At 61.3% G+C, this 55644-nt stretch carries 57 protein-coding genes and 1 tRNA gene (1 of these 58 only partly in view); 21 read left to right on the plus strand and 37 right to left on the minus strand.

Features of this window, described 5'->3' with window-relative positions; genetic code table 11:
- Positions 1-16 precede the first annotated feature (16 nt).
- Together TR61_RS08750 and TR61_RS08755 are read right to left on the minus strand one after the other, a co-directional pair.
- On the minus strand, positions 17-700 hold the full coding sequence (locus TR61_RS08750) for a DUF6538 domain-containing protein (protein WP_050929602.1): 684 nt from the start codon (positions 698-700) through the stop codon (positions 17-19).
- 81 nt (positions 701-781) lie between these two features.
- A tRNA-Leu gene (locus TR61_RS08755) sits at positions 782-868 on the minus strand.
- 181 nt (positions 869-1049) lie between these two features.
- Between TR61_RS08755 and TR61_RS08760 the strand changes: the two genes are divergently transcribed.
- Positions 1050-2030: a complex I NDUFA9 subunit family protein gene (locus TR61_RS08760; protein ID WP_050929603.1), complete on the plus strand. Its 981-nt coding sequence runs from the start codon at positions 1050-1052 to the stop codon at positions 2028-2030.
- Here the strand turns inward: TR61_RS08760 and TR61_RS08765 are convergent, their stop codons facing one another.
- Positions 2031-2834: an undecaprenyl-diphosphate phosphatase gene (locus tag TR61_RS08765; protein WP_050929604.1), complete on the minus strand. Its 804-nt coding sequence runs from the start codon at positions 2832-2834 to the stop codon at positions 2031-2033.
- Between the two features lie 246 nt (positions 2835-3080).
- Here TR61_RS08765 and TR61_RS08770 point away from each other — a divergent pair, with 246 nt between their 5' ends.
- The 3 genes from TR61_RS08770 to gltB all read left to right on the plus strand — a co-directional run bounded on the left by TR61_RS08770 (position 3081) and on the right by gltB (position 9645).
- The gene (locus TR61_RS08770) at positions 3081-4538 is read left to right on the plus strand and encodes an NAD(P)-dependent oxidoreductase (RefSeq protein ID WP_172676955.1); all 1458 of its coding nucleotides are present in this window, start codon (positions 3081-3083) and stop codon (positions 4536-4538) included.
- Between the two features lie 134 nt (positions 4539-4672).
- A complete protein-coding gene (locus TR61_RS08775; protein ID WP_050929606.1) occupies positions 4673-5116 on the plus strand; it encodes a GFA family protein in 444 nt (147 codons plus the stop codon).
- Positions 5113-9645, plus strand: a complete 4533-nt coding sequence (gene gltB / locus TR61_RS08780) for a glutamate synthase large subunit (RefSeq protein ID WP_050929607.1) — start codon at positions 5113-5115, stop codon at positions 9643-9645. Before TR61_RS08775 ends, gltB begins: the two co-directional genes overlap by 4 nt.
- A 63-nt stretch (positions 9646-9708) precedes the next feature.
- Here the strand turns inward: gltB and TR61_RS08785 are convergent, their stop codons facing one another.
- Both TR61_RS08785 and TR61_RS08790 read right to left on the minus strand, forming a co-directional pair.
- The gene (locus tag TR61_RS08785; RefSeq protein ID WP_050929608.1) at positions 9709-10155 is read right to left on the minus strand and encodes a pyridoxamine 5'-phosphate oxidase family protein; all 447 of its coding nucleotides are present in this window, start codon (positions 10153-10155) and stop codon (positions 9709-9711) included.
- Positions 10156-10671 (minus strand): hydrolase, encoded by a 516-nt coding sequence (locus TR61_RS08790; RefSeq protein WP_050929609.1) that lies wholly within the window; start codon positions 10669-10671, stop codon positions 10156-10158.
- Between the two features lie 115 nt (positions 10672-10786).
- Here TR61_RS08790 and mtgA point away from each other — a divergent pair, with 115 nt between their 5' ends.
- From mtgA to TR61_RS19640, 5 genes are all read left to right on the plus strand, one after another.
- A complete protein-coding gene (gene mtgA / locus TR61_RS08795) occupies positions 10787-11554 on the plus strand; it encodes a monofunctional biosynthetic peptidoglycan transglycosylase (RefSeq protein WP_050929610.1) in 768 nt (255 codons plus the stop codon).
- A 56-nt stretch (positions 11555-11610) separates the two neighbouring features.
- Positions 11611-12276 carry an FtsZ-binding protein FzlA gene (fzlA, locus tag TR61_RS08800; RefSeq protein ID WP_050929611.1) on the plus strand — a complete coding sequence of 222 codons (666 nt, stop codon included), beginning with the start codon at positions 11611-11613 and terminating at the stop codon, positions 12274-12276.
- Positions 12277-12330: 54 nt separating this feature from the next.
- Positions 12331-13374, plus strand: a complete 1044-nt coding sequence (queG, locus tag TR61_RS08805) for a tRNA epoxyqueuosine(34) reductase QueG (RefSeq protein WP_050929612.1) — start codon at positions 12331-12333, stop codon at positions 13372-13374.
- Positions 13375-13422: 48 nt separating this feature from the next.
- Positions 13423-15426, plus strand: coding sequence for a hydantoinase/oxoprolinase N-terminal domain-containing protein (locus TR61_RS08810; RefSeq protein WP_050929613.1), 2004 nt, complete (start codon positions 13423-13425; stop codon positions 15424-15426).
- 249 nt (positions 15427-15675) lie between these two features.
- Positions 15676-15879: a YegP family protein gene (locus TR61_RS19640; RefSeq protein WP_245626854.1), complete on the plus strand. Its 204-nt coding sequence runs from the start codon at positions 15676-15678 to the stop codon at positions 15877-15879.
- A gap of 40 nt (positions 15880-15919) precedes the next feature.
- Here TR61_RS19640 and msrA read toward each other — a convergent pair whose 3' ends face one another.
- A complete protein-coding gene (msrA, locus tag TR61_RS08815; RefSeq protein WP_050929614.1) occupies positions 15920-16429 on the minus strand; it encodes a peptide-methionine (S)-S-oxide reductase MsrA in 510 nt (169 codons plus the stop codon).
- Positions 16426-16875, minus strand: coding sequence for a peptide-methionine (R)-S-oxide reductase MsrB (gene msrB / locus TR61_RS08820; RefSeq protein ID WP_050929615.1), 450 nt, complete (start codon positions 16873-16875; stop codon positions 16426-16428). Before msrB ends, msrA begins: the two co-directional genes overlap by 4 nt.
- Positions 16876-17009: 134 nt before the next feature.
- Here msrB and TR61_RS08825 point away from each other — a divergent pair, with 134 nt between their 5' ends.
- Positions 17010-17531, plus strand: a complete 522-nt coding sequence (locus tag TR61_RS08825) for a glutathione peroxidase (RefSeq protein ID WP_050929616.1) — start codon at positions 17010-17012, stop codon at positions 17529-17531.
- 6 nt (positions 17532-17537) lie between these two features.
- On the opposite strand, the gene TR61_RS08830 is transcribed toward TR61_RS08825, so the two are convergent.
- The 6 genes from TR61_RS08830 to TR61_RS08855 all read right to left on the minus strand — a co-directional run bounded on the left by TR61_RS08830 (position 17538) and on the right by TR61_RS08855 (position 22473).
- Complete coding sequence (locus TR61_RS08830; protein WP_050929617.1) at positions 17538-17861, minus strand: hypothetical protein; 324 nt, start codon at positions 17859-17861, stop codon at positions 17538-17540.
- A gap of 132 nt (positions 17862-17993) precedes the next feature.
- Complete coding sequence (locus TR61_RS08835; protein ID WP_050929618.1) at positions 17994-18992, minus strand: GlxA family transcriptional regulator; 999 nt, start codon at positions 18990-18992, stop codon at positions 17994-17996.
- A gap of 6 nt (positions 18993-18998) precedes the next feature.
- On the minus strand, positions 18999-19403 hold the full coding sequence (locus tag TR61_RS08840) for a thioredoxin family protein (RefSeq protein ID WP_157440868.1): 405 nt from the start codon (positions 19401-19403) through the stop codon (positions 18999-19001).
- Positions 19404-19469: 66 nt separating this feature from the next.
- A complete protein-coding gene (locus TR61_RS08845) occupies positions 19470-20345 on the minus strand; it encodes a DMT family transporter (protein WP_050929620.1) in 876 nt (291 codons plus the stop codon).
- 133 nt (positions 20346-20478) lie between these two features.
- On the minus strand, positions 20479-21366 hold the full coding sequence (locus tag TR61_RS08850) for a hypothetical protein (protein WP_050929621.1): 888 nt from the start codon (positions 21364-21366) through the stop codon (positions 20479-20481).
- A gap of 144 nt (positions 21367-21510) precedes the next feature.
- A complete protein-coding gene (locus TR61_RS08855; protein ID WP_050929622.1) occupies positions 21511-22473 on the minus strand; it encodes an alpha/beta fold hydrolase in 963 nt (320 codons plus the stop codon).
- A gap of 131 nt (positions 22474-22604) precedes the next feature.
- Here TR61_RS08855 and TR61_RS08860 point away from each other — a divergent pair, with 131 nt between their 5' ends.
- Entirely contained in the window at positions 22605-24053 is a 1449-nt protein-coding gene (locus tag TR61_RS08860; RefSeq protein WP_050929659.1) for a flavin-containing monooxygenase, read from the plus strand.
- A 60-nt stretch (positions 24054-24113) separates the two neighbouring features.
- On the opposite strand, the gene TR61_RS08865 is transcribed toward TR61_RS08860, so the two are convergent.
- The 3 genes from TR61_RS08865 to ade form a co-directional block, all read right to left on the minus strand.
- On the minus strand, positions 24114-24401 hold the full coding sequence (locus TR61_RS08865) for an HU family DNA-binding protein (protein WP_050929623.1): 288 nt from the start codon (positions 24399-24401) through the stop codon (positions 24114-24116).
- A gap of 129 nt (positions 24402-24530) precedes the next feature.
- Complete coding sequence (locus TR61_RS08870) at positions 24531-25994, minus strand: AMP nucleosidase (protein ID WP_050929624.1); 1464 nt, start codon at positions 25992-25994, stop codon at positions 24531-24533.
- The gene (gene ade / locus TR61_RS08875) at positions 25991-27793 is read right to left on the minus strand and encodes an adenine deaminase (protein ID WP_050929625.1); all 1803 of its coding nucleotides are present in this window, start codon (positions 27791-27793) and stop codon (positions 25991-25993) included. Before ade ends, TR61_RS08870 begins: the two co-directional genes overlap by 4 nt.
- A gap of 81 nt (positions 27794-27874) precedes the next feature.
- Here ade and TR61_RS08880 point away from each other — a divergent pair, with 81 nt between their 5' ends.
- From TR61_RS08880 to TR61_RS08905, 6 genes are all read left to right on the plus strand, one after another.
- Positions 27875-28303 carry a VOC family protein gene (locus TR61_RS08880; RefSeq protein WP_050929626.1) on the plus strand — a complete coding sequence of 143 codons (429 nt, stop codon included), beginning with the start codon at positions 27875-27877 and terminating at the stop codon, positions 28301-28303.
- 79 nt (positions 28304-28382) lie between these two features.
- Entirely contained in the window at positions 28383-29138 is a 756-nt protein-coding gene (locus TR61_RS08885) for a class II aldolase and adducin N-terminal domain-containing protein (RefSeq protein WP_050929660.1), read from the plus strand.
- Positions 29139-29225: 87 nt separating this feature from the next.
- Positions 29226-30386 (plus strand): acyl-CoA dehydrogenase family protein, encoded by a 1161-nt coding sequence (locus TR61_RS08890; RefSeq protein ID WP_050929627.1) that lies wholly within the window; start codon positions 29226-29228, stop codon positions 30384-30386.
- A gap of 118 nt (positions 30387-30504) precedes the next feature.
- A complete protein-coding gene (locus TR61_RS08895) occupies positions 30505-32529 on the plus strand; it encodes an acetate--CoA ligase family protein (RefSeq protein WP_050929628.1) in 2025 nt (674 codons plus the stop codon).
- A 27-nt stretch (positions 32530-32556) separates the two neighbouring features.
- Positions 32557-33339: a carnitinyl-CoA dehydratase gene (locus TR61_RS08900; protein ID WP_050929629.1), complete on the plus strand. Its 783-nt coding sequence runs from the start codon at positions 32557-32559 to the stop codon at positions 33337-33339.
- 158 nt (positions 33340-33497) lie between these two features.
- Complete coding sequence (locus TR61_RS08905) at positions 33498-34736, plus strand: flavin monoamine oxidase family protein (protein ID WP_050929630.1); 1239 nt, start codon at positions 33498-33500, stop codon at positions 34734-34736.
- On the opposite strand, the gene TR61_RS08910 is transcribed toward TR61_RS08905, so the two are convergent.
- The 6 genes from TR61_RS08910 to paaA form a co-directional block, all read right to left on the minus strand.
- Positions 34733-35362 carry a class I SAM-dependent DNA methyltransferase gene (locus TR61_RS08910; protein ID WP_050929631.1) on the minus strand — a complete coding sequence of 210 codons (630 nt, stop codon included), beginning with the start codon at positions 35360-35362 and terminating at the stop codon, positions 34733-34735. The two genes, TR61_RS08905 and TR61_RS08910, sit on opposite strands and share 4 nt — an antisense overlap.
- Positions 35363-35394: 32 nt before the next feature.
- Positions 35395-36444, minus strand: coding sequence for a 2Fe-2S iron-sulfur cluster-binding protein (locus TR61_RS08915; protein ID WP_050929632.1), 1050 nt, complete (start codon positions 36442-36444; stop codon positions 35395-35397).
- 10 nt (positions 36445-36454) lie between these two features.
- On the minus strand, positions 36455-36952 hold the full coding sequence (paaD, locus tag TR61_RS08920) for a 1,2-phenylacetyl-CoA epoxidase subunit PaaD (RefSeq protein ID WP_050929633.1): 498 nt from the start codon (positions 36950-36952) through the stop codon (positions 36455-36457).
- Positions 36946-37680 (minus strand): 1,2-phenylacetyl-CoA epoxidase subunit PaaC, encoded by a 735-nt coding sequence (gene paaC / locus TR61_RS08925; protein WP_050929634.1) that lies wholly within the window; start codon positions 37678-37680, stop codon positions 36946-36948. Before paaC ends, paaD begins: the two co-directional genes overlap by 7 nt.
- Complete coding sequence (paaB, locus tag TR61_RS08930) at positions 37680-37964, minus strand: 1,2-phenylacetyl-CoA epoxidase subunit PaaB (protein WP_050929635.1); 285 nt, start codon at positions 37962-37964, stop codon at positions 37680-37682. The genes paaC and paaB overlap by 1 nt, the downstream gene beginning before the upstream one ends.
- Before the next feature lie 96 nt (positions 37965-38060).
- The gene (gene paaA / locus TR61_RS08935) at positions 38061-39044 is read right to left on the minus strand and encodes a 1,2-phenylacetyl-CoA epoxidase subunit PaaA (protein WP_050929636.1); all 984 of its coding nucleotides are present in this window, start codon (positions 39042-39044) and stop codon (positions 38061-38063) included.
- Between the two features lie 108 nt (positions 39045-39152).
- On the opposite strand from paaA, the gene TR61_RS08940 reads away from it, so the two are divergent.
- Both TR61_RS08940 and TR61_RS08945 read left to right on the plus strand, forming a co-directional pair.
- Positions 39153-40025 (plus strand): SDR family oxidoreductase, encoded by an 873-nt coding sequence (locus tag TR61_RS08940; protein ID WP_050929637.1) that lies wholly within the window; start codon positions 39153-39155, stop codon positions 40023-40025.
- Between the two features lie 61 nt (positions 40026-40086).
- Positions 40087-40890, plus strand: coding sequence for a lytic murein transglycosylase (locus TR61_RS08945; protein WP_050929638.1), 804 nt, complete (start codon positions 40087-40089; stop codon positions 40888-40890).
- Here TR61_RS08945 and TR61_RS08950 read toward each other — a convergent pair.
- Positions 40887-41678 carry a heme-dependent oxidative N-demethylase family protein gene (locus TR61_RS08950; protein WP_050929661.1) on the minus strand — a complete coding sequence of 264 codons (792 nt, stop codon included), beginning with the start codon at positions 41676-41678 and terminating at the stop codon, positions 40887-40889. The genes TR61_RS08945 and TR61_RS08950 overlap by 4 nt on opposite strands.
- Before the next feature lie 109 nt (positions 41679-41787).
- The gene (locus tag TR61_RS08955; RefSeq protein ID WP_172676956.1) at positions 41788-42732 is read right to left on the minus strand and encodes a hypothetical protein; all 945 of its coding nucleotides are present in this window, start codon (positions 42730-42732) and stop codon (positions 41788-41790) included.
- A 219-nt stretch (positions 42733-42951) separates the two neighbouring features.
- Between TR61_RS08955 and dddP the strand changes: the two genes are divergently transcribed.
- Entirely contained in the window at positions 42952-44295 is a 1344-nt protein-coding gene (gene dddP, locus TR61_RS08960) for a dimethylsulfonioproprionate lyase DddP (protein WP_050929640.1), read from the plus strand.
- A 105-nt stretch (positions 44296-44400) separates the two neighbouring features.
- On the opposite strand, the gene dxs is transcribed toward dddP, so the two are convergent.
- The 6 genes from dxs to TR61_RS08990 all read right to left on the minus strand — a co-directional run bounded on the left by dxs (position 44401) and on the right by TR61_RS08990 (position 49669).
- Positions 44401-46329: a 1-deoxy-D-xylulose-5-phosphate synthase gene (gene dxs / locus TR61_RS08965; protein WP_050929641.1), complete on the minus strand. Its 1929-nt coding sequence runs from the start codon at positions 46327-46329 to the stop codon at positions 44401-44403.
- A 24-nt stretch (positions 46330-46353) separates the two neighbouring features.
- The gene (locus tag TR61_RS08970) at positions 46354-47220 is read right to left on the minus strand and encodes a polyprenyl synthetase family protein (protein WP_050929642.1); all 867 of its coding nucleotides are present in this window, start codon (positions 47218-47220) and stop codon (positions 46354-46356) included.
- 6 nt (positions 47221-47226) lie between these two features.
- Positions 47227-47469, minus strand: a complete 243-nt coding sequence (locus TR61_RS08975) for an exodeoxyribonuclease VII small subunit (RefSeq protein ID WP_050929643.1) — start codon at positions 47467-47469, stop codon at positions 47227-47229.
- Entirely contained in the window at positions 47466-48392 is a 927-nt protein-coding gene (locus TR61_RS08980) for a histone deacetylase family protein (RefSeq protein WP_050929644.1), read from the minus strand. Before TR61_RS08980 ends, TR61_RS08975 begins: the two co-directional genes overlap by 4 nt.
- Before the next feature lie 66 nt (positions 48393-48458).
- On the minus strand, positions 48459-49160 hold the full coding sequence (locus TR61_RS08985; protein ID WP_050929645.1) for a response regulator: 702 nt from the start codon (positions 49158-49160) through the stop codon (positions 48459-48461).
- Positions 49157-49669 (minus strand): MarR family winged helix-turn-helix transcriptional regulator, encoded by a 513-nt coding sequence (locus TR61_RS08990; RefSeq protein ID WP_050929646.1) that lies wholly within the window; start codon positions 49667-49669, stop codon positions 49157-49159. The genes TR61_RS08985 and TR61_RS08990 overlap by 4 nt, the downstream gene beginning before the upstream one ends.
- A 173-nt stretch (positions 49670-49842) precedes the next feature.
- On the opposite strand from TR61_RS08990, the gene TR61_RS08995 reads away from it, so the two are divergent.
- Positions 49843-50709, plus strand: a complete 867-nt coding sequence (locus TR61_RS08995) for a branched-chain amino acid aminotransferase (protein WP_050929647.1) — start codon at positions 49843-49845, stop codon at positions 50707-50709.
- A 165-nt stretch (positions 50710-50874) separates the two neighbouring features.
- Here the strand turns inward: TR61_RS08995 and TR61_RS20505 are convergent, their stop codons facing one another.
- From TR61_RS20505 to TR61_RS09025, 7 genes are all read right to left on the minus strand, one after another.
- On the minus strand, positions 50875-51006 hold the full coding sequence (locus TR61_RS20505) for a hypothetical protein (RefSeq protein ID WP_281178065.1): 132 nt from the start codon (positions 51004-51006) through the stop codon (positions 50875-50877).
- Entirely contained in the window at positions 51003-52229 is a 1227-nt protein-coding gene (locus tag TR61_RS09000; protein WP_050929648.1) for an MFS transporter, read from the minus strand. The genes TR61_RS20505 and TR61_RS09000 overlap by 4 nt, the downstream gene beginning before the upstream one ends.
- Positions 52226-52663, minus strand: a complete 438-nt coding sequence (locus tag TR61_RS09005) for a MarR family winged helix-turn-helix transcriptional regulator (protein WP_050929662.1) — start codon at positions 52661-52663, stop codon at positions 52226-52228. Before TR61_RS09005 ends, TR61_RS09000 begins: the two co-directional genes overlap by 4 nt.
- A gap of 72 nt (positions 52664-52735) precedes the next feature.
- Positions 52736-53335 carry a cob(I)yrinic acid a,c-diamide adenosyltransferase gene (cobO, locus tag TR61_RS09010; protein ID WP_050929649.1) on the minus strand — a complete coding sequence of 200 codons (600 nt, stop codon included), beginning with the start codon at positions 53333-53335 and terminating at the stop codon, positions 52736-52738.
- Between the two features lie 59 nt (positions 53336-53394).
- Positions 53395-54336, minus strand: coding sequence for a DMT family transporter (locus TR61_RS09015; RefSeq protein WP_050929650.1), 942 nt, complete (start codon positions 54334-54336; stop codon positions 53395-53397).
- A gap of 39 nt (positions 54337-54375) precedes the next feature.
- On the minus strand, positions 54376-55245 hold the full coding sequence (gene bchO / locus TR61_RS09020) for an alpha/beta fold hydrolase BchO (RefSeq protein WP_050929651.1): 870 nt from the start codon (positions 55243-55245) through the stop codon (positions 54376-54378).
- Between the two features lie 3 nt (positions 55246-55248).
- Positions 55249-55644: the end of a magnesium chelatase subunit D gene (locus TR61_RS09025; protein ID WP_082181899.1), read on the minus strand. Its footprint extends 1266 nt past the window's final position; 396 of the gene's 1662 nt are visible here — the last part of the coding sequence; the start codon falls outside the window, past its right edge; its stop codon occupies positions 55249-55251.

Genomic DNA, 55644 nt, shown 5'->3' on the forward strand with positions numbered 1-55644 from the left:
GTTCAGTTGGGGAGGCTCAGCCATGCAATCGATTGATGAACTCATTCGCATCCTGGCGGCTGTACTGATCTATTGGCCGGTCTCCAAACCACTCAATGAACTGGTTCACGACTCGAATGCGATATTTACCAGCTGTTGTCGCCGGGTCCTCCTGACGTCGGCTTTGAAAATCTGAAAGGGCCTCCGACAGAAACACAGGCCGTTTGGTGCCGTACAGCAAGTCTCCAGCGGCACGATGAACAGGTGGTAGGTAGTCTTCCCAAGGTGTCCGGTCTTGTCGCGCCTCGAATTCATCAGAAGGCGCACCATACATCACCGCTGTTTCATGCAGGTGATCTGCGAAGAATTCCAAAGCGATTTCCAAGCCTTTGCGATTGCCGTCACCCGGTTTCAGATGGTTAGCGCGGAGCAATTCCTCTGCAGCCTTGAGTTGCTCAGGACTGTACTCAAGACTTCCTGCTCGGCTCGCCTTCCACAGCGCGTCCTGTTGGATGGCATGGCGATTGGCTTGGCGTACGGCTTCGTTCTTGTCCTTCGTCTTCAGCGAGAACATCAGCATCCCGGTCTTCTTGTCAGGATACAACCTGCGCACATCGTCAGGGATACGACGGCGGAAGTAATACACACCGCCAGGTTTTTTCTGGTGGAGGTACTTAGCCAAGAGCGTGAAGGCTCCAAGTTCGAGGACCACAATGGACATGTGTGCTACCCTTTGTGTCACCTCTACAGCAACAGGACAGCGTGTAAGTCATTGATCTTGTTCGAAAACTTGATTGAGACTTGGTGCCCAGGAGAGGACTCGAACCTCCACGTCCATACGGACACTAGCACCTGAAGCTAGCGCGTCTACCAATTCCGCCACCTGGGCAGGTGTCGTGAGCCGTGCGTTTAAGCCCAGCGGCGGGGGGTGTCAAATGGATTCTTGGCCGTTTTTTCACATGGCTTGAAAAGGCACGCACAGAACACGGCGCGCGGCGTTTTTGCGCCTTGTTCCATGGGCGCTGCATCGCTAGACCTGACAGGAACTGAACGGCGACGAGGGTCTGGTCATGTCTAAACTGGTCACGATTTACGGCGGGTCCGGATTTGTCGGACGTTACATTGCGCGGCGGATGGCCAAGGAAGGCTGGCGCGTGCGTGTTGCCGTTCGCAACCCGAACGAGGCGATTTTCGTCAAACCCTATGGCGTCGTTGGTCAGGTTGAGCCTGTTTTCTGCAATATCCGGGATGATGCATCGGTCGCTGCCGTCATGCAGGGCGCGGATGCGGTTGTGAATTGCGTGGGCATTCTGGCGCCGCAGGGCAAAAACACCTTTGACGCGGTTCAGGCCGAAGCGCCGGGCCGGATTGCCCGCATCGCCGCGCAGCACGGAATCACCCGGATGGTTCATGTTTCGGCCATCGGGGCGGACAAGGGATCGCAAAGCGCCTACTCGCGTACCAAGGCTGAAGGCGAAGAGGCGGTTCTGGAGCATATGCCCGGTGCCGTGATCCTGCGCCCGTCGATCGTGTTCGGGCCCGAGGACCAGTTCTTCAACCGTTTTGCTTCGATGTCGCGGCTGGGTCCGATCCTGCCGGTTGTCGGGGCAGAGACGAAGTTTCAGCCGGTCTATGTGGATGACGTGGCTCAGGCCGCCGTCATGGGCGTTCTGGGCCAGGCCGAGGCCGGGATTTACGAACTGGGTGGGCCTGATGTGAACACCTTCCGCGAATTGATGAAAGAGATGCTGCAGGTTATTCGCCGCCGCCGGATGGTGGTGAACATCCCCTTCTGGATCGCGCGCATCATGGGCGGTGTATTTGACGTGGTGAACAAGATCTCTCTGGGTCTGATCCCTGCGCAGATCACTCTGGATCAGGTGCGTAACCTGGCCAAGGACAACGTGGTGTCGCCGGGCGCCAGAGGCTTTGCCGACCTGGGTATTCATCCCACGGCGCTGGAAGCGGTTCTGCCGGAATATCTGTGGCGGTTCCGTCCTTCGGGGCAGTATGACGCGATCAAGGAAAGCGCCAAGAACCTGCGGGCCTGATCAGCTGTAGGCGACGACCAGCAGGATCAGCCCCAGCACCACGCGGTAGATCACGTAAGGCGTGAAGCTGACCGTGCGCAGCAGGCGCATCATGATCCCCAAGGCAAGCAGGGCCGCGACAAAGGCGAACGCGGCGGCGATAGCCCCGTCGCGCGCGGCGGCCATATCGGCATGGATCGCGACATCCGCCCCCAGCACTACGCCCGATGCCAGGATTGTCGGGATCGACATCAGCATTGCCAGTTTTGCCGAGTCATGGCGGGCATAGCCCAGCTGCCGCGCCGCGCTGATCGTAATGCCTGACCGCGATGTGCCGGGGATCAGCGCCACGGCCTGCCAGAGGCCCATGATGGCGGCGTGCTTGATGCTCCAGCGGTTGGCGGTGCGCTCCTGTTTGCCGGTCTGGTCGGCCCAGTAGAGGTAGATGCCGAAAATCAGCATCGTCCACCCGATGACGGCAGTGGATCGCAGCGCATCGTTCAGCCCGGTCAGGTGAAGCAAGAGGCCCAGAAGAACCACTGGCACGGTCGCAATCGCAAGGCACAGGGCCAGGAACGCGCCGGGGGTGTCGACCTTGCCACGCAGCAGGCGGGCGGTGCCGGCAAGGGCCACTTTGACATCTGCCCAGAAGAACAGGATCACCGCCAAAAGCGTGCCCACATGCACTGCGACGTCGATCACGACGCCCTGATCTTCAAGCCCGGTAAGGTTGGGTAAAAGAATCAGGTGACCCGAGGAAGAGACCGGCAGAAATTCGGTCACGCCCTGTATGACGGCGATAAGGATCAACTGAAACAGGGGCATGAACGTGTCGAATCGCCGGAACAGTGAGAGGGTGCTCCCGGTATAAGTGCCCGGTTTCGAAAGGAAAGACAGTATTTAGGTCCGGAGTGATACCTAAATTTACTGCATTGCAGCATAAGCAGTAGCTGGATTTGGCCGAAAATCGTAATTTAGGTCAGTACAATTGACTTTTATATTGCGCAGACTTCCTCTAAACAGCGGCGACGCGCGTTGGGCGTGGATTTTCTTTGGATTGGGAGTGGGCTCGTGGCCAAGCAACCTATGCTGAAATTCGTGACGGTTGAGCGGGATATGCCTGAGAAGCGGGACGCGTCTTCGCGCAAAGAGGATTTCCACGAGATTTATGCAGAGTACGCAGACGCCAAGGCCAAGGAACAGGCCGCGCGCTGCAGCCAATGCGGCGTGCCCTATTGCCAGTCGCATTGCCCGCTGCATAACAACATTCCCGACTGGCTGCGCCTGACCGCCGAAGGCCGTCTGAAGGAGGCCTATGAAATCAGCCAGGCCACCAACACCTTCCCCGAGATCTGTGGCCGCATCTGCCCGCAGGATCGTCTGTGCGAAGGCAATTGCGTGATCGAACAATCCGGCCACGGCACCGTCACCATCGGGTCGGTGGAAAAATACATCACCGACACCGCCTGGGAAGAAGGCTGGGTGCTGCCTGCGGCACCCGCCCGGGAACGGACCGAAAGCGTCGGCATTATTGGTGCGGGCCCTGGCGGTCTCGCGGCCGCCGATGTGCTGCGCCGGGCCGGCGTGCAGGTCACCGTCTATGACCGCTATGACCGGGGCGGCGGGTTGATGACCTATGGCATTCCCGGTTTCAAACTGGAAAAAGACGTTGTCATGCGCCGGATGGAGCAGTTGGAGCAGGGCGGCGTCGTGTTTGAGTTGAACTGCGACGTGGACGCCGACGTGTTCGCCACGATCCGGGCCGAGCATGATGCGGTGATCATCGCCACCGGGGTCTATAAATCACGGGATCTGGACCTGCATGGCGCAGATGCCGATGGCGTGGAAAAGGCGATCGAATACCTGACCGCCAGCAACCGCAAAAGCTTTGGCGACGCGGTGCCGGAATTCGACGGCGGCCGCCTGAACGCTGAAGGTAAGCGCGTGGTTGTCATCGGTGGTGGGGATACCGCGATGGACTGTGTGCGCACGGCGATCCGTCAGGGCGCGGAAAGCGTGAAGTGCCTCTATCGTCGCGACCGGGCGAATATGCCGGGGTCGCAGCGCGAGGTCGCCAATGCCGAGGAAGAGGGCGTGATCTTTGAATGGCTGAGCGCGCCGAGTGGCTTTGTGACCGAGCTGAGCGATGCTGCCGAGGGTGCTGCCAAAGTGACCGGTGTGAAGGTACAGAAAATGCGCCTGGGCGCGCCGGATGCCACGGGCCGTCAGGCGCCTGAGCTGATCGAAGGATCGGAATACGTGGAAGAAGCCGATCTGGTGATCAAGGCGCTGGGCTTCGAACCCGAAGACCTGCCGCAGATGTTTGGCGAGCCTGAGCTGACCGTGACCCGCTGGGGCACCATCAAGGCCGAATTCACCACCGGCAAGACCGCGCTGCCCGGCGTGTATGCCGTGGGTGATATCGTGCGCGGTGCGTCGCTGGTTGTGTGGGCCATTCGCGACGGGCGTGACTGTGCCGACGCGATCCTGACGGACCTGGGTGTGACCACAGCCATCGCGGCGGAGTGAGCGAAAAACAGGTGTACGACATATGTGCACAACCTGTGCACAGCGCGCGCACCTAGAACACATACGGACCGGGTGACCCGGCAGACGCATAAGTCAGCCAGGCTGCCCTAAACGAACAACGGACGATTAACGAAGTGACCCAAGCGGACGGCAATCAGATCACTGGCCAGTGCCTGTGCGGCGCGGTTCAGGTTTCGGCCCGGCTGGGCCTGCCCCATCTGCGGGCCTGTCATTGCGACATGTGTCGCCGGCATACAGGGTCAATGTTTATGTCCATTCAGGCTGAACAGGGATCGGTTCAGGCGACCGGCCCGGTAAAGAGATTCGTATCCTCGGAATGGGCGGCGCGGTGCTTCTGCGAAACATGTGGCAGCACCCTTTGGTACGAGATTCCCGAAGCCAACGAGATCAATCTGGCGGCTGGCCTTTTTCCCGATGCAGCAGGTCAGACACTGAGTATGGAATTTTTCATCGACCGGAAACCGCAGGGCTATGCCCTGACCGGCGATCACACACGCCTGACAGCGGACGAGACAATCGCGCTGTTTGCCCCCTCGGATGAAGGAGAAAGCCAATGACGAAGTTTGACGCAAGCTGGGCCGCTGCCGAGGAAGCCAAGCGCAAATGGATGGCTGAAAACGGGATGTATTCCGAGGCGGAAGAGCATTCTTCCTGCGGTGTGGGCCTTGTTGTGTCCATCGACGGAAAGAAAAGCCGCAAGGTGGTAGAAAACGGCATTCAGGCGCTGAAGGCGGTCTGGCACCGGGGTGCGGTGGATGCCGACGGCAAGACCGGTGACGGCGCGGGCATTCACGTGCAGATCCCGGTCAATTTCTTCTATGACCAGATCGAACGCACGGGCCACAAGCCCAAGAAGGATCGTCTGATCGCCGTGGGTCAGGTGTTTCTGCCGCGCACGAATTTCGGGGCGCAGGAAACCTGCCGGACCATCGTGGAAACCGAAGTGCTGCGCATGGGTCATTACATCTATGGCTGGCGGCATGTGCCGGTGAATGTCGACGTGCTGGGCGACAAGGCCAACGCGACCCGTCCCGAGATCGAACAGATCCTGATTTCAAACTCGAAAGACATCGGCGAGGAGGAGTTCGAGCGCGAGCTTTACGTGATCCGTCGCCGCATCGAAAAGGCTGCGGCTGCAGCGGGTGTTGCGGGCCTTTACATCGCGTCGCTGTCGTGCCGGTCGATCATCTATAAAGGCATGATGCTGGCCGAACAGGTGGGCGAATTTTACCCCGACCTGATGGACGAGCGGTTCGAGAGCGCCTTTGCGATCTATCACCAGCGCTATTCGACCAACACCTTCCCGCAATGGTGGCTGGCGCAGCCCTTCCGGATGCTTGCGCATAACGGTGAGATCAACACGCTGAAGGGCAACGTCAACTGGATGAAAAGCCATGAGATCCGCATGGCATCGGGCACCTTTGGCGACATGGCGGACGACATCAAGCCGATCATCCCCGGCGGTGCGTCGGATTCGGCGGCTCTGGATGCGGTGTTCGAGGTGCTGGTGCGCGCGGGCCGGAATGCGCCCATGGCCAAGACGATGCTGGTGCCGGAATCGTGGTCGAAACAGGCGGTGGAACTGCCGCAGGCCTGGCGGGACATGTATTCCTATTGCAACTCGGTGATGGAGCCGTGGGACGGCCCCGCCGCATTGGCGATGACCGATGGGCGGTGGGTCTGTGCTGGTCTGGACCGGAACGGGTTGCGGCCCATGCGCTATGTCGTGACCGGTGACGGGCTGCTGATCGCCGGGTCCGAGGCCGGGATGGTGCCCGTGAACGAGGCCGTGGTGCGGGAAAAAGGCGCGCTGGGTCCGGGGCAGATGATTGCCGTGGACATGGAGCAAGGGAACCTGTTCCACGATGTGGAGATCAAGGACAAGCTGGCCGCCGCGCAGCCCTTTGGCGAGTGGGTCGAGAAGATCAACGAGATGGACGAAGAACTGTCCAGCGTCGATGAAAAGCCGATCTTCTCGGGCGCGGAACTGCGCAAGCGGCAGATCGCAGCCGGATACACCATCGAAGAGCTTGAGCAGATCCTGGCGCCGATGGCAGAGGATGCGAAGGAAACGTTGGCCTCGATGGGCGATGACACGCCGTCGGCGGTGCTGTCGAAGATGTATCGCCCGCTGAGCCATTTCTTCCGGCAGAACTTCAGCCAGGTGACGAACCCGCCGATCGACAGTTTGCGCGAATACCGCGTGATGAGTCTGAAAACACGGTTCGGCAACCTGAAGAACGTGCTGGACGAGGACAGCTCGCAGACCGAGATCATCGTGGTTGACAGCCCCTTTGTGGGCAACGCGCAGTGGGACAAGCTGGTCGAGGCGTTCAACGCACCGCTGGTGGAAATCGACTGTACCTTCAAGCCGGGCGAAGGCGCGCTGCGTGATGAGCTGCAGCGCATCCGGTCGGAAGCTGAAGACGCAGTGCGGTCGGGTGCCGGGCATATCCTGCTGACCGATCAGCATTCGGGGCCCGACAAGGTGGCGATGCCGATGATCCTGGCGACATCGGCGGTGCACAGCCATCTGACGCGCAAGGGTCTGCGGACCTTCTGTTCGCTGAACGTGCGGTCGGCGGAATGTATCGATCCGCATTACTTTGCCGTTCTGATCGGCTGTGGTGCGACCGTGGTGAACGCTTATCTGGCCGAGGATTCGCTGGCGGATCGGATCGAACGGGGCCTGCTAGACATGTCCCTGACCGAGGCGGTCGCGCGCTATCGCGAGGCGATTGACCAGGGTCTTTTGAAGATCATGGCGAAGATGGGGATTTCGGTTGTCTCGTCCTATCGCGGAGGCCTGAATTTCGAGGCCGTGGGTCTGAGCCGCGCGATGGTGGCAGAGTATTTCCCCGGCATGACCAGCCGGATTTCCGGCATCGGGATCATGGGCATCCAGCGCAAGGCCGAGGAAATCCACGCCAAGGGCTGGACCAGCGGACTGGACGTGCTGCCCATCGGCGGTTTCTACAAAGCGCGGAAATCGGGTGAAACGCATGCCTGGGAAGCCACGTCGATGCATATGATGCAGATGGCGTGCAACAAGGCCTCGTACGAGCTGTGGAAGCAGTATTCGGCCAAGATGCGATCGAACCCGCCGATCCATCTGCGTGACCTTTTGGATATCAAGCCGCTGGGCAAGCCCGTGCCTTTGGAAGAGGTGGAAAGCATCACCGCAATCCGCAAACGGTTTGTCACGCCGGGCATGTCGCTGGGCGCGCTGAGCCCCGAGGCGCACAAGACGCTCAACGTGGCGATGAACCGGATTGGCGCGAAATCGGATTCCGGCGAAGGCGGGGAAGATCCGGCGCATTTCGTGCCCGAGCCCAATGGCGACAACCCGTCGGCGAAGATCAAGCAGGTGGCGTCGGGCCGGTTCGGTGTGACCGCCGAATACCTGAACCATTGTGAAGAGCTTGAGATCAAGGTCGCCCAGGGCGCCAAGCCCGGTGAGGGCGGTCAGTTGCCCGGCATGAAGGTCACCGACCTGATCGCGCGGCTGCGTCACTCGACCAAGGGGGTGACGCTGATCAGCCCGCCGCCGCACCACGATATCTATTCGATCGAGGATCTGGCACAGCTGATCTATGACCTGAAACAGATCAACCCGCGCTGTAAGGTGACGGTGAAGCTGGTGGCCTCAAGCGGTGTTGGCACGATTGCGGCCGGCGTGGCCAAGGCCAAGGCGGATATTATCCTGATTTCCGGCCATAACGGGGGCACGGGTGCCTCGCCTGCGACGTCGATCAAATATGCGGGCCTCCCATGGGAGATGGGCCTGACCGAGGCGCATCAGGTTCTGGCGATGAACAACCTGCGTGACCGCGTGACCCTGCGGACCGATGGCGGCCTGCGCACCGGCCGCGACATCGTCATGGCCGCAATGATGGGGGCCGAGGAATATGGCATCGGAACCGCCGCGCTGATCGCAATGGGTTGCATCATGGTGCGTCAGTGCCAGTCGAACACCTGCCCTGTGGGCGTGTGTACCCAGGACGAAAGCCTGCGCGCCAAGTTCACCGGTACGGCAGACAAGGTGGTAAACCTGATCACCTTCTATGCGCAGGAAGTGCGGGAAATCCTCGCCTCCATCGGGGCGCGGTCGCTGGATGACGTGATCGGACGGGCGGATCTGTTGGCGCAGGTGTCGCGCGGGTCCGCGCATCTGGACGATCTGGACCTGAACCCGATGCTGATCACGGTCGATGGGGCCAAAGACATCGTCTATGACCGTGGCAAGAAGCGCAACAAGGTGCCCCACACTCTGGACGCCGAGATCGTGCGCGACGCGCATCGCTTCCTTGAGGATGGTGAGAAGATGCAGCTGTCTTATGCGGTGCAGAATACGCACCGGACTGTGGGCACGCGCACATCCAGCCACATCGTGCAGAATTTCGGGATGCGCAACGCGCTGCAGCCCGATCACCTGACGGTGAAGCTGCAGGGATCGGCCGGCCAGTCTTTGGGTGCTTTCGCGGCGCCGGGTCTGAAGCTGGAAGTTTCCGGCGATGCCAACGACTATGTCGGCAAGGGCCTGTCGGGGGGCATCATCACGGTGCGTCCGCCGATGGCATCCCCGCTGAAGGCAGATGACAACACGATCATCGGCAACACCGTGCTTTATGGCGCGACGGACGGCTATCTGTTTGCGGCAGGCCGGGCCGGCGAACGGTTTGCCGTGCGGAATTCAGGCGCGAAGGTGGTGGTCGAAGGCTGCGGATCGAACGGCTGTGAATACATGACTGGCGGCGTTGCCGTGATCCTTGGCGATATCGGGGCCAACTTTGGTGCCGGGATGACAGGGGGGATGGCGTATCTATACGATCCGGACGGCAAGGCCGAGATGCTGATGAACATGGAAACGCTGGTGACCTGCCCGGTCACGGTGGATCACTGGGAAAACCAGCTGAAAGGCCTGATCGAACGCCATGCGCAAGAGACGCTAAGCCGGAAGGCCGCCGATATCTTGCAGCATTGGGATATCGAGAAAGCAAACTTCCTGCAGGTCTGCCCGAAAGAGATGCTGGTGCACCTGCCTGCGCCCCTTGGCATCGAAGAAAAGGCCGTGCCAGCAGAATGATGCATAGCTAACGCAAAAAAATCCGGCCTTGGTGAGACCCCAGGGCCGGATTTTTATTTTTCGTCAGGGCGTTACGTTTTCGGTATGACCAAAGCCCTTGGTATAGTCGAGCAGCGATATCGCCACCGGTTCGATACGAAAAAGAGCCGCTTCGCCCGGCATCAATCCTTCCAGCTCGGCGATCTGGGGAAACTTTTCGAGCATCAGCTGACCGACACGTGTTAATTCGTCGGGATCGCTCACACGATGTGCAAACCCGCCCATCGAAATGCCACAAATCGAATCCCAGCTGTCATAGGGGCGATTGATCGTTAGTGAAATCTTGTTGTTGGCGGCGATATTTTTGGCCTTCTGCGAGTCGTCGGACGTGCCGAAATAAATGGTCATTCCGTCACTGACATAGCTGACCGTCGTCGCTTGCGGGAAACCATCGGGCCGGACGGTCGCGATGGTCATATCATCGGTTTCGGTTATGATTTGGGTGATCTGTTTCTTCTGATTGGCGTTCATTTATGCCTCCACGATTCTGGCAAAACCGACGACATAGTTCTTGCCATAGGTTTTCGCGCATTTCGGACAGGTTGTGTAAAAGAAGTAGATGTCTGTTGGTTCCTGTCCCCGGGCGCGAACAAGCTCTTTCATCTTTTCCTCCCAGGCTGGCGCTTCCTTATAGGGGCCCTCGAACACCTTGGTTATGAAATCGCCCGATATCGTCGTCATCTCTTCATCGGGAATGTCGCGCGGGACGGCAAAGAGGTGTTCGGCCTTCCATGCGCTTAGATCGCGGCTCAGAACAAGAATGTCGTCCATGTCATATCCGCCGGAACCTTCGATATGTTGGTGCACCCGGTTAAAGACCTTACCCATATTCAGAGGGACATGCATGGCGCTGCGGGTGGTCGCACGCAGGACGCGCTTGTCCTGAAAATGCAACTCGGCCCCGTCCCAACCTTCGGGGTTAAAACGGGCACAGCATCCTGTGGGATTGTCGCTGTTGTCATAATGCGGAACTTCGTTCGTTTGCATTCCGGCCTCCTTTTGTGGATGGACGCATTTTACCATCGGTGACTTGCCGCGAATTGTGTGATGTCAATCCATGCTGCGGGTTTTCAGAGGTGTCCGGGGAACCTATAGCTGGTGCATGGCAAAACCTGCGGGCAAGAAAAAACCTTCGAAAACCGCGACAAAGCGGAAACCGGCGCGAAAAAAACCCGCGCGGCCCGAGCGTGGCAGGCGCGGGCTTTGGCGCTGGGCGGGGTTTATCCTGCTGCGCGCGACCACTGTGTTTATCCTGCTGGTTTTGGCTTTGGTCCTGCTGTTTTCTGTGATCAACCCGCCCACAACGCACACGATCTGGTCTGAAGGGCGCCGCCTGGGGCAGGTGGATCACGAATGGGTGCCGTTAGACGCGATTGCACCGGTGATGGCGCAATCCGTCGTCGCGGCCGAAGATGCGAATTTCTGCCTGCATTGGGGGTTTGATGTGGCCGCCATTCGCGCCGCGCTGGAGGATGGATCGGGCCGGGGCGGATCGACGATCAGCCAGCAGGTGGTCAAGAATGTCTATCTTTGGCAGGGGCGGTCGTGGATCCGCAAGGCGTTGGAAGCGGCCATCACACCTGCGGTCGAGGCGATTTGGTCCAAGCGGCGGATCATCGAGGTGTATCTGAACGTGGCGGAGTTCGACGAGGGTGTTTTCGGTGTGGAGGCGGCGGCGCGCCATTACTTTGGCGTCGGGCCGGAGGCGTTGAGCGATGTGCAGGCGGCGCGGCTGGCAGCGGTACTGCCCGCGCCCAAGTCGCGGTCGGCTTCGAACCCGTCGCCTTTTGTGCGGCAAAGGGCTGCCGCGATCCGTGACGGTGTGGCCACCATTCGCGCAGATGGACGCGCCGCGTGTTTCGAGGATTGAACATTGCCGCGCGGCGGGGCAATTAGGAGGGGTCCCTTTCGCAGATGATATTGCCCATGGCCCGGTTGTTTCACGTTCCCCTGTCTCCGTTCTGCCGCAAGGTGCGGCTGAGCCTTGCGGAAAAGAAGATCGAGGTGGAACTGGTCGAGGAGCGGTATTGGGAAAAAGACCCCGATTTCCTGCGCCGCAACCCTGCGGGCAAGGTTCCGGTGCTGAAACTGGACGGCAAGATGATGTCGGAAAGCACCCCGATCTGCGAATACATCGAAGAGACGCGGCCCGAGCCTGCCTTGATGCCGAAAGACCCAGACGGACGGCTTGAGGTGCGGCGGCTGGTGACCTGGTTTGACGACAAGTTCCATGCCGAGGTGACGTCGAAGCTGCTTTATGAACGGGTGAACAAGAAGGTCACCAAGCAAGGCTATCCCGACAGCACCAATGTGAAAGCGGGCGCGAAGGCGATCAAGTTTCACCTGGATTACATGGCCTGGCTTCTGGATCACCGCCGGTGGCTGGCGGGCGATGTGATGACCCTGGCCGATTTCGCGGCTGCGGCGCATTTGTCGTCGTTGGATTATATCTCGGACGTGGATTGGAACCGGGCGCCCGTGGTCAAGGACTGGTACGCCAAGATCAAGTCGCGGCCTGCGTTCCGGTCAATTTTGGCTGATCAGGTCTCGGGCTTTCCGCCGCCTGCGCATTATGCCGATTTGGATTTCTGATATTGGGGGGCCAACCCCCCAAACCCCCCGGGGTATTTTCCGCCAGAAAGAAGCATGGACGGGTTGAAAGAGGCTCTGATCGGGCGCGCCCTTGAGGAGGGGTTCGTGATGGCGCGCATCTGCAGGCCCGATGCGGTGCCGGAGGTGCCGGGGCGGCTGCGCGCCTTTCTGGAAGCCGGGTATCACGGGCAGATGGGCTGGATGGAGCGCCGCGTGGAGTGGCGTGGCGATCCGTCAGCGCTGTGGCCCGAGGCACGGTCTGTGCTGATGCTGGCGGAAAGCTATACGCCTGATTGCGACCCGATGGCGCGGCTGGCCTGGCGCGACCGGGGGGTGATTTCGGTCTATGCGCAGAACCGGGATTACCATGATCTGGTGAAAAAGCGGCTCAAGCGTTTGGGGCGCTGGCTGATCGATCAGGCGGGGGGCGAGATCAAGGTCTTTGTCGACACTGCACCCGTACCGGAGAAAGCTTTGGGGCAGGCCGCGGGGCTGGGGTGGCAGGGCAAGCATACCAATCTGGTCAGCCGGGATTGGGGCAATTGGGCCTTTTTAGGGTCTGTTTTTACGACATTGGAGCTGGAGCCGGATGCGGCGGAGGTGGATCATTGCGGATCCTGCCGGGCTTGTCTGGATGTGTGCCCCACCGATGCTTTCCCTGCGCCTTACCGATTGGACGCGCGGCGGTGCATTTCCTATCTGACGATCGAACATCACGGGCCAGTGGAGGAGGAGCTGCGCGCGCTGATGGGCAATCGGATCTATGGCTGTGACGATTGCCTGGCCGTCTGCCCCTGGAATAAGTTCGCTGTTGAGGCAAGCGATATGCGCTATGCCGCGCGACAGGAGCTGGAGGCGCCCCGATTGGCGGACCTAGCGCAATTGGATGACGCTGGATTTCGCGCGATGTTTTCCGGATCGCCCATCAAGCGGATCGGGCGGGACCGGTTTGTGCGCAATGTGCTTTACGCTATCGGAAACTCCGGGGATCCGGCTTTGGTTGGTGCGGCACAGGGGCTTTGCAACGATCCGGATGCCACTGTGGCGGATGCCGCGCGCTGGGCGGTGCGCCGTTTGACGCAAACAGGCGCGACGTGACGCGTCTTTGCCTTACATCACGACAGGCAAGTTAAGGGGAGGCCGCCGATGGCCGTGCTTTTGGGTGTCGATACGGGCGGCACATATACTGATGCGGTTCTGATCCGGGATGAAACGCAGGTTCTGGCCAGCGCCAAGGCGCTGACGACGCGGCATGACCTGGCCGAAGGGATCGGTGCGGCTGTGCGGGCGGTACTTGAGACATCGGGCGTTGCGGGTACGGATATCGGGATGGCGGCGCTGTCGACCACTTTGGCCACCAATGCGCTGGTCGAAGGCCAGGGGGAGCGCGTCGGCCTGATCTTCATTGGTTTCCGGGAGGCGGATCTTGAAAAACACGGGGTGGCCGAGGCGCTGAAAGGCGATCCGGTTTGCGTGTTGTCAGGTGGCCATGATCACAGCGGCGCGCAGGCGCGGGCCTTGGATGAAACAGCGCTTCTGGCCTTTTTAGAGACATATAAGGGCGCGGTTTCGGGGTGGGCCGTGGCTGCACAGTTCGCCACGCGCAACCCGGCGCATGAGCTGCGGGCGGCAGAGCTTATTCATCAGGTCACGGGGGCTCCGGTGACCTGCTCGCACCAGCTCTCGGCGCGGTTGAACGGGCCGAAACGGGCAGTGACGGCGGTGCTGAACGCGCGGCTGATCGGCATGATCGACCGGCTGATCGCGCGGGCGGGGGACAGCCTCCACGCGCAGGGGATCGGCGCGCGGCTGATGGTGGTGCGCGGAGATGGCGCACTCATGTCGGCGGAACAGGCGCGGCAACGGCCGATCGAAACGATCCTGTCTGGGCCTGCCGCATCGATTGTCGGGGCGCGCTGGTTGACCGGAGTGCAGGACGGGCTGGTGTCGGACATAGGCGGGACGACCACCGATGTGGCGGTTTTGCGCAATGGCCGGCCTGCGATTGATCCCGATGGCGCGCGGGTGGGCGGATTTCGCACCATGGTGGAGGCTGTTGCCATGCGCACCACGGGCCTGGGTGGGGACAGTCAGGTGCATGTGGAAACCGAAGGGCTGGCAGGCGGTGTGCGGTTGGGCCCGCGCCGGGTGGTGCCGGTGTGTCTGATCGCGATGGATGCGCCGGATCTGGTGCGCGGCGTGATGGAGCGGCAATTGCGCAGCACCACACCCGGTGAACTGGACGCGCGGTTTGTGCGGCTGGTGCGCGGTGTGTCTCAGGCCGGGCTGGGGGAGCGGGATGCCGCCCTGGTCGCGCGGATCGGTGACGGGGTGTCGGCACTGCAGGATGTATTGCGCACACGGATGGATCATGGCGCGCTGACCCGGCTGGTGGGGCGGGGCGTGGTGCAGGTTGCAGGCGTGACGCCGTCCGATGCGAGCCATGTGCTGGGTCTGGTCGATGCCTGGGATACCGAGGCCGCGCGCATGGCGCTGGATCTGATGGCGCGCAAGCGTGTGGGTACCGGGGAGCGGTTGGCCGATGGCGCGGAACCGCTGGCCCGGATGATCGTGGCGCAGTTGCAGGAACAGACCGCTTTGGCCTTGTTAGAGACTGCTTTTTCCGAAGAATCGGATACGTTTGGCCCGGCTCCGGAGGCCTTGGCGCAGCATGTTCTGATGCAACGTGGATTGGCCCATCACCGGGGCCTTCTGGCGCTGGATGCGGCGCTGAATGTACCGGTTGTGGGATTGGGCGCGTCGGCCCCCACCTATTACCCCGCCGTGGGAGAAAGGCTGGGATCCGAGATGATCCTGCCCGAGCACGCCGGCGTAGCGAATGCCGTAGGTGCCGTTGTGGGCCGTGTGACGGTGCGCAGGGCGGGTACGGTGACCTCACCATCCGAGGGACGGTACCGGGTGCATCTGGACGTACCGGAAGACTTCGGGGACGCGGACGCGGCGCTGACCCGGCTTGAGACGCATTTGCGCGATATCGCGGAAGGTGAGGCGCGTGCCGCAGGAGCTGAGGATATCGAGATCCGTCTGACCCGCGACATCAGGACCGCGCAGGCAGAGGCGCGGGAGGTGTTTGTGCAGGCCGAACTGACGGTCGAAGCCACGGGGCGGCCGAGGGTTGCGGTCGGCTAGGAACGTTGGTCTTACTCTGATATTTCCGGTACCACATTTCGTCTACATGAGGGGACGTTCCACAGCCTATTGTGCAATCCCATACAAAGGATTCGACTCATCGATGCCCTGTGGATAAAATGACAGCACCCAGGGAATCCCCTGGGTGCCCAACCGTAGCTAGAGAGCACGGCCGTGTTGCTAAACACATCTAAGAATCGCATGCGATTGGTGTGATGGTCAAGCTCTCTGCTGCAAAATCTAGAGCACGTGGAAGCTTTCCGCGCAGCAGGAGATATTGATATGTATTTCAAGCTCTACAAAGATGCAGCTTTGATGTGGCGTTGGTCACTGAAAGCCGCAAATCACCAAATCGTTGCAGATTCGGCGGAAGGATATGTCAACAAGGTCGATGCCATTCATGGTATTAATCTTGTCAAAGGCTCATCCAACGCGCCTGTATACGACGGTTAAAAAAAAGGTCATCGGCAGGTGAAACTGCCGATGATTTACCTTATTCAGCCGCGTCGCGTTTGGGCAAAACCCAATCGGGGCGGATGAAGTGGCAGGTATAGCCGTGCGGGATACGCTGCAGATAATCCTGATGCTCGGGCTCGGCTTCCCAGAAATCGCCGACGGGTTCCAGTTCGGTCACCACCTTGCCGGGCCAGAGACCCGATGCGTTCACGTCTGCAATCGTGTCTAATGCGGTCTCTTTCTGCGCCTCGTCCACGTAATAGATCGCCGACCGATAGCTGAGGCCGATGTCATTGCCCTGCCGGTTCACGGTGGTCGGGTCGTGGATCTGGAAGAAAAACTCCAGCAACCGGCGATAGCTCATCACTTCAGGGTCGAAGATGATCTCGATCCCTTCGGCATGGGTGCCGTGGTTGCGATAGGTGGCGTTGGGTACATCGCCGCCGGTATATCCCACGCGGGTGGATGTGACGCCGGGAAGCTTGCGGATCAGTTCCTGCATTCCCCAGAAACATCCCCCTGCCAAGACTGCGCGTTCGGTGGTCATGCGATATCCTCCACTTGATCCAGGTAGTCTCCGTATCCTTCGGCTTCCATGTCGTCGCGATGGACAAAGCGAAGCGAGGCGGAGTTGATGCAATAGCGAAGCCCGCCGCGGTCGCGGGGGCCGTCGGGAAAGACATGGCCCAGATGGCTGTCGCCATGGGTGGACCGCACCTCGGTGCGGATCATGCCGAAGGTGCGGTCTTCCAGTTCGGTGATATGAGCCGGTTCGATCGGCTTGGTAAAGCTGGGCCAGCCGCAACCGGATTCATACTTGTCGGCCGAGGCGAACAGCGGTTCACCCGACACGATGTCGACATAGATCCCCGGTTCTTTGTTGTGCAAAAGCTCGCCAGTGCCGGCGCGTTCCGTGCCGCTTTCTTGCGTGACGTAATATTCCTCGGGCGAGAGGGTCGCGATCACGTCGGGGTTCTTGGTGTATTTAGTCATGGGCCACCTCTCTTTGGGCTCTTGCCGCATAAGATGGCGTATTCCGCGCGAAAGGGAAGGCCCCCTGACGCAGAGGTGAGGTGATCTGGTCAGGGTCTTATTGCGTATATATCTGTAAGAGAGGGAGACGCAGAATGTTACGTATTTTCGCGGCAATCGTATTGGCGCTGGTGGCGCAGGCAGGTCTGGCCAAGGGGCTGACCGGGACGTTTCCGTCGATTGATGGCGGGACACTCAGCGTGGAGGAGTGGCGCGGGCAACCGGTGCTGGTGGTTAACACCGCGTCGCAATGCGGGTTCACCTATCAATATGACGGGCTGCAGGCGCTTTATGACCGGTACCGCGATCAGGGGCTGGTTGTGCTGGCGGTGCCGTCGGACGATTTCAATCAGGAACTGTCGAGCGCGGAAGAGGTGAAGGAGTTCTGCGAGATCAACTTCAACCTTGATCTGCCGATGACCGATATCACCCATGTGCGTGGCGCAAAGGCCCATCCGTTTTACAAGGCGGTGCGCGAAACGACCGGGTTTGAGCCCAAGTGGAACTTCAACAAGGTTTTGCTGAACCCCGATGGCGAAGTCGTCAGCGCCTGGGGGTCAGCGGTGAAGCCCCAGGCGCCTGCGATCACGCGAGAGATCGAGAAACTGCTTAATTAGAGCCTGTTACAGCATCGCTGCGCATCCCGCATGCGCAGGTTTTCCGCCGATGTGATGGGGGTTCAGGATCAGGTGCCACGTGGGCGGGTACCCCGGTGCCTGCGCGCGCGAATAGGAACAGCCGTTGGGCGCGGTGTACCACTGGCCCTGAAAGGTCTCGGGCGGGCGGTACGATCCTTTGGGGTTTTTCATGGCAGAGGCCGGTCCGAAGGTGGACGAGATATCGTTGCCCCGGTCGAACAGGTTGATGATCGCCTCGCCCATGCTGGCCTGGGCCGTGCTGGCGGATGCAGCGATAAGGATCGACAGGGCGGCTGCTTTCAGATGCATCTTTGACAACTCCTTTGAAGGTGACAGATGCCTTTGAAATCGCCTGCCAAGCGCGCCGAAAACGGGTGGGGAATGTGGCGAAACCAAGCGTTTTGCCAAGCAATCGTTTCGAATTTTCCGTGACTTCTGGGGTTATTGCACCCGGCCCGGCGCCTGGGTGGGGGGCCAGGCCAGGCGGTTTTGCGCGCCTTCCTGGCTGGGTGAAACGCCAAAGCTGCTGCGATAGCATTTCGAAAAATGCGAACTGCTGCGAAATCCGCAGGCCACGCTGATTTCGGTGATGGGCAGGCTGGTCTGGCGCAAAAGGTCGCGCGCCTTGTCCAGCCGCATCTGCAGATAATACCGCTTGGGCGAGGTATTGAGGTATTTGTTGAACAGCCGTTCGATCTGGCGGCTGGAGAGGCCGACGACCTCGGCGATTTCGTCGGGAGTCAGGGGGTCTTCGATGTTGTTTTCCATGATCTGCAGGATCAGCGCCAGTTTGCTGTTGCGCACCCCGCTGCCGGTAAGAGACCGGCGCTGGGCGTGGCTTTCCTCGCGCGGGTCGGTATAGACCATCTGATCGGCCACCCAATTGGCCACGTCGGGCCCGTAATCGGCATGCACACGGTACAGCATCAGGTCCATCGACGCGGCCCCGCCTGCCGTGGTGAAAACACGGCCATCCACGGCATAGATACTGTCCTGAACGATCACATCGGGAAGCAGTTCGGACAGCGCGTTGCGGTATTCCCAATGGGTGGTCACGCGTTTGCCCCGGATCAGCCCCGCCAACGCCAGCGTATAGGCCCCGCTGGACAGCGCGCCGTAATCCCCGCCGCGCTTGGTCTCGCGCCTGAGCCAACTCAGCACGCGCGGCGTGCTGACGGCGCCGACATTCTCGCCCGCGCAGACGATCAGGGTTTCATCGCGGGCCAGATCGGTCAGGCCACTGTCAGCGGTGACGGTGATGCCGTTATAGGCCGGCACCGGCTGACCGTCTTCCGACAGGATACGCCAGCTGTAATGGGTGCGGCCCGACGGGTGGCGATTGGCCAGTGACAGGGCCTCGAGCGCGGCGGAAAAACCGATCAGAGAATATCCCGGCAGCAAAAGAAACACATAGCGTTTCGGATCCTGCCCCCCGGCCATCGGCGCTTAGGCGGCCAGAGCTGCGTCAAGCAGTCGTTTCAGCCGCACCTTGTCGGGTTCATTTTCGACGCGGGCGATTTCATCCCCCGCTTTCATCGCGACCAGGGTCGAGCGGCGTCGGACGTTCATCCGTTCGACCCATTGCGACGGGCCGTAAGTGTCGTAATCGACGTCGATGAAGACCAGCGACCGATAGGCAGGGTTTTCCGATTTCAGTTCGGCCAGAAGGTCTTCCTTGATCTGGCAAGTCAGCGACCAACTGGTGCGGAAGTTATAGATAATCGTCTTGCCGCTGTCGCGCAGGTCGGCGCGCATGCCCCATTCGTATTCTGTTGCCTGATAGGCCGCCCTTGCACCTGTGGGCAGCAGACAGGCCGCCGTTCCAAGTGACAGGAAGTGTCGCCGTTGCATGTGATGCCTCCGTTCGCTGGCAAATATAATGGCCGCGTTTTTCGGAGCGTCCAGCCTTTTTGGCGGTCAGGAGGCCTTTGGCGTTTGCCGTGCCAGTTGCACGGCCAGAATGCCTGCGGTGATGATGGCAACACCGATGATATCGCGCGGGCCCAGCGCCTCGCCCAGCAGCAGGGCGGCTATGGCCACACCGAAGAAGGGGTTGAGGAAGTGGAAGGTTGCCGCGCGGATGGCACCGATACGGTTGACCAGCAGGAACCAAACCAGCGTTGCGGCCAGACCGGGAACAAGAGTGGTATAGGCAAACGCCCAGAAAAGCGGCCATGACGGGTTGAAACGCGGTGTTTCAAACAGAAGGGCCACAACGGCCAGCGCGGCCGCGCCAACCAGCATTTGCAGGCCCACCACCATCAGGAAATTGCCGCCCGACATGGCCCCACGCAGGGCAAGCGTGGCGAAGGCAAGCGCCAGAACGCCGATCCCACACAGCATGACGCCGAACAGATCCACCCCGGTGGTGATGCGCGCGCCCATGATCAGCGCGACGCCAGCAAAGCCCGCGAACAGGCCCGCGATGCCCAGCGCGCCCAGTTTTTCCTTGAAGATCAGCCATGTGGCCAGCGCCACGATCAGCGGCATGGTGGAGGCGATGATGGCCGCCAACCCGGCTTCGACCGTCTGCATCGCGACGAAGTTCAGGCCCAGGTAAAGCGCGTTCTGGCAAATGCCGAACAGGATCGTCGCGTACCATTGCTGCCGGGTCAGCTTCCAGCTTTGGCCCATCCATGCGGCAATCGCGACGCCCAGCAATCCGGAAATGAGGAAGCGCAGTGCCAGTGCATAAAGCGGCGAGGCATCGGCGACGATGATGCGCGCCGACGTGAAGGCCGAGGACCACATCAGGGCAAAAGCCAATCCCATCGCGATGGCGCGCAGGTCCATGATCCGCTCCGTTCCAGTTGCGGTGACCCTTGAGGATTTCGTGAACAAGTTCAAGACCCGGAAGGGGGCGTGACGAAAACAAAAGGCCCCGGCGGTTATCCGGGGCCTTTGTGAATGGTCTGGTGCGATGGGGTCAGATTAGTTCGACCTCGTCATCCATCTCGTCATCCAGCTGCATGTCGAGCGCCGGATCATCCTCGATCGGGCCGAGGCTGAGCGCGGCCATCAGATCCGCGCCGGACAGGGCATCGCCCTGCGCGTCAAGGTAATCGTCATAGGTCATCAAAAGCGCGTCCGCATCGGCAAAGCCGCCTTCCGGCGCGTCGAGGCGGAACAGCTCTTCTGGGTTTCCATCCGCGTTGGTTTCATAGAAGATCACGGACTGGACATTGGTGATATCCCCGCCGATTTCCTGATAATAGGCGACATAATTGTCGAAGGTCGGTTCAAGCTCTTCCGGCAGAACAGGAACGTTAAAGGGGTTTTCGGCAGGTACTTCGCCCAGGATGAACGCACCGCTCAGGGGCTCGCCATTCTCGCCCAGCTCTTCCCCGAAGAAGACTTTTTCATAAAGCGGATCTTCGGGGTCTTCCGGGTCTTCGGGATCGTCGCTGACGCCCTTGATCGATCCGTCTTCGGTTGAGGTTGATGTGGCGCGCACACCGACCACGTCGATGTCGTCCAGGCTGTCGGCGTCCAGGGTCACGGTGAATGTTTCACCTTCGGTCAGGAAGCTGTCCTTGTCTTCCCCGTCAGGGCCAAGGCCCGGATCACTGACTTCGGTTGCGCCGTCCCACTGGACCTTTTCGCCATCAAGGCTTGAGCCGTTCATGTTCAGCGGCCCGCCCAGATTTTCGCTGCGCCCCGAGAAATCGTCATCGCCCCAATAGACGGCATTGAGGTCCATCGAGCCTTCCAGAACGGTCACATCGGCTTTGATCTCACCGCCCTCTTCGTAAAGGGATACGGTATAGGTCAGCCCATCAACTTCATATGTGAAGACTTTTGCATAATCAGGCATGGCGTGCTCACTATTCAAACAATATGCCGACCCTCCCGTTGGAGAGTCGTAGAATGACAGGAAGCAGTCATAGCCGGATTTCGCCAATCAAGGCGAAAAAATGTCCAAGTCAGGGCGAAACACAGTGTTTCCCTATCGGGTCCTTTAGCCTTTTTTCGATCGGGGCTTTTTCATTTTCTTGGCCACGTCCCGAATGAAATCCGCGCATTCCTTCGGGGCTGTCAGCGGGATCATGTGGCCGCGGCCGTCCAATTCGGCAAAGGTGCCGCCGGTTTTTTCGGCAAAGGCCTTGCCATGTGTGACCGGGTCAAGGATGTTGTCTGCCCCGCCAAAAAGCACGCCGATGGGCAGCTTCAACTCGCCCTCGCGGCCCAGAACCTGCTGAACGCTGTTGCGGCTTTGGGTCAGATCCTGCGCGTTGGCGATGAAATTGCCGGGGCGCCGGGCAAGGATACCGCCGCCGCGTTCGACGAAATCTGGGAGCATCGGTTCGGGGGCGAACACCTGCGTCAGGACTTTCTTTTCCATCAGAATGCCCAACGCGCCAGACAGCGTGTGGCCGATAACAGGGATCAGCCAGGGTTTGGGGATGTCGATGCCCTTGAACGCATCGGGCACCTGTTTGACATCATCGGTGGCCGGGCAGATCAGCGCCAGCGCGCCCACCTGATCGGGATGGTTCAGCGCCAGCGTTTCGGCAATGGCGCCGCCCAGCGAATGGCCCATGACAAGGGGTTTTCCCAGATCTTCGGCCTGGATGAATTCTGCGATCATGCGCGCCTGTTCGGGAAGCGTGGCCTGCTCGATCCCGTCGCGTTCCGACCAGCCGCAACCGGGGCGATCAATGGTGATCACGCGGAAATCGTCGGTCAGTTCACTGTTCAGGGCATAGGTGAAGTTGTGCATATTGCCGCCCAGCCCGTGGATCATCACCACTGGCGGTCCGCTGCCTTCGTCCAGCCAATGGATCTTCCCGCCTGTCACCTTTGTCATCTTGCCCCGCCTTGGGCTTTGCGCGGCGGCTGATGCGCCAATAAACTGCGTTATGATGGTCACCAGCAGGATCAGAAGAACGATAACCAGCAGGATGATCGTGACAGTGGACATGGGCTCCTCCCGTTAAGTTGGGGAACTGTCCCGGTTTTGGGACTTGGTTTCAAGCGCTCCGTTGACAGGGCGGTCTGAGTGGCGAGTATCGACCCTGTGTCTGGTCAAGGATGCGGCAGCAGGGGGCGGATATGGCGCAGGATAAGGTCGATCTTCTGATCATCGGCGCAGGTCTAAGCGGGATCGGACAGGCCTGCCATATGCTGCGGACCTGCAAGGACAAAAGCTTTGCCGTGATCGAGGCGCGCGGCAGTATCGGCGGGACGTGGGATTTGTTCCGCTATCCCGGCATCCGGTCTGACAGTGACATGTTCACCTTCGGCTATCGGTTCCGGCCCTGGAAATCGGCCAGGGATATCGCGCCGGGGCCGGATATCCTGCAATACCTGAACGACACGATTGATGAATACGGGCTGCGCGATCACATCCGCCTGCAAAGCCGCATCACCCGCCTGAACTGGTCATCCGCCAGGAAGCGGTGGATTGCGACAGTGGAACCCGCTGACGGCGCACCTTACGAGATCAAGGCGAAATTTGTGTCGTCCTGCACCGGCTATTACAATTACGAGGGTGGGTATCTGCCCGAATGGGACGGCTATGACCGGTATCAGGGTCAGATTGCCCTTCCGCAAAGCTGGCCCGAGGATCTGGATTATGCCGGCAAGCGCGTTGCCGTGATCGGATCGGGTGCAACGGCAGTGACGATCGTGCCGACGATGGCCGAAAAAGCCGCGCATGTGACGATGATCCAACGCTCGCCCACCTATATCCTGTCGCGGCCCGGAGAGGACGCTTTTGCCAAATGGGTGAACCGGCTGCTGCCCTGGCGCGCGGCGTGGAAGCTGGCGCGGGTCAAGAATATCCTTCTCAGTATGTATATCTGGCGCACCGCCAAGAAAAAGCCGCAGGGCATGCGGGCCTTTCTGCGCAAGATGGCGGTCGACGCGCTGCCGGACGGTTTCGACGTGGATACCCATTTCAACCCGTCCTACGACCCATGGGACCAGCGCTTGTGCCTGATCCCCGATGGCGATTTTTACGAGGCGATTTCATCGGGGCGCGCCACTGTCGTGACGGATCACATCGACCATTTTACCGAAAACGGGATCGTCACCCAAAACGGGACCAGTATCGACGCCGATATCGTTGTGCCCGCCACCGGGCTGCGCATCCAGTTTCTGGGTGGGGCCGAGGTGTCGCTGGATGGGGAACCGATCCATCCCACGGAACACATGGTCTATCGCGGGATGATGCTGTCCAATGTGCCGAATTTCGTGGTGATCTTCGGATACTCCAACGCCTCATGGACGCTGAAGGCTGATCTGACGGCCGATTTCGTCTGCCGGATGATCAACCGGGCCGCTGCGAAAGGGCAGGAGGTGGTCACCCCCGTTCTGGAAGGGCCTGCGGATGGGGACCGCCCCTTGGTCAGCCTGCAATCGGGATACCTGGAACGCGCGCGCGACATGTTGCCCAAGACATCCGACACGCGGCCCTGGATGAATTACGAGAATTACGTGGCCGATATGATGTCGATCCGGCACGGGAAGATGGAAGATGGCGTTCTGCGCTTTTCGTGACGCAGAAATGAAAAAGGGTCGCCGGATGGGCGACCCTTTGACGATCGTCTGATCGAAGGCTTAGCCGTTCACGCTGTCTTTCAGCGCCTTGGCGATGGTCATTTTGACCACCTTGTCGGCCTCTTTCTTGAATTGTTCGCCTGTGGCGGGGTTGCGCACCATACGCTCGGGGCGCTCACGGCAATAGATCTTGCCAACGCCGGGCAGGGTCACGGCGCCGCCGCCGGACACTTCCTTGGTGATGATGCCCGTGATCGCATCCAGAGCCGCGCCAGCGGTTTTCTTGTCGGTGCCCATTTCTTCGGCCAGTGCGGCAACGAGTTGGGTTTTTGTCATCGGCTTTGCCATTTTTCTGGTCTCCTTCATCTGCCCGATTTGGGGCCTCGTTCGGTGATTGTAACGTTATATGGTGGATCAACACAACGAATAGTGGTGTTTTGCAAGGGAAAAACAGCGATTTTCCCTGATTTCCTTGGGTTAAAGGAAGGCCGTTTCCTCAAAGGACCGTAATTTCCGGCTGTGAAGGCGTTCCAGGGGCATGCCGCGCAGGGTTTCCATCGCGCGGATTCCGATCGCCAGATGGCGCGAAACCTGCGTTTTATAAAAGTCTGACGCCATGCCCGGCAGCTTCAGTTCGCCGTGCAGGGGCTTGTCCGAGACGCACAGAAGCGTGCCATAGGGCACCCGGAAGCGATAGCCATTCGCGGCAATCGTGGCGCTTTCCATATCCAGCGCGATGGCGCGGGATTGCGACAGGCGCTGCACGGGGCCGGATTGGTCGCGCAGTTCCCAATTGCGGTTGTCGATGGTGGCCACGGTGCCAGTGCGCATCAGGCGTTTCAGCTCGTACCCTTTCAGCTGGGTGACCTCGGCCACGGCTTCTTCCAGCGCGATCTGGATTTCGGCAAGCGCTGGGATGGGTGTCCAGACCGGCAGGTCATCGTCCAGCACGTGATCTTCGCGCAGATAGGCATGCGCCAGAACAAAATCGCCAAGCGCCTGGGAATTTCGCAGGCCCGCGCAATGGCCCACCATCAGCCAGGCATGGGGGCGCAGGACGGCGATGTGATCGGTGGCGGTTTTCGCATTTGACGGGCCCACGCCGATATTGACCAGCGTGATCCCGTTCCCGTCGGGCCGCGTCAGATGGTAACACGGCATCTGCGGCAGCTTCAGCGGCTGCGTTATGGCCGCGTCCGGGTCGGTGATGCGCGCGTTGCCCGTGCCGACAAAGGCGTCATAGCCGCTTTTCGGGTCGGCCAGCTGCGCGCGTGCATAGGCTTCGAATTCTTCCACATAGAACTGGTAGTTGGTGAACAGTACGTGGTTCTGGAAGTAATTCGGATCGGTCGCGGTGTAGTGGCTGAGCCGGGCCAAGGAGTAATCCACGCGCTGGGCGGTGAATGGCGCCAGCGGGCCGGTCCCGTCGGGCGAAGCAAAGGTGCCATTGACGATGTCATCATTCGTGGTCGACAGATCCGGCACATCGAACACGTCACGCAGGATGAAATCGGTCGCGCCTTCCTGCGGCACGCTGATCGAGGCGTCGTTGGCCACGGCAAAATGCACCGGGATCGGCGTGTTTGATGCGCCGATGGTGACGGGCTGGCCGTGATTGCGGATCAGCAGGCCGATTTGCTGCGTCAGGTAATTGCGGAAGAGATCGGGCCGCGTGATCGTCGCCGTATAGGTCCCGGGCATCGCCACATGACCAAAGCTGAGCCGCGTGTCGACCTGTGCGAAGGATGTCGTGGTCAGACGGATCTCGGGGTAATAGGCGCGGATGCGGTGGCCGGGGGCACCGTTACTCAGAACCTGCGCAAAGCGGGTGCACAGAAACTCGGTGGCGATCAGATACAACTCCTCCAGGCGCGCGACGGCGGCCTCGGCACTGTCGAATTCCTTCGGTGCGGGGATGTCGGGGGTCTCAATCTGGGTCATGAAAGCGGCTCGAACACGGGGATTTCCTTGAATTTGCGGACGTCGATCAAACCCTTGTCCGAGATGCGAAGTTCCGGGATCACCACAAGCGCCAGCAGCGAATGCTGCATATAGGCGTTGTTCAGGGTGCAGCCGCACTGGATCATGGCCTGAACCATCTGGTCAGCCTTGGCGGCGACCTCGGCCGCTGGGCTGTCTGACATCAGACCCGCGATGGGCAGTTCGACAAGGGCCAGTTCCTCGCCCTCGCGGAAAATGGTGATGCCGCCGCCGACCTGGGCCAGCCGGTTTGCGGCCAACGCCATCTGTTCGCGACAGGTGCCCACGACGATCATGTGGTGGCTGTCATGCGCCACGGTGGAAGCCATGGCCATCCGCCCCTGATAGCCAAATCCCGACACGAAGGCATTCGTCACTCCGCCCGTTGCGCGGTGGCGTTCGACCAGCGCGATCTGGCAAGTATCGCCCTGGGATTCGACAAGGCCGTCGTTGACGATCAGTTCTTTCTGAAGCGCCTTTGTGGGGGCCTGATTCTCCACGACACCGATGACATTTGCACGGACGGCGTTCGCGCCTTGCGGGGCGGAGATGGCAAAATCATCCCGTGTTAGAGCCTGTTTGACATGCACCGTCTGCCGCGCAGTATCGGGCCAGTCGTAATGGGGGCAGTCGACCAGACAGCTTCCGTTTTTGGCGACCAACTGGCCACGCGCCCAGACCTGTTCGATTGGCAATTCGGTCAGATCCGATGTCAGGATCACATCCGCCCGCCTGCCGGGGGTGAGCGATCCCAACTCGCGCTCAAGCCCGAAATGGGTGGCGGTGTTGATTGTGGCCATTTGCAGCGCCACCAGCGGGTCGCAGCCGCAGGCAATCGCATGGCGCACGACGCGGTTCATGTGGCCATCATTGACCAATGTGCCGGAATGGCAATCGTCCGTGCACAGGATGAAGTTGCGCGGGTCCAGGCCTTTTTTCGTTACGGCGGTGATCTGCGCCTCGACGTCATACCAGGCGCTGCCAAGCCGCATCATCGACCGCATACCCTGACGGACGCGGGCGATCGCGTCGGCCTCACACGTGCCTTCGTGATCGTCGGCTGGACCGCCTGCGACATAGGCCGCGAAATCAGGCCCTAAATCGGGCGATGCGTAGTGCCCGCCCACGGTTTTGCCGGCGCGCTGGGTCGCTGCGATCTCGGCCAGCATTTGCGGATCGGCATGGGCGACACCGGGGAAATTCATCATTTCGCCCAACCCAATGATGCCGGGCCAGGACATGGCTTCGGCCACATCCTCGGCGGTGATTTCATAGCCTGTCGTCTCTAACCCGGGCGCAGAGGGCGCGCATGAGGGCATCTGGGTGAAGATGTTGATGGGCTGCATCAGCGCTTCGTCATGCATCATGCGCACGCCGTTCAGGCCCAGCACATTGGCGATTTCATGCGGGTCGGTGAACATGGTCGTCGTGCCGTGGGGGATCACGGCGCGGGCAAACTCGGCGGGTGTCAGCATGCCGCTTTCAATATGCATATGCCCGTCGCAAAGGCCCGGGATCATATAGCGGCCCTTGGCATCGACGACCTGCGTATCGGGGCCGACGCAATGGCTGGCATCCGGCACGATGCAGGCGATCCGACCCTTGGCCACGACGATATCATGCCCAGGCAATGACTCGCGCGTGTGGACGTTCACCCAGATCCCGCCGCGAAAGACCAGATCGGCGGGCACCCGCCCGGCGACTACATTGACGAGGTGAGCGGCCACATCGGGCCATGAGGGGAAAGCAGCGTGATCCATGATCCAAGTGTCCAGAGATTGCGCGCGGGTTCAAGTGCCATTCCCATTGCCTCTCGCGCGGTCGCGCGACAGGGTGATGACATGGATTACGATTCTATTGATGCGGAAAGCTTTGGCGCCGGTTTGAGCGGCATTGGGTTGAACCTGCTGGTGCGGGATGTGAAGGTCGAATGCACCTTTTTAGAGACTGTTTTTGGCATGTCGATCCATCAACCGACCGAGGATTTCGCCATCGTCACCTACGGGAGCAAGGTGTTCCAGTTGCACAGTGACGGCACTTATCATTCCAACCCGCTGTTGGGGCTTTTGCCCGAACAGCCGCCACGCGGTGCCGGGATTGAGATCAGGTTGTATGACAGCGATCCGGAAGATGCTGTCCGCAAGGCGCGCGAGTTGGGGGCGATGATCCTGCAAGAGCCAACCGACAAGCCACATGGTCTGCGTGAGGCGTATATCCTGTGCGAAAACGGCTATGCCTGGGTGCCATCGCGGCCCAAGACATCAGAATGAAAGCGTAACCTGTCGCAAACGCGATTGCATGCCGCAACTGGCGCATGCAGGCTGGCGCAAAGAGCTCAGGAGGTTTGCGATGGCTGTCACCGAATTGCGCCCCAATATGGATCACTGGCAGGAACGCGTCGATCTGGCGGCCGCGTTTCGCTGGACCGCGCGGCTGAACATGCATGAGGCGGTTGCGAACCATTTCAGTCTGTCGATCAATGAAGATGGGACGCGGTTCCTGATGAACCCCAACCAACGGCATTTCAGCCGGATCAAGGCCGGCGATCTGATCATCGTGGACGCCAATGATCCCGAAACGCTGAACGGTCCCGATGCGCCTGATCCCACGGCCTGGGGTCTGCATGGCGGGTTGCACCGGCACTGCCCGCATGCGCGTTGTGCGATGCACGTGCATTCGATCTTTGCCACAGTGCTGGCCAGTCTTGCCGACAGTCGGCTGCCGCCGATCGATCAGAACTGCGCCACGTTTTTCAACCGGATCGTGATCGACGATCACTATGGCGGTTTGGCCTTTGAAGAGGAGGGTGAACGCTGCGCTGCCTTGTTCGATGATCCCAGGAAAAAGGTCATGGTAATGGGCAATCACGGAGTGATGGTGATTGGCGATACGGTCGCAGAGACCTTTAACAGGCTCTATTATTTCGAGCGCGCAGCCGAGACCTACATCCGCGCGCTACAGACCGGTCAGCCCCTGCGCGTGCTGCCCGACGACGTGGCCGAAAAAACCGCGCGGGAGTTGGAGGACTATCCTGAACAAGACGAACGGCACCTGGCCGAGTTGAAAGCGATCCTCGATGATGAAGGATCGGATTATGCTTCGTGAAAACCGGCGATTAGCCTTTATTAGAGACTGATTTCATAGCCCGCGCCCAACCGCCTGGCTGTCACCTGAGGACCATCGGAGAGACCAATGCAATACGGCCTGACGGAAGAGCAGGAAATGATCGCCGCCACCGTGCGGAGTTTCGTGGAGAACGAGATTTATCCGCACGAAGAGCTGGTGGAACGCACCGGCGAAGTGCCGCGAGAGATCGCCGACGAGATCAAGCGCAAGACGATCGAGCTGGGGTTTTACGCCTGCAACTTTCCCGAAAGCGTGGGTTGTGCGGGGCTGAGCCATCTGGAATTTGCTCTGGTCGAACGGGAATTGGGGCGCGGGTCGATGGCGCTGAACCATTTCTTTGGTCGTCCGCAGAACATCCTGATGGCTTGCGAGGGCGAACAGGTGGAACGGTACCTGATGCCCGCCGTGCGCGGGGAGCGGATGGATGCGTTGGCCATGACGGAACCGGGGGCCGGATCCGATGTGCGGGGGATGAAATGCTCGGCCCGCCGCGATAGTGGCGATTGGGTGATCAATGGGACGAAACATTTCATCTCGGGCGCGGATCATGCGGATTTTCTGATTGTGTTCGTCGCAACGGGTGAGGATCAGACCCCACGCGGACCGAAAAAGCGGATCACCTGTTTTCTGGTGGATCGCGGGCATCCGGGCTTCACCATCCGGGACGGGTACAAATCAGTCAGCCATCGGGGCTACAAGAACATGATCCTGGAGTTCGATGACTGCCGGGTGCCGGACGCCCAGGTTCTGGGTGAGGTCGATGGCGGGTTCGAGGTGATGAACACCTGGCTTTATGCCACCCGCATCACCGTTGCCACGATGAGCGTGGGTCGCGCGCGGCGGGTGTTCGATTATGCCTTGAGCTATGCCGCCGAGCGGGAGCAATTCGGGCAGAAGATCGGAAAGTTCCAGGGCGTGAGCTTTCAGATCGCGGACATGATCACCGAGATTGACGCGGGCGACCTGCTGACGCTGGCGGCGGCGGACCGGCTGGATAAAGGATTGCCTGCAAACCGGGAGATCGCGTCGGCCAAGCTTTATGCCAGCGAGATGCTGGCACGGGTGACGGATGCGGCGATCCAGATCCACGGGGGCATGGGCCTGATGGATGATTACCCGCTGGAACGGTTCTGGCGAGATGCGCGGGTGGAACGGATCTGGGACGGCACGTCCGAGATTCAGCGCCACATCATCAGCCGCGATCTGCTGCGGGCGTTGGGCGCTTGAGCGGTTTCGAATTGCCTTCGGCAATCCGACCGGCTGGGGGCTCTGCCCCCAGACCCCCGTCCGTATTTGGAAAGAGAAGAAGTCAGAATTGCGCCTGTTGTCTGAGCGGAGTGACGAAATGCCGGGAGATCTGACACGGCTTTTTGCTCCCCGGTGCATTGCAATTATCGGTGGCGGCGCATGGGGCGCCGGGATCGTCGGCGCGGCGCGTCGGATCGGGTATGACGGTGCGATCTATCTGGTGCATCCCAATGGCAAAGAGATTGAGGGGGTGCGCAGCGTGCGCGCGCTGGGCGAGATTGACGAGCCGATTGATGCCGCCTTCATCGCGGTGAATCGCCATGCGACGGTGGAAGTTGTCGCGGAGTTGGCGCGATTGGGAGCCGGGGGTGCGGTCTGCTTTGCCTCGGGCTTTTCCGAGGCGGTGGCGGAGGACGAGAGCGGCTCGGATTTGCAGGCGCGACTGGTCGTGGCGGCGGGGGAAATGCCCATATTGGGGCCGAATTGCTATGGTTTCGTCAATGCGCTGGACCGCGCGGGGATCTGGCCGGATCAGCATGGGATGCGCCCGGTTGAGCGGGGTGTTGCGATCCTGACGCAAAGTTCGAACATTGCCATCAACCTGACCATGCAGCGGCATGCGGTGCCTTTGGCGATGATGATCACCTGCGGGAACCAGGCGCAGACCAGCCAGGCGGATATGGTGTCGGCCCTTTTGGACGATGATCGGATCACGGCGATCGGGCTGCATATTGAAGGGTTTGGTGATGTTGCTGGCTGGCACTGGGCCGCGCAGAAGGCGGTGGCTAAGGGGGTGCCGCTGATTGCGTTGAAATCCGGTCGGTCGGATCAGGCGCAGCAGGCGACCTTGTCCCATACCGCGTCCTTGGCGGGCAGCGATGCCGGCGCGCAGGCGATGCTGGACCGGTTGGGGATCGCCCGTGTTGAGGACTTGCCCGGCTTTCTGGAGGCGTTGAAGCTGTTGCATCATGTGGGGCGGCTGGAGAGCAACCGGATCAGCAGCATCAGCTGTTCGGGGGGCGAGGCGTCGCTGGCGGCGGATACGGCGCTGGGGCATGACGTGGTGTTTCCGCCTTTGACAGAAGCGCAGGCATCCGATCTGCGCGCGGCGCTGGGGCCGATGGTGGCGCTGGCGAACCCGTTGGATTACCACACCTATATCTGGCGCGACACGGCCGCGATGGCGGCCACCTGGGCGGCAATGGCTGCCGATCATATCGGGCTGACCCTGTCGATCGTGGATTATCCGCATACGGATGCCAGTGACTGGGCCTGCGCGACCGAGGCGGCGCTGGCCGTGCGGCGGCAGACGGGCCGACCCTTTGCCGTTGTTGCGACCCTGCCGGAGCTGATGCCGGATGATGTGGCGCAAGTGTTGGCTGGCGGCGGTGTTGCGCCGATGTGTGGCCTGCGGGAATGTATGACGGCGATTGAGATTGCATCCAAAACCCCTGTGTTAGAGCCTGATTTGCCTTTGCGCTCAGGATCCCATCACGCTGAAGCGGAACTGGTGGATGAAGCGCAGGCGAAGGCGGATCTGGCGCGATATGGCGTGACGGTGCCGCGTTCTTTGGTGCGCGGGAAGCAGGAGGTTGATTGCTGTGATCTGACCCCGCCATTCGCGGTCAAGGGCATGGGGCTGGCGCATAAATCCGATATGGGCGCGGTGTGGCTGGGTGTGCAGCCCGACGAGCTGGCGCAGGTAGCAATGGCCTTGCCGGGCGACAGGGTTTTGATCGAAGAGATGGTTGTGGGCGGTCTGGCCGAGCTGTTGGTCGGGGTGGTTCGGGATCCGGCGCATGGGTTCTGCCTGACCATTGGCGCGGGCGGTGTGCTGACGGAGCTGATGCAGGACAGCGTGACGGTGCTGGTGCCGACCTCGCGCGAGGGGTTGCGCCGCGCGTTGGAGCGGCTGCGCATCCATCCGCTTTTAACCGGGTATCGGGGCAAACCGGCGGCCGATATGGACGCTGTGCTGGATGTGATCATGGCGGTGCAGAGATATGTGGTGGACCATGCCGACATTCTGGAAGAAGTTGAGATCAACCCCATGATCGTCACGCCCGACCGCGCGGTTGCGGTGGATGCGTTGATCAGGCGAAAGGCGCAGAACAGAGCCTGACAAGGCGGAACGCAGAAGGAGCACAGCATGACCAACCCGGTGAAGACCCGGCGTGATGGCGCGATCCTTGAGGTGACGCTGGACCGGCCCAAGGCCAATGCGATTGATCTGATCACGTCGCGCGAGATGGGCGAGGTGTTTGCGGCGTTCCGCGACGATCCGGAGTTGCGCGTGGCAATCCTGACCGGAGCAGGAGAGAAGTTCTTTTGCCCCGGCTGGGACCTGAAAGCGGCTGCGGATGGCGACGCCGTGGACGGGGATTACGGCGTGGGCGGCTTTGGCGGGCTGCAGGAGCTGCGGGATATGAACAAGCCCGTGATCGCGGCGGTGAACGGGATCGCTTGTGGTGGCGGGCTGGAATTGGCTTTGTCGGCAGACATGATCCTGTCGGCGGATCATGCGACCTTTGCCTTGCCCGAGATCCGGTCTGGCACGGTGGCTGATGCGGCCAGCGTGAAGCTTCCGAAACGCATTCCCTATCACATCGCGATGGAGCTTTTGCTGACCGGGCGCTGGTTCGACGCGGAAGAGGCGCATCGCTGGGGGCTGGTGAATGAAATCGTTCCGGGCGAGCAACTGATGGAGCGCGCGTGGGAACTGGCGCGGCTTTTGGCGTCGGGGCCGCCCTTGGTCTATGCCGCGATCAAGGAGATCGTGCGCGATGCGGAAGACGCCAAGTTTCAGGATGCGATGAACCGGATCACGAAACGGCAGTTGCGCAGTGTCGATGTGCTCTATTCCAGCGAGGATCAGATGGAAGGCGCCCGCGCCTTTGCTGAAAAGCGTGATCCTGTATGGAAAGGCAAGTGATCTGATTGCGCGCCTGCGGCGCATTCTTTTTGCAGATTGGGCATTTTTGGCTTTTGTAGAGCCTGATTTCTGAGGCCCTGCTTTGTGGCGGGCTGCGCTTTGCCGTATTTGGAAAGAGAAGAAGGGCAGGGTTCGCCCAGGCAGTCAGGACGTGTGTGATGGTGGATGTGGTGGTGATCGGCGCTGGGGCCGCCGGTATCGGGGCGGGCCTTGCCTTGCAGGCAGCGGGCCGGAGTTTCATGATTATCGAGGCGACGGATCGGATCGGGGGGCGGGCGTTTACTGACAAAAGTTCCATGCCGCTGCCGTGGGATCAGGGATGTCACTGGCTGCATTGTGCGGATGTGAACCCCTTGGTGGCCTGGGCGGATCGTCTGGGCGCGCGGTACCGCAAGCAGGTTCGCCAGGATCATTACCAGTATTGGCTGAAGGGCCGATGGTTGGAGGGGGAAGAGCTGGCGGTTTATGGCCGGGCGGTGGATGCGGCATTTGACGCCGTCTATGAGGCGTCGCGGCTGCGACAGGACGTGGCTGTGGCCGATGTGCTGCCGGATCCTGGGCCTTATGGCGGGGCGGTGCGTCATATCCTGCAACTGATGGCAAGCCAGGATCCCGAGTTGGAATCCGCTTCGGGATACGGTGATTATGAGGATACCGAGACGAACTGGCCCGTGATCAGCGGCTATGGCGACCTGATCGAGCGGATGGCGGCAGGTCTGCCGATCCGCACCGGCGTTGCGGCACAAGCCGTGCGGGAGGTACCGGGTAGCGTGGTTGTGGAAACATCGGATGGTACGCTGCGGGCGCGGGCGGCGATTGTGACGGTGTCGACGGGTGTGTTGAATGCCGGGAAGATCCGCTTCGACAGCCCGGAGGTGCAGCCGGTGCTGGACGTGGCGCAGACCATGCCCTGCGGATCTTATGAGAAGGTGTGTGTGGCTCTGCGCCGGCCTTTGCCGGGGATGGAGAGCACGCTGTTCTTCTCGGTCGAGCCGGAAGACGGGGATCCGGTCAATGTGCAGGTGCTGGATTGGACCGATCAGATGGTGATCTGCCATCTGGGCGGCAGCGTTGCGCGAGATGCGGGTGCTGAGGGCGCGGAGGGGTTGCGCGCCTTCGCGATGGAGCGGCTGCGGCTGGCTTTTGGATCGAATATCGACGCGGAGGTTACGGCGATGGCGACCACTTCCTGGGAACGGAACCCCTTTGTCATGGGGGCCTATAGCGCGGTCATGCCGGGCCATGCGCAGGCGCGGCGCGATCTGATCGGTCTGCATACGGGGCGGATCGGGTTTGCGAGCGAAGCCTTTGCGCTGACATGGCAGGCCACCGCCCATGGCGCCTATCAAAGCGGGCAGGACGTGGCCGCGCGGATGATCCGGGAGGAGCTGGCTTAGCGCTTGTGGAAAAGCGCAACAAAGGCGCGGTCGGCCCTATGTGCCCCGGTCGCACGCGGCCCGTAGATCGGAACGTCTTTCAGGGTCAGATCGGTGATAACAGGCTCTAACGCGGCGAATTTGGTGGCAAAACCTGCGCTTTCATAGTGCCTTGCGTTGATCGACAGGGCAAATAGCGCACCCGGCTGGGCAATGCGCAGCAAGGGGTCGATCTCATCCGGGCCGACATGACCGGTGGTGAAGGTCCCGGACGAGATTATGCCCGCATAGCTGTCGGGCGGAATAGGCAGGCCCTTGGTCAGATCCGCCTCGATCGCATCGCGGTATATGTCTTTGCGCAACGCCTGTTCCAGCATTTCAGCGCTGATATCCGTGGCGTCGATGGGGCCGACACCAAGCCCGGCCAGCACTGCGCCGCAGAGCCCCGTCCCCGCGCCCACGTCCAGAACCGGGCCTGTGCCGCCTGCGTCGGTGAAGGCGCGGGCCGTCTCAAACGGCAGGATATAGTCATTCTGATCCGCAAAGCTGCGGTCATAGCTGTCAGCCCAATCGGCATAGAGCTTGCGGGAATCCTCGGGCGTGCTTAGCTCATAGGCGGCATCAAGATCTGGGTCTTTTTGGCTCATGGGGCCATGAAACCCGCGACCTGTGATTCGGATCAAGCCGCGTCGAAATCCAATACCAGTTTCTCGCTTGTGGGCCGGGCCTGGCAGGCAAGGGTAAAGCCCGCTTCCAGTTCCCACGGTTCAAGCGAGTAATTCACGGCCATTTCCGCGCTGCCTTCGGCCACTTTACAGCGGCAGGTGCAGCACATGCCGCCCTTGCAGGAATAGGGCAGTTCCAGACCTTGGCGGGCGGCGGCGTCTATGACAGTGTCATCGCCTGCCTCGAACCGGAACTGGCGGCGGGTGCCGTCCAGCATCACTTCGACCGCGACACCGCTTGCCGCGGCGGCTTCCGCTGCGGCGGATTTCGGGGCGCGCGGGGCTTCGCCATCCTGATAGAAACGTTCGAAATGGATGCGGTCTTCGGGGATGTCGGCCTTTGTCAAAGCGGCGTGGACATCGTCGATCATCTCACCCGGACCGCAGAGGAAAATCCCCTCGGCCCCTGCCAGGTCGACGGCACCGGCCTGTGCCAGGGAAATCACTTTCTCGCCCGTGATCCGGCCATTCAGGATGGCCACGTCCTGCGGTTCGCGGCTGAGGATATGGATCAGCGTCAGCCGGTTCATGTACCGGTCCTTCAGCGCATCCAGCGTGTCACGGAACATGATCGTGTCAGTCGCGCGGTTGCCATAGATCAGCGTCACCTCGCCGCCCTGCGCCAGTACATCCGACGCAATCGACACCATCGGCGTGATGCCCGATCCGGCGGCGATCAGGACGATGTTCTTTGCGCCTTTCGTGACGAACCGGCCTTCCGGCGGCATGACTTCCAGCGTTTGCCCGGGCTTGAGATTTTGCGCAAATGTCGAAAACGCCCCGTCTTCGACCCGCTTGACGCCCACGGTCAGCGGCTCCCCTGCACAGCTGGCAATGGAATAGGACCGGCGAATATCCTCGCCCGCCACGTCGGCGCGGAGCGTCAGATACTGGCCCGGCTGATAGGCGAAGCTGTCTTTCAAATCATCCGGTACAGCAAAGCTGATGGCGACGGCTGTATCGGTCTCGGGGCGCACGGCGCTGATGGTCAGGGTGTGGAACATGTGCCTCTCCTCAGATGCACTTGAAATAATCGAAGGGTTCAGAGCAGTTAAGGCAGCGATACTGCGCCTTGCAGGCGGTCGATCCGAACTCGCTCAGCTTCTCGGTGTCGGTCGAATTGCAGCGCGGGCAATGCACGGTGGTTTCGCCGAAAAGCGCCAGTTTAGAGCCTGTTTTTTCCTCTGGCGGGGCGATGCCATAGGCGCGCAGTTTTTCTCGCCCTTCATCGCTGATCCAGTCGGTGGTCCAGGCGGGCGACAACACACGTTCGATGCGGGCCTCGAAGCCTGCATCCAGAAGCGCCGTTTCGATCGCCAGTTCGATGGCCAGCGTCGCAGGGCAACCGGAATAGGTGGGCGTGACTTTTGCCACCGCTACGCCGTCTTCCAGGAGCACATCGCGCAGGATGCCCAGATCGGCCACTGTTACACAGGGCACTTCCGGGTCGGGGACGGCGGCTGCCGCCTCCCACGCGCGGCGCGCGTCCAGAGAGATCGCCTCGCCTACCACGTGGCCCCCGGATGAGCGCGATAGACCGATTGCATTTCGGCCAGCAGATGGCCCAGACCTTCGCCATGTTTGCCCACACGGCCCCCGGTTTGCGGGTATTGCACCACGGGGCGGCTCAGCAGGGCATGGCCGAAGATCTCGTCAATCGTGGCCTCCCAGGCGGGCTGGATCGCGGCGCGGCTCGGCAGGGCGTCAATGCCTTCGGCTGCGCCTTCCTCGAACAGCTCCCCGGTATAGATATGCAGCGCCTCGACTGCGTCTTTCATGCGGCGCGCGCTTTCATCCGTGCCATCGCCCAGGCGGATGACCCATTCGCCCGCATGGCGGATGTGGTAGGCCATTTCCTTGACCGCCTTGCCGGCAACACCGGCAATCACCTCGTCCGAAGACGACAGCGCGGCCTCCCAATAGGGTTTCATGAAAGCGGCGAAATACAACTGGCGCAGAACCGTATGCGCGAAATCCTCGTTCGGGCGTTCGCAGAGCAAAAGGTTGCGATACTCCCGCTCCCCGCGCAGATAGGCCATGTCATCCTCGGACCGGCCCTCGCCTTCCAGCTGCGCGGCATAGTCGTAAAGCGTGCGCGCCGTGCCGATCAGATCCAGTGCCATGTTGGGCAGGGCCAGATCTTCTTCCAGCATGGGCGCATGGCCACACCATTCGCTCAGCCGATGGCCCAGCACCAGGTGGTCATCCGCCAGTTCCAGAACCGCGTCGAAGAGCGCCATCACATATGCCCCACTTCGTCCGGAATGTCGTAGAATGTCGGGTGACGATAGATTTTCTCGCCAGTCGGTTCAAAATTCTCCGCCGCCTGGTCGGGATCGCTCGCCGTAATCGCTGCGGACGGCACCACCCAGATCGAATTGCCCTCGCCCCGGCGGGTATAGACATCGCGCGCGGCTTGCAGCGCCATCACCTCATCGGCGGCGTGGATGGATCCCACATGCTTGTGGCTCAGCCCGTTGCGGGGCCGGATGAACACTTCCCAAAGGGGCACTTCACCAGACATCGCGCTTCCTCTTCTTCTCTTTGATAGATACGGCGGGGGGTTTGGGGGGCAGCGCCCCCCAACTTGGTCGGACCGGCGCAGCCGGTTCGAAACACATTACTCGGCGACCAGTTTCCGGGCCTTGCGCTTTTCGGCATGGGCCAGGGCGGCTTCACGCACCCAGGCACCGTCGTCCCAGGCTTTCTTGCGCGCCTTGATGCGGTCCCTGGCCATGGGCCCATGACCTTTCACTACGCGCCAGAACTCGTCCCAGTCGATGGGGCCATGATCATATCCGCCCTTTTCCTCGTTCCATTTCAGGTCCGGGTCAGGGATCGTCAGGCCCAGATATTCCGCCTGCGGCACGGTGGCGTCGATGAATTTCTGGCGCAGCTCGTCGTTCGAGAACCGTTTGATCTTCCATGCCATGGACTGGTCGCCATGCACCGAATCGCCGTCATGCGGGCCGAACATCATTAGCGACGGCCACCACCAGCGGTTCAGGCTGTCCTGCGCCATGGCTTTCTGATCGGGCGTGCCCTGGGCCAGTGTCATGACGATCTCGTAACCCTGGCGCTGGTGGAAACTTTCCTCCTTGCACACACGGATCATCGCGCGGGCATAGGGGCCATAGGAACAGCGGCACAGCGGGATCTGGTTCATGATCGCGGCGCCATCGACCAGCCAGCCGATGGTGCCGATATCGGCCCAGCTCAGCGTTGGGTAGTTGAAAATCGACGAATATTTGGCGCGGCCGTCCAGCAATTCCTCGGTCATCTCTTCGCGCGATACACCCAGCGTTTCGGCGGCGGCGTAAAGATACAGACCGTGTCCGCCTTCATCCTGCACTTTGGCCAGCAGGGCCGCCTTGCGGCGCAGGCTGGGCGCGCGGGTGATCCAGTTGCCTTCGGGCAGCATGCCAACAATTTCGGAATGCGCGTGCTGACCGATCTGCCGGACCAGCGTGCGGCGATAGCCTTCTGGCATGGCGTCATTCGGTTCGATCTTTTCTTCGGCGTCGATGCGATTCTGAAACGCCTCCAGAAACTCGGGTGTTTCGTCGGTGCGCGCGTCGGCACCGATCAGACCTTGGCTGTACATGGGCTAGGCTCCTCCAAACCGGTGGTAAGAATATATGTTACGAAATTTATCAAAGCAATCATTTTTTGTAACACTTGCGTCTGGCAACTGGGCACCGCATCAAAGGCCATGACCAAACGACTGCTTTCTTTCGGCCATGGATATTCCGCGCAGGCTTTGGCGCGACGTTTGCTGCCGCTGGGTTGGACGATCCAGGGCACCACCCGGTCAGAGGACAAGGCTGACAAATTGCGCGATGACGGGGTAGAGCCGCTGATTTTCCCCGGTGAGGATGTCTCCGCCGTGCTGGAGAGGGCGACTCACATCCTGATCTCGGCTGGTCCGGGTGAAGAAGGGGATCCGGTTCTGAACCTCTTGCGCGACCAGATCGCGGACGCCGCACCCCATCTGGAATGGGTCGGATACCTGTCGACTACGGGTGTGTACGGGGATCATCAGGGCGGCTGGGTGGATGAGGACACGCCGCTGACCCCGTCAACCCGCCGGGGGCAATGGCGCAAGGAAGCGGAAGAGGCATGGCAATCCATCCCAGGCCTGCCGCTTCACATCTTCCGGCTGGCCGGTATCTATGGCCCCGGCCGCGGCCCGTTTTCCAAGGTGCGCAACGGCACGGCCCGGCGGATCATCAAAGAGGGCCAGGTTTTCAGCCGCATCCATGTCGAGGATATCGCGCAAGTGCTGCACGCGTCCATCGACCGGCCCAATCCGGGCGCGGCCTATAACCTGTGCGATGATGATCCGGCCCCTCCGCAGGATGTAATCGCCCATGCGGCCGAACTTCTGGGTCTGCCGGTCCCACCCGCGATTCCCTTCGACGAGGCCGAGATGACGCCCATGGCGCGCAGCTTTTATGCCGAAAGCAAACGGGTGCGAAATGACCGGATCAAGGATGAGCTGGGCGTGCAGCTGATCTTCCCGGATTACCGGGCCGGGTTGCGGGCATTGCTGCAAGCGGAAAGCGGTGACTCGCAAGACCATTGATCGAAACGGCAGCCCGCGCCATCCTGTTGCGGTAAGTAACCCTTTGGTTTCGAGGTATGTGATGCGGGTGAAGATCTTGGGATATGCGGTGGCCTTGGTGCTGATGGCGCAACAGGCCGCGGCGCTGACATGCAGCAATACAAGCGCCGGGTTCGATGCCTGGAAATCCGATTTCGCCACTTATGCAAAACAGCAGGGCGTCGGTCAGCGCGGGCTGCAAGCACTGGCGGGATCGCGATACAGCCAGGCGACGATCAATGCCGACCGAAATCAGAAGGGCGTGCGATACGCTCTGAATGATTTCATTCGTATCCGCCTTGGATCGCTGGACGGGTTCGCGGCCATGGCGCGCAAACGCAAGACGCGCAATCCAGAGTTCTATGCCGCGCTTGAACGTATCTACGGCGTTCCGGCCGGCGTGTTGCTGGCGATTCACGGTATGGAAACCGGGTTTGGCCGGAACATGGGCAATATCCCCATCGTGTCGTCGGCGATGACGCTGACTTTTGATTGCCGCCGGTCTGATTTCTTCCGTCCGCATGCGATTGCGGCGTTGAAATTCGTTGACGCCGGGGTGCTGTCGCTGGATACGCGCGGCGCCGCGCATGCGGAAATGGGGCATACACAGTTCCTGCCGGGGAACGCTTTGATCTATGGCGTGGATGCCAATGGCGACGGGCGCGTGGATTTCTTCAACGAGGCGGATGCGCTGGCATCGACGGCGAATTTCCTGCGGCAGAAGGGCTGGAAACCGGGGCGCGGATACCAGCAGGGGGAGCCGAATTTCGCGGTCATCAAGGAATGGAACGCGGCAACGGTGTACCAGCAGGCCATCGCCCTAGCGGGTGAACGGATCGACCGTTAACCGGCCTCTGCACCCTCGGGGACAACGCCTTCGGGCAAGACGAATGTGTGGATCGAAAAGACGACAGCCTTTGATTCCGGCAGTCGGAAGATCACCTGTTTCTCGCTGCGGAAGTATCGCGGGCCCTCAGACCCCGGTTTTTCGCGCGGCGGATCGGTGCGCTTGCGTGGCTGGTGCAGGTCGGGCCGCGCATACCACAGCCGGTTGAACCGCCACAGCGGGCGGCCGGTTTGCACACCATCGAACAGGCGCTGCACCCTGCGGGCGATCTGATCGTCATAGGAGGGCACCGGATCGTGGATGCGTGTCAGGGGACGCTTGAATTTCTCGGCCAGGCTCCAGCTTGCGGGAAAGCACAGGATCGCGCCGGTCAGCACATGTTCGTCGCCCTGTTTTTCCAGAATGCACAGATCTTCCTGAACCAGCTGGGCCAGGGTACCCAAAGGGTCGTCCCGGTCGATCCGCACCGTCTCTCCATCAGGCCGGGTGACTGTTTCACCGGCGATCCGATACCCTCGGTCCGGATGACGATTGAGCGTGTCGAGCGCAAGCTGCAACAGCTCCTCCGCCGCCGGGCGGGCGGTTTCGGTCAGGACGTGAACGATATCGCGGCGGGTCGTAATCAGGTGCGTGCGGTACGCGATCTGATCTGCGAAGGCGTCATCGACCATCAGCCAGTCGTCAGGATCGGCCGGGCGAATTCCGGGCAGGGGGCGCGGTGTAACATCGAAAGGCAAACGCGATTGAAAAATCCGCGAGAACGAAGGGATATCTGCCCCTGCCTGCATGCCCATAATCCTTGCCATACCCTGCCCGGGTTATGGCCGATCCTGCGGCGTGATCCAAGCGCGGCCTTCCTTTGCGCCAACTTGGCCAACGTGCGCGCGCTACGATGGCCTATCCTGCGGCACGCATGGGGTGGCGGTGGAAAGGGACAACCGTTGGTTCGGTGTCGAAGTCGCGCAAAAGGCTGCGCAGCTCTTCGGTTAGGGCGGATAACTCATCCCTTTGTTGGGCGCGTTTCTGAAATGCCTCATGCGCGATGTCCTGTGCCTGCTCCGCATCTGGGTTGCGAATCCCACATTCTGCCGCGTGCAGTGAGCTGCGGACCCGCGCCGCCTCCTCACTGGCGGCGTGGGCGAGCGAGCGCACCTCTTGTGCCAGTTGCGTCAGACTTTGACCGTCCTGGCCCGCACGCGCCGCCTGGACCGAGACGCCAAGCGCAAGGCGGTTGGCGTTGAAAGACAGAGCGTCGATCGTCTTGGCAGCGGCGTAGAGATGCGTCACAGCCGATGTGAGCCGCTGCGCGATGTCCGGGCTGGCCGAAGCCGTTGCTGGGTGATCCCCGTCCAAACCCTGCTGCGCCTGTCCGATGCGATCCGTCAGATCAGACAATGCCGCAATCAGCCTTTCGCGCCCGTCAAGATCCGCATTGATCCTGTCGATGACCGCCCCGAGTTCCCTGCCGGATTGCCGGGGTATGCGCGCGGACAGATCACCCGACGCGGTGGCCGCGAGTGTGGTCAGCATCGCGTCAATACCGGTTGTCCAGTCGCTGATATTCGTCAGGCAGGCAACAATCCGGTCAACCTGCCCGTCCGCATTGCGGATAGGCGCAAACGCCCCTTCCATCCAAAGGGTCTGGCCATCGGGGCGCAGGCATCGCAGCCGACCGCCGGCAACCGTGCCGTCCGAAATGCCGGACCAATCTGAACCTTCAGCCGGGCTCAGGTGCATCCCCTGCAGCGCCGGCAGATCTGCCCCCATGACGGCACAGAACAACGCGTCGGCGTCCATCAGGCACCCGTCCGGAGACACCCAGGCCAGCATTCTTCCGTGCATCAAGGTATCCATCAGCGCGGTTTGCGCCGGATTGCATGCCCCATCATCAGTCTGCCTGTTACACTGTGCCATGGGGATCCTTTCCTGCCCCCGCCGTGGTTACGCCGTTATCCTTAACAATGGGTTTCCTGGTCCGAATGCGACCCGTGAAAGAGTCGCTTTTCTAGGGTTGGCCCCGTTTCGGCGGCGCTAGCCTTTTCCAAGGACAGGAGCTTTCGCATGAACACGCATTACCGCGACACCCGTAAGATCGACCCTTCCCAGGGCCCTGTTCTGGGTGACGGCACCCCCAATGACGGTGACCGGATCGAGATCGGTCCGACGCAACTGGCCTTTCAGGAATGGGCGGCGGCGGGGCTGCAACTGCCCGATCTTGTGGCAATGCGCGAATACCGCTGGCGGCGGCTGATGCAGCATATCGTCGACCGCGGCTATGCCGGGCTTTTGATGTTTGATCCGCTGAATATCCGTTATGCCACCGACAGCACCAATATGCAGCTGTGGAACACCCATAACCCGTTCCGCGCGGTGCTGGTTTGCGCTGACGGGAATATGGTGATCTGGGATTACAAGAACTCCCCTTTCCTGTCGAAGTTCAACCCGCTGGTGCGGGAACAACGATCCGGTGCTGATCTGTTTTACTTTGATCGCGGCGACAAGGTGGATGTGGCGGCGGATGTGTTTTCCAACGAGGTGCGGGTGCTTCTGGACGAGCATGCGCCGGGGCTGAAGCGGCTGGCAGTAGACAAGGTCATGCTGCACGGGCTGCGCGCGCTGGAAGCGCAGGGGTTCGAGATCATGGAAGGCGAGGAGGTGACCGAAAAGGCCCGCTCCATCAAAGGTCCGGACGAGATCAAGGCGATGCGCTGCGCCAGCCACGCCTGTGAAACCGCCATGCGCGCGATGGAGGATTTTGCGCGCGCGAATGTGCCCTCGGGCACGGTGACCGAAGATGACATCTGGGCGGTGCTGCATGCCGAGAACATCCGGCGCGGCGGCGAATGGATCGAAACGCGGCTGCTGACATCAGGCCCACGCACGAACCCCTGGTTTCAGGAATGCGGCCCGCGCGTGACCCGCAACAACGAGATCATCGCCTTCGATACCGATCTGGTGGGCAGTTACGGGATCTGTGTTGATATCTCGCGCACCTGGTGGATCGGCGATCAGAAGCCCCGCCCCGACATGGTCTATGCCATGCAGCACGCCCATGAACACATCATGACGAATATGGAGATGCTGAAACCTGGTGTGACCATTCCCGAACTGACGGCAAATTGTCACCGGCTGGATGACAGGTTCCAGGCGCAGAAATACGGCTGCCTGATGCATGGGGTCGGCCTGTGCGATGAATGGCCTTTGGTGGCCTATCCCGACCATGCGGTGGCTGGGGCGTTCGATTACGCGCTTGAGCCGGGCATGACACTTTGTGTCGAGGTGCTGGCGGGTGAGGTCGGAGGGGATTTCTCGATCAAGCTGGAAGATCAGGTTCTGATCACCGAAGACGGGTATGAGAACCTGACCACCTATCCGTTCGATCCGGCGTTGATGGGGCAGGTCTGACGGGTAGGCAGGATATTCGAATATCCTGCAGCCTTATGACCATTGTTTCACGTTGGAGCCCAAGACTTTTCGAAAAGTCTTGGCAAAGGGCCTTCGAAGGCCCTTTTACGCCCGCTTCTCTCCGATGCGCGCTACACCCAACACATCCAGTACTTTCGCCTCGATATGTTCGGCATTCATGCCAGCTACGGCATACATATCTGCGGGGCTTGCCTGATCGATGAAGATATCCGGCAGCACCATTGATCGGTATTTCAGCCCCTGGTCGAACACAGCCTCATCGGCCAGAAGCTGGGCCACATGAGATCCGAAACCACCTACGGCGCCTTCCTCGATCGTGATCAGGGCTTCGTGCCGCGCGGCCAGAGACAGGATCAGATCGCTGTCCAGTGGCTTGGCGAAACGGGCGTCGGCGACGGTGGGTTTGATGCCCTTTGCCTCCAGTGCTTCGCAGGCTTTCACCACTTCAGACAGGCGCGTCCCGAATGACAGGATCGCCACCCGGTTGCCTTCGCGGATCATGCGGCCCTTGCCGATCTCGATCGGTTCGCCGCGTTCGGGAAGGTCGACACCAACGCCTTCGCCACGCGGGAAGCGGAAGGCGATGGGGCCGTCATCATGCGCGGCGGCAGTGGCCACCATATGCACAAGTTCGGCCTCGTCCGCGGCGGCCATGACGGTAAAGCCCGGCAGGTTCGACAGATAGGCGATGTCGAACGAGCCGGCGTGGGTTGCACCATCAGCCCCCACCAGACCTGCCCGGTCGATGGCAAAGCGCACCGGCAGGCGCTGAATCGCGACGTCATGGACCACCTGATCATAGCCGCGCTGCAGGAAGGTCGAATACATCGTGCAGAAGGGTTTCATCCCACCCGCCGCCAAGGCGGCGGAAAAGGTCACGCCATGCTGTTCAGCGATGCCCACGTCAAAGCACCGGCTGGGATAGCGTTCGGCAAACAGGTTCAGACCCGTGCCATCCGGCATCGCGGCGGTGATGGCGCAGATCTTGTCATCTGCCGCGGCCTCGCGGATCAGGCTGTCTGCGTAAACGCGGGTATAGCTGGGCGCATTGGAAGGGGCCTTCTTCTGTTCCCCCGTCACCACATCGAATTTCGCGGTCGCATGGCCCTTGTCGCGCGCACGCTCGGCAGGGGCGTATCCCTTGCCCTTCTTCGTCAGCACGTGGATCAGGATCGGCCCGGTCGCACGTGCCTTGACCGTGCGCAGCACGGGCAGCAGCTGATCCATATCGTGGCCGTCGATGGGGCCAAGATAGGAAAAGCCCAGCTCCTCGAACAACGTGCCGCCGACGGCCATGCCCTTCAGCATTTCCTTGGCGCGCTTGGCGCCCTCGCGGAACGGCTCGGGCAGCAGCGACACCGCCCCTTTGGCAGCGGCCTTGAATTCCTGAAACGGCTCTTCGGCGTAAAGACGGCTCAGATAGGACGACAGCGCCCCCACAGGCGGGGCGATCGACATCTCGTTATCGTTCAGAATAACGATCAGGCGTTTCTTCAGGTGGCCTGCGTTGTTCATCGCCTCGAACGCCATGCCGGCACTCATCGACCCGTCGCCGATCACGGCAATTGCATCGCCCAGACCCTCCGGTGTCACACCGCCCAGATCGCGAGCGACGGCAAAGCCAAGAGCGGCGGAAATCGAGGTCGAGGAATGCGCGGCGCCGAACGGGTCATAGGGCGACTCGCTGCGCTTGGTGAAACCGCTCAGACCGTCCTTCATCCGCAGGGTCCGAATGCGGTCGCGTCGCCCGGTCAAGATCTTGTGCGGGTAACATTGGTGCCCCACATCCCAGATCACCTTGTCGCGCGGTGTGTCAAAGATCGCGTGCAGCGCCACGGTCAGCTCAACCACACCCAGCCCTGCGCCCAGATGCCCGCCCGTCACCGACACGACCGAGATCGTCTCTGCCCGCAACTCATCGGCCAGCTGGCGCAGCTGCGCGTCGCTGAACTGTTTCAGATCGGCGGGTTTCTGGACCTGGTCCAGCAAGGGCGTATTCGGGCGGTCGGACATGACCCCTCCTTCGAGGGCGCGAACTCAATTCCGGCGGGCAATAACGAAACGCGCCGCGTCCCGCAAGGTTTCCGCCTTGTCACCGTAATCAGATAGGGCGTCGCAGGCCTGCGTCACCAGATCTTCCGCGCGGCGTTTCGCCCCGTCCAGTCCCAGCAGGGATACGAAGGTTGCCTTGCCGGCGTCGGCATCCTTGCCAACCGCCTTGCCGACCTCGCCCGCGTCTCCTTCCACATCCAGAATGTCGTCAGCGATCTGGAAGGCCAGGCCCAGGGCCTGCGCATAGGCCCCAAGCGCCGACGGGTCTTCACCCGCAAGGCGCGCCCCCGCCTCGGCCGACCATTTGATCAGCGCGCCGGTCTTTCCCGCCTGCAGCCTGGTGATCTGGTCCAGCGTCAAAGGCTCTGCCGCCGTTTCCGCCGCGATATCCAGGGCCTGCCCCAGGACCATGCCTTCGGCACCGCTGGCGCGCGCAAGGCTCAGGGCAAGATCGGCGCGCACATCGCCGGGGCCGACCTCGGGGCGGGTGATCAGTTCAAAGGCAAGCGTCTGCAGCGCGTCGCCCACCAGAACGGCGGTGGCCTCGTCCCATTTGACATGCACCGTCGGCCGCCCGCGCCGCAGGTCGTCGTCATCCATGCAAGGCAGATCGTCATGCACCAGGCTATAGGCATGAAGCGCCTCGATCGCCGTAGCGGGCCATATCGCGCGGCCCGGCTCCACGCCATGCAGGCGCGCGCCTTCCAGCACCAGAAACCCGCGCAGCCGCTTGCCGCCTTCGGTGGCATAGGCCATGCCCCGAATGACAGGTTCATCCGCCAGCGGGGCCAGCACCTGATCGAACTGCGCTTGAATCCGGGTTGCCGCCGCCTTCAGCCGATCTTCGAACACGGCAGGTCAGAGCCCTTCGACAGGTTTCACCCCTGCCGGGTTGCCATCCGCATCCAGCGTGATCGCGGCGACCTTTTCCTCGGCGCGCTTCAGCTCATCCTCACAGCGCTTTTTCAGCGCCGCGCCGCGTTCATAGAGCGCGATCGACGCATCCAGCGCCACGTCGCCGCGTTCCAGCTGATCGACCACGGCCTCCAACTCGCGCATGGCTTCTTCGAATGACATTTCGGAAACGGGTGTGTCGCTCATCCTGCGGCCTTCATCAATTCTTCCACATGTGCGCGGCTTGCTTCGGCCAGCGCCTGAAGATCATAACCGCCCTCCAGAACCGATACCACCCGCCCCTCGCAGAACTCGTTCGCCAACGCGCAGAGTTCGGATGTCACCCACGCGAAGTCGTCGGTTTCCCAGTTCAGCGCGGCCAGAGGATCGTTCATATGCGCGTCGAACCCGGCCGAAATGATGATCAGTTCCGGCCGGAAGGACCGCAGGCGCGGAAAGGCCTGTTTCTGATATTCATAGCGCATCTTGGTGCCGTCGCTTTCGGGCGGCAGGGGGATGTTCAGCACATTGCCATGCGCCCCCGTTTCCGACGGGTGCCCCGATCCGGGCCAGAGCGGCATCTGCTGGCTGGTGATGACCAGCGCGCGCGCCTCGTCCCACAGAAGGTCCTGCGTACCGTTGCCATGATGCACGTCGAAATCCACGACGGCGACACGGCTCAGCCCATGCACATCCAGCGCATGTTTCGCCGCCAGCGCGGCATTGCCGAACAGACAGAACCCCATTGCGGTCGAGCGCTCGGCATGGTGCCCTGGCGGGCGCATGGCGACGAAGGCATTCGCGGCTTCGCCATCCAGAACCATGTCCACGGCTTTCATTGCGCCGCCTGCTGCACGTAGCGCAGCCTGCAACGACCCGGGCGACATCCAGGTATCGGCGTCGATCTGGTGATACCCTTCAGATGGGGCGCGGGCGCGGATATCGGCGATATGGCTTTTGGGATGAACGCGCGCCAGATCCGCATCTGTCGCCAGCGGCGCATCGACACGCAGAACATCCAGTCCGTCCAGCGCGTTCAGGATGTATTCCAGCCGCGCGACACGTTCCGGATGGCCTTCGGGTGTGACATGCTGCAGGCAGTCGGCATGGGTGATCAGTGCTGTTTTCATGGGCCTCCCCCTGCTTCTTCTCTTTCCAAATACGGCATCCGACGCAGGCCACCGCGCGCGCCATCCTCAATCCGGGGACAGCATATACCCAGCGCCCCGCACCGTTTGAAGATAGCGCGGCTGTTTGGGATTGTCCTCGATCTTGCGGCGCAGGCGGGTGATCTGAACGTCCACCGCACGCTCCTGGGCCTGGCCGCGATCGCGGCCCAGATCCTCGACCAGTTTTACGCGGCTCACCGGCTCACCGGGGCAGGCTGAAAAGATGCGCATCAGCTGGCTTTCGGTCGCGGTCAGTCGCACAAGGTCGTCGCCGCGCCACATCTCGCCACGTTCGATGTCATAGCGGATGGGTCCCAGATGCAGGATCTTGGGCACCGTGTCTTCGGCAGGCGTTTCCGGCATCCGCCGCAGGATCGCATTGATGCGCAAGAGAAGCTCTTTCGGCTCGAACGGCTTGGCCAGATAGTCATCTGCGCCCGCTTCCAGCCCGGCGATCCGGTGTTCGGTTTCCCCCTTGGCGGTCAGCAACAGGATCGGGGTGTCATGGCTCTCTCGCAGGGATCGGGTGAGAGAAACGCCATCCTCGCCCGGCATCATCACATCCATGACGATCAGGTCGAAATCCAGTCCTGACAGAACCCGGCGCGCATGTTCTGCATCGCGGGCGGCGGTGACCAGGAACCCGTTGCGCATCAGGAATTTTTTCAGCAGATCACGGATGCGTTCGTCGTCGTCGACGATCAGCAAATGGGCGTCCAGATCGCTCATTGTCCGTTGTCCCTGAGCTTGGCGAAGGTGCGGCGCATGTCGGCATCCATCATCGCCTCCAGCACCTGGCGGAAGCCTGCCACCGCTTCCGGGCCTGCTTCGCGGTAGGCCGCGCGCATGCGGGCGCGCTGAGCATCTGACAGCTGCGCCTCAAGCTCTTGCCCAGCCTCGGTCAGGAACAGATGGCGTTCACGCTTGTCCAATGTGCCGACTCGGCTTTCGACCAGACCGTCTTCGATCAATGTGCGCAGCACGCGGTTTAGGGATTGTTTCGTCACGCCGAGGATGGCCAGAAGGTTGTTTACCGTCGTGCCGGGGGCGCGGTTGATGAAATGCACCGCGCGGTGATGGGCGCGGCCATAGCCTTTGTCGAGCAGGATGCGATCGGGATCGGCGGTGAATCCGCGATAGGCGAAAAACATCGCCTCGATCCCCTGGCGGAGTTGTTCGTCTGTCAGGAAAAGCAGGCTTTCCCCGGAATAGACCTGTGCGGTGCGTCCGTCTGACATGGCCGGTCTTGAAACTCTTCACTGTCTTCTTTTGCGGGCAGCTTACGTCAGCCTTGTTGACATTCCAACAGTGAAAAGGTATCGAATCGCAGTTTTGACGCAATATTGTGTCCGATGCGGACATATCTGCGCAATAAATGAAAACGCACGCAAGGGTGCAGGAGGAAAAGACTATGGCCGGATATGACGACCGCGACGGCAAGATCTGGATGGATGGAAAGCTGATTGATTGGCGCGAGGCGAACGTCCACATCCTGACCCATGCAATGCATTATGCCAGTTCGGTTTTCGAGGGTGAGCGGGCTTATAACGGCAAGATCTTTCTGAGCCGTAAGCATTCGGAACGGCTGCATTTTTCGGCTGGAGAGCTGGATTTCCAGATCCCCTATACCGTGGATGAGATCGAAGCGGCCAAGCAGGAAGTGCTGACCGCAAACGGGCTGACCGACGCCTATGTGCGCGCGGTGGCCTGGCGCGGCGCGGGGGAAGACATGGGTGTCGCGTCGGCACGCAACCCCGTCCATCTGGCCATCGCAGCCTGGGAATGGGGCAGCTATTACGGCGATGCGAAATTCAAGGGTGCGAAGCTGGATATCGCCAAGTGGAAACGCCCCAGCCCCGAGACGATCCCGGTGCACGCAAAGGCCGCAGGGCTTTACATGATCTGCACCACGTCGAAGCACGCGGCCGAGGCAAAGGGCTGTTCCGACGCGCTTTTCATGGATTACCGTGGCTATGTGGCTGAGGCGACGGGGGCCAACATCTTTTTCGTCAAGGACGGAGAGGTACACACGCCTGATCCGGATTGCTTCCTGAACGGTCTGACGCGTCAGACGGTGATCGGTATGCTGAAAGACCGTCAGATCAAGGTGCATGAGCGCGTGATCATGCCAGAGGAGTTGGAAGGCTTCGAACAGTGCTGGCTGACGGGCACCGCGGCCGAGGTCACGCCTGTGGGGCAGATCGGTGATTACAGTTTCGAGGTGGGCGCGATGACGCGCGAGATCTCGGACGCGTATGAGAAGCTGGTGCGGGAATAAGCGCGGTCTCGGCGCAAAAGGTTAACGCCCATGAAAACAAGGGAAATGGCTGTGCACAACCCGTGCACAAGCCGTACACAACCTGTGCACCGGCAATGCACCGGGGGCGTGGGTTAATGCAACGTGCGGTGCGGGCTGTTTGTGAGCGACAGGTTAAGCGGCGCGTCAGAAGCACCAGCTGAGTACATCCAGCGCCAGTGCCATGCCGGTGGTGTGGTAGGCGCTGAAGATCGCCAGCAACACGACCGCCCCCAGGCCGATCCCGGCCCCCACTGCGAGAGAGCGCGCCAACGTCATTGCGTGGCTGCCCGGCGGTCGGCCATGGCGGTTTCGCGGATGGGTGCGTTGAGGGCCGCGGCGATCAGGCTGAGGCCAATGGCGATCCACCAGGCCACGTCATAGCTGCCGGTGCGGTCATAGATCACGCCGCCCAGCCAACCGCCTGCGAAGGATCCCAATTGGTGACCGAAGAACACAAAGCCTCCTAACATCGCCATGTTGCGTACGCCAAAGATACTGGCGACCACTCCGTTGGTCAAAGGCACGGTGCTGAGCCAGAACAAGCCCATCAGGATGCCAAAGGCATAGGCCGTCCATTCCGTCATCGGGATCGTGATAAAGGCCAGGATCGTGGCACCGCGCGCCATGTAAAGCCAGGCCAGCATGCCGGGTTTCTTGTAGCGCCCACCCCAGAAGCCGGCGAGATAGGCGCCTGCGATGTTGAAAAGGCCGATCAGCGCCAGAACGGTGGTGGAGACGCCCGAAGCCATCCCTTCATCGGCCAGATAGGCGGGCAGGTGCACCGCGATGAAGACGACCTGAAAGCCGCAGGCGAAAAAGCCCCAGAAGAGCAGCCAGAAATCGCGTTCGCCGAACGCTTCGCGCAGGGCTTCGCGGACGGTGAGGTTGTCGTTGGGATCGACGGGGCAGGACGCCATGCCGGGTTCGCGCAGTGCAAAGCTGAGCGGGAGGATCAGGGCGGCGATTGCGGCCATGATCAGCAGCGCGGATTGCCAGCCGAAACCGCCCAGAAGGCCCAGGGCGATGGGGAGCATGGCGAATTGGCCGAAGGACCCGATGGACATGGACACGCCCATCGCCATGCTGCGTTTTTCGGGCGGCAAGGCGCGGCTGATGGCGCCGAAGACGATGGGCATGGTTGTGCCGCTGAGGCCAAGGCCGATCAGTACCCCTGCGGTCAGGGAAAACATCACTGCGTCCTGCGGGATCGACATCAGTGCCAGACCGCCCGCGTAAAGGATCGCGCCACCCAGGATCACTTTGCCCGAGCCAAAGCGGTCGGCCAGCATGCCGGTGAAGGGTTGGGCCGCACCCCAGACAAGGTTTTGTAGCGCGATGGCAAAGGCAAAGGTTTCGCGCCCCCAACCGGCATCCATGCTGATGGGTTGAAGGAACAGCCCAAAAGCGTGGCGCGTGCCCAGCGTCAGCGCCATGATCAGCGACCCGGCGATCAGAACGAGGCGGGCGCGGGCCCAGTTGTCCATGGGTTGGGAGGTCATGTGGAGCGTCCTTCGTTGTCGGGGTCCAGTGCGTCGAGCAGTTGGAACAAGGTGTCAAATCCACCGGGGCCAAGGCGGGATTTCAAATCGGATTGCACACGGTCCCAGTCATGGTTGGCCCGATCCGTGATGGCATCGCCCTTTTCGGTGAGCGAGAGCACTCGGGTCCGTTTGTCCTGGCCGGGTTCGAACCGGGTCAGCCCGGCCTTTTCCAGCACGCGCATGTTGCGGCCCAGGGTGCTTGCGTCCAGTTCCGTGGCTTGCGCAAGTTGGTTCAGCGTTGGCCGCTCCAATCGACGGATTGTGCGGAGCAGGGACAATTGGGCAATCGTGATCCCATGCTTTTCCATGGCGTGGTCGTAAATCGCGTTTGCCTTGCGCGTGGCCCGACGCAGCCGAGTGGAGATACAGACGGATTTGAACGGTTCAGCCATATTGTCGGTATATACCGATAAATGGTCTGCGGCCAATCAGTTCTTTTGATGTGACGGATCAGCGATGCTTGATCAGAAGTCCACGCCGCGCTGGGCTTTGATGCCTGCGGCGTAGGGGTGTTTGACCTCGGCCATCTCAGTCACCAGATCGGCGTAATCGCACAGCTCGGGTTTGGCGTCGCGGCCTGTAAGGATGACAGAGGTGCGGTCGGAGCGGGCCTTGAGCCCGTCGATCACTGCGTGGATATCCAGGTAGTCATAGCGCAGGGCGATGTTGATCTCGTCCAGCACGATCAGGTCGAATTCACCGCTTTCCATCATCTCGCGGGCTTTGGCGAAGGCGGCTTCGGCCGCAGCGATGTCACGGTCTTTGTCCTGCGTGTCCCAGGTGAAGCCTTCGCCCATGGTGTGCCAAGTGACGCCGCCCAGACGGTCAAAGAACTGGCGTTCGCCGGTGATCCAGGTGCCTTTGATGAACTGGACGACGCCAACCGTTTTCTTCCAGCCCAAGGCACGGACGATCACACCGAAGGCGGACGAGGATTTGCCCTTGCCGTTGCCGGTATGCACAAGGATCAGGCCGCGTCCGGGATCGGTGGCTTCGGCCACTTTGGCGCGCTGCTTTGCTTGCAGCTTTTTCATCTCTTCCTTGTGGGTGTCGGCGTCGGACATCGGGCTCTCCAAACTGGGGTGGGGCGGACAGTAGCCTGTCGCCCAGCGGGGTAAAGGGGTCAGCTGCTTTTGGTGTCGCTGACGGCGCGGGATTTTGAGCGGTCCATGCCCAGTTGCCGTTCGCGCCAGAGGACGACCGCGCCGCCCGCGATGACAAGGCTGGCCCCGGCGAGCATGATCACGGTGGGGAGTTCGCCGAACCAGACATAGCCGATGATGACCGCATAGATCATTGAGACATAGTCATAAGGCGCCAGCATGGACGCGCCGCCAAATCGGTAGGCGGAGGTGATCAGGATCTGGCCAGTGCCGCCCATCACGCCCGCGCTGATCAGAAGACCCAGTGTGGCGGGGTCGGGCATGACCCAGCCGAAAGGGGCTGTGAGCAGGGACAGGGTTGCAGCGGTGAGGGAGAAGTAGAACACGATGGCCGCGGTGTGTTCGGTTTCGACCATGCGGCGGACGTGGATCTGCACAAGCGACCGCATCAGCGTGGCGATCAGGATGGCGATGGCGCCCAGCGTTGCGCCGTCTTGCAGCGTGCCTGTGCCGCTGAGCCGGGGCCAGAGCATGATGGTGACGCCGATCAGACCCAAGGCGACGGCGGTGACGCGGATCATCCGGATGCGTTCGCCCAGCAGGATCGCGGCGAGGATCACGGTAAAGATCGGGGCGGCGAAGCCGATGGCTGTGACTTCGGGCAGGGGCAGGAGGCCGAGGCCAGTGAAGGTGAGACCCATGGCAGAGGCGCCCAGAAGGCCGCGCAGGATGTGGAAACCCGGTTTGCGGGTGATCAAGCCCTGACGCAACTGGTTGCGGGTGATGAGCCAGATCAGGATCACCGGGATCGCGAAGGTGGAGCGGAAGAAGACCGCTTGCCCCGGCGGGATGGTGTCGGAGGTGGATTTGATCACGCCCGCCATGGCGACAAACAGAAAGATCGCGGCCAGTTTCAGGCCGATGGCCAGCCCGGGTCGGTGCGATGTTAAGTTTTTTGCCATGCCGCCACTCCTGCGCCTTTCCGGGCGGCTTGGCAAGGCTCAGGCGTGTTCGGGGGTGACGGTTGCCAGAAACTGGGTGATCAATTGGGCGATCTGGGCGGGGTCTTCTTCGTGCGCGAGGTGGCCGAGCGCCATCAGGTGGGTGACTTGGGCGTTGGGCATGCGCGCGGCGGCGGCTTCGGCGACGGAAGGGGGCACGGCCTCGTCCCGTTCGGCGGCCAGAAACAGGGTGGGTGCGGTGATCTGGGGCAGGTCACGCAGGAGATCATCGAGCGACCATTGCGCCATCATCAGGAGGGTCGCGTCCACGTGGCCTCTATCGCCCACAAGGCGGCGATAGAGGGCGAGGCCTTCGTCCGGCAGGGTTGTGCCGGTGGTTTCGATCAGGTTGCGCACGCGGTCGGGGTTGGCGGCGCTGCGGGAGAAAAATCCGGCGACGCCGGGGGTCAGGGCCAGCAGTTTCGCCATCACTGGGAAGAGCACTCCGGCCAGGCCCTGGAAATGGCCTAGCGCGGGATTGATGCCGATGATCGCGGGGGTATGCGGCAAAAGCTGGGAGAGCCTTAGGGCCAGAGCGCCGCCGGCGGAGTGGCCGACGATGGCTGCGGGCTCCCACCCTTCCTGAGCGATCAGAGCGGCGACGTCATGGGCCATGGGGTCAAGCCCGCAGCGGTGGCGCGCGCCCAGTTGGGTGAGGCCCTGGCCGGGCATGTCGATGGCGACCACGTGGTAGTTTTGGGCCAGAAGGGGGATCACGTCGCGGTAGGAATGCACCGATCCTCCGGCCCCGTGCAGCAGGATCAGGGTTGGGCCGGAACCGTCTTGCTGCACATGCCAGCGATGGGGTTTGCAGAAAATCTGTTGGGACAGGTGGGCATTCGGCCAGTCAGCGGGTGGGGGCCAGCGCATGGCTCACGCCGCGCCCAAAGCGCCGGTGATGGCCTGGCTTACGCGCTGGGCATCGGCACGGGGCAGCGGCAGGTAGGGCGCGTCGAGCACATTGGCCAGATCGCGCAGTTGCGGCTGCGGGCGGTTGCCGGTGTCGATCATCAGGCCGGGGATGTTGTGGGCGCGTATGGTTGCCGCCAGGGTTTCGCTGTCGGCGGCGGCGCGCGGGCGGTCGGCGGTGCCGTCCAGCGCGATATTGGCGCGGCCGTCTGTCATGACGACGACGGTGGGCGTGAGGCCTTTGGTCTTGCTGATGGCGGCAAGTTCGGCGGCTTGTTTCAGACCTGCGGCCAAGGGTGTGCCGCCACCACCGGGCAGAGCGGCGAGGCGGCGTTTGGTTTGCACAAGGCTGCGGGTGGG

This window comes from Aestuariivita boseongensis, assembly GCF_001262635.1.
GTDB lineage: Bacteria > Pseudomonadota > Alphaproteobacteria > Rhodobacterales > Rhodobacteraceae > Aestuariivita > Aestuariivita boseongensis.

Bases quoted from the DNA above. Each gene is read 5' to 3' on its own strand.
- TR61_RS08750 (WP_050929602.1), bottom strand. From the start codon at position 700: ATGTCCATTGTGGTCCTCGAACTTGGAGCCTTCACGCTCTTGGCTAAG.
- TR61_RS08760 (WP_050929603.1), top strand. From the start codon at position 1,050: ATGTCTAAACTGGTCACGATTTACGGCGGGTCCGGATTTGTCGGACGT.
- TR61_RS08765 (WP_050929604.1), bottom strand. From the start codon at position 2,834: ATGCCCCTGTTTCAGTTGATCCTTATCGCCGTCATACAGGGCGTGACC.
- gltB (WP_050929607.1), top strand. From the start codon at position 5,113: ATGACGAAGTTTGACGCAAGCTGGGCCGCTGCCGAGGAAGCCAAGCGC.
- TR61_RS08785 (WP_050929608.1), bottom strand. From the start codon at position 10,155: ATGAACGCCAATCAGAAGAAACAGATCACCCAAATCATAACCGAAACC.
- TR61_RS08790 (WP_050929609.1), bottom strand. From the start codon at position 10,671: ATGCAAACGAACGAAGTTCCGCATTATGACAACAGCGACAATCCCACA.
- mtgA (WP_050929610.1), top strand. From the start codon at position 10,787: ATGGCAAAACCTGCGGGCAAGAAAAAACCTTCGAAAACCGCGACAAAG.
- fzlA (WP_050929611.1), top strand. From the start codon at position 11,611: ATGGCCCGGTTGTTTCACGTTCCCCTGTCTCCGTTCTGCCGCAAGGTG.
- queG (WP_050929612.1), top strand. From the start codon at position 12,331: ATGGACGGGTTGAAAGAGGCTCTGATCGGGCGCGCCCTTGAGGAGGGG.
- TR61_RS08810 (WP_050929613.1), top strand. From the start codon at position 13,423: ATGGCCGTGCTTTTGGGTGTCGATACGGGCGGCACATATACTGATGCG.
- msrA (WP_050929614.1), bottom strand. From the start codon at position 16,429: ATGACCACCGAACGCGCAGTCTTGGCAGGGGGATGTTTCTGGGGAATG.
- msrB (WP_050929615.1), bottom strand. From the start codon at position 16,875: ATGACTAAATACACCAAGAACCCCGACGTGATCGCGACCCTCTCGCCC.
- TR61_RS08825 (WP_050929616.1), top strand. From the start codon at position 17,010: ATGTTACGTATTTTCGCGGCAATCGTATTGGCGCTGGTGGCGCAGGCA.
- TR61_RS08830 (WP_050929617.1), bottom strand. From the start codon at position 17,861: ATGCATCTGAAAGCAGCCGCCCTGTCGATCCTTATCGCTGCATCCGCC.
- TR61_RS08835 (WP_050929618.1), bottom strand. From the start codon at position 18,992: ATGGCCGGGGGGCAGGATCCGAAACGCTATGTGTTTCTTTTGCTGCCG.
- TR61_RS08840 (WP_157440868.1), bottom strand. From the start codon at position 19,403: ATGCAACGGCGACACTTCCTGTCACTTGGAACGGCGGCCTGTCTGCTG.
- TR61_RS08845 (WP_050929620.1), bottom strand. From the start codon at position 20,345: ATGGACCTGCGCGCCATCGCGATGGGATTGGCTTTTGCCCTGATGTGG.
- TR61_RS08850 (WP_050929621.1), bottom strand. From the start codon at position 21,366: ATGCCTGATTATGCAAAAGTCTTCACATATGAAGTTGATGGGCTGACC.
- TR61_RS08855 (WP_050929622.1), bottom strand. From the start codon at position 22,473: ATGTCCACTGTCACGATCATCCTGCTGGTTATCGTTCTTCTGATCCTG.
- TR61_RS08860 (WP_050929659.1), top strand. From the start codon at position 22,605: ATGGCGCAGGATAAGGTCGATCTTCTGATCATCGGCGCAGGTCTAAGC.
- TR61_RS08865 (WP_050929623.1), bottom strand. From the start codon at position 24,401: ATGGCAAAGCCGATGACAAAAACCCAACTCGTTGCCGCACTGGCCGAA.
- TR61_RS08870 (WP_050929624.1), bottom strand. From the start codon at position 25,994: ATGACCCAGATTGAGACCCCCGACATCCCCGCACCGAAGGAATTCGAC.
- ade (WP_050929625.1), bottom strand. From the start codon at position 27,793: ATGGATCACGCTGCTTTCCCCTCATGGCCCGATGTGGCCGCTCACCTC.
- TR61_RS08880 (WP_050929626.1), top strand. From the start codon at position 27,875: ATGGATTACGATTCTATTGATGCGGAAAGCTTTGGCGCCGGTTTGAGC.
- TR61_RS08885 (WP_050929660.1), top strand. From the start codon at position 28,383: ATGGCTGTCACCGAATTGCGCCCCAATATGGATCACTGGCAGGAACGC.
- TR61_RS08890 (WP_050929627.1), top strand. From the start codon at position 29,226: ATGCAATACGGCCTGACGGAAGAGCAGGAAATGATCGCCGCCACCGTG.
- TR61_RS08895 (WP_050929628.1), top strand. From the start codon at position 30,505: ATGCCGGGAGATCTGACACGGCTTTTTGCTCCCCGGTGCATTGCAATT.
- TR61_RS08900 (WP_050929629.1), top strand. From the start codon at position 32,557: ATGACCAACCCGGTGAAGACCCGGCGTGATGGCGCGATCCTTGAGGTG.
- TR61_RS08905 (WP_050929630.1), top strand. From the start codon at position 33,498: ATGGTGGATGTGGTGGTGATCGGCGCTGGGGCCGCCGGTATCGGGGCG.
- TR61_RS08910 (WP_050929631.1), bottom strand. From the start codon at position 35,362: ATGAGCCAAAAAGACCCAGATCTTGATGCCGCCTATGAGCTAAGCACG.
- TR61_RS08915 (WP_050929632.1), bottom strand. From the start codon at position 36,444: ATGTTCCACACCCTGACCATCAGCGCCGTGCGCCCCGAGACCGATACA.
- paaC (WP_050929634.1), bottom strand. From the start codon at position 37,680: ATGGCGCTCTTCGACGCGGTTCTGGAACTGGCGGATGACCACCTGGTG.
- paaB (WP_050929635.1), bottom strand. From the start codon at position 37,964: ATGTCTGGTGAAGTGCCCCTTTGGGAAGTGTTCATCCGGCCCCGCAAC.
- paaA (WP_050929636.1), bottom strand. From the start codon at position 39,044: ATGTACAGCCAAGGTCTGATCGGTGCCGACGCGCGCACCGACGAAACA.
- TR61_RS08940 (WP_050929637.1), top strand. From the start codon at position 39,153: ATGACCAAACGACTGCTTTCTTTCGGCCATGGATATTCCGCGCAGGCT.
- TR61_RS08945 (WP_050929638.1), top strand. From the start codon at position 40,087: ATGCGGGTGAAGATCTTGGGATATGCGGTGGCCTTGGTGCTGATGGCG.
- TR61_RS08950 (WP_050929661.1), bottom strand. From the start codon at position 41,678: ATGCAGGCAGGGGCAGATATCCCTTCGTTCTCGCGGATTTTTCAATCG.
- TR61_RS08955 (WP_172676956.1), bottom strand. From the start codon at position 42,732: ATGCACGGAAGAATGCTGGCCTGGGTGTCTCCGGACGGGTGCCTGATG.
- dddP (WP_050929640.1), top strand. From the start codon at position 42,952: ATGAACACGCATTACCGCGACACCCGTAAGATCGACCCTTCCCAGGGC.
- dxs (WP_050929641.1), bottom strand. From the start codon at position 46,329: ATGTCCGACCGCCCGAATACGCCCTTGCTGGACCAGGTCCAGAAACCC.
- TR61_RS08975 (WP_050929643.1), bottom strand. From the start codon at position 47,469: ATGAGCGACACACCCGTTTCCGAAATGTCATTCGAAGAAGCCATGCGC.
- TR61_RS08980 (WP_050929644.1), bottom strand. From the start codon at position 48,392: ATGAAAACAGCACTGATCACCCATGCCGACTGCCTGCAGCATGTCACA.
- TR61_RS08985 (WP_050929645.1), bottom strand. From the start codon at position 49,160: ATGAGCGATCTGGACGCCCATTTGCTGATCGTCGACGACGACGAACGC.
- TR61_RS08990 (WP_050929646.1), bottom strand. From the start codon at position 49,669: ATGTCAGACGGACGCACCGCACAGGTCTATTCCGGGGAAAGCCTGCTT.
- TR61_RS08995 (WP_050929647.1), top strand. From the start codon at position 49,843: ATGGCCGGATATGACGACCGCGACGGCAAGATCTGGATGGATGGAAAG.
- TR61_RS20505 (WP_281178065.1), bottom strand. From the start codon at position 51,006: ATGACGTTGGCGCGCTCTCTCGCAGTGGGGGCCGGGATCGGCCTGGGG.
- TR61_RS09000 (WP_050929648.1), bottom strand. From the start codon at position 52,229: ATGACCTCCCAACCCATGGACAACTGGGCCCGCGCCCGCCTCGTTCTG.
- TR61_RS09005 (WP_050929662.1), bottom strand. From the start codon at position 52,663: ATGGCTGAACCGTTCAAATCCGTCTGTATCTCCACTCGGCTGCGTCGG.
- cobO (WP_050929649.1), bottom strand. From the start codon at position 53,335: ATGTCCGACGCCGACACCCACAAGGAAGAGATGAAAAAGCTGCAAGCA.
- TR61_RS09015 (WP_050929650.1), bottom strand. From the start codon at position 54,336: ATGGCAAAAAACTTAACATCGCACCGACCCGGGCTGGCCATCGGCCTG.
- bchO (WP_050929651.1), bottom strand. From the start codon at position 55,245: ATGCGCTGGCCCCCACCCGCTGACTGGCCGAATGCCCACCTGTCCCAA.